General features: G+C 71.4%; 50 protein-coding genes (2 of these 50 cut by a window edge). 31 read left to right on the forward strand and 19 right to left on the reverse strand.

Annotated features, from left to right (window positions below; all coding sequences use genetic code 11):
- The 9 genes from HBB12_RS10675 to HBB12_RS10715 form a co-directional block, all read right to left on the reverse strand.
- A protein-coding gene (locus HBB12_RS10675) for a glutathione S-transferase family protein (protein ID WP_236989328.1) crosses the window boundary here: on the reverse strand, nt 1–369 show its 5' end (the start). It extends 459 nt beyond the left edge of the window; 369 of the gene's 828 nt are visible here — the first part of the coding sequence; it begins with the start codon at nt 367–369; its stop codon lies off the left edge, out of view.
- Nucleotides 370–522: 153 nt separating this feature from the next.
- Nucleotides 523–1,311 (reverse strand): transporter substrate-binding domain-containing protein, encoded by a 789-nt coding sequence (locus HBB12_RS10680; protein ID WP_236989329.1) that lies wholly within the window; start codon nt 1,309–1,311, stop codon nt 523–525.
- Between the two features lie 113 nt (nt 1,312–1,424).
- A complete protein-coding gene (locus HBB12_RS10685; RefSeq protein ID WP_236989330.1) occupies nt 1,425–3,212 on the reverse strand; it encodes a PAS domain-containing protein in 1,788 nt (595 codons plus the stop codon).
- A 150-nt stretch (nt 3,213–3,362) separates the two neighbouring features.
- Nucleotides 3,363–4,616: a molybdopterin molybdotransferase MoeA gene (locus HBB12_RS10690; protein ID WP_236989331.1), complete on the reverse strand. Its 1,254-nt coding sequence runs from the start codon at nt 4,614–4,616 to the stop codon at nt 3,363–3,365.
- Nucleotides 4,600–5,130: a molybdopterin-guanine dinucleotide biosynthesis protein B gene (gene mobB, locus HBB12_RS10695; protein WP_236989332.1), complete on the reverse strand. Its 531-nt coding sequence runs from the start codon at nt 5,128–5,130 to the stop codon at nt 4,600–4,602. Before mobB ends, HBB12_RS10690 begins: the two co-directional genes overlap by 17 nt.
- On the reverse strand, nt 5,121–7,106 hold the full coding sequence (locus HBB12_RS10700; protein WP_442919250.1) for a molybdopterin biosynthesis protein: 1,986 nt from the start codon (nt 7,104–7,106) through the stop codon (nt 5,121–5,123). Before HBB12_RS10700 ends, mobB begins: the two co-directional genes overlap by 10 nt.
- Nucleotides 7,103–8,257: a molybdopterin-binding protein gene (locus HBB12_RS10705; protein WP_236989333.1), complete on the reverse strand. Its 1,155-nt coding sequence runs from the start codon at nt 8,255–8,257 to the stop codon at nt 7,103–7,105. Before HBB12_RS10705 ends, HBB12_RS10700 begins: the two co-directional genes overlap by 4 nt.
- A gap of 243 nt (nt 8,258–8,500) precedes the next feature.
- A complete protein-coding gene (locus HBB12_RS10710; RefSeq protein ID WP_236989334.1) occupies nt 8,501–8,779 on the reverse strand; it encodes a hypothetical protein in 279 nt (92 codons plus the stop codon).
- A gap of 7 nt (nt 8,780–8,786) precedes the next feature.
- A complete protein-coding gene (locus HBB12_RS10715; protein WP_236989335.1) occupies nt 8,787–10,064 on the reverse strand; it encodes a GTP-binding protein in 1,278 nt (425 codons plus the stop codon).
- Between the two features lie 138 nt (nt 10,065–10,202).
- Between HBB12_RS10715 and HBB12_RS10720 the strand changes: the two genes are divergently transcribed.
- Nucleotides 10,203–11,477 (forward strand): WD40 repeat domain-containing c-type cytochrome, encoded by a 1,275-nt coding sequence (locus tag HBB12_RS10720; protein ID WP_236989336.1) that lies wholly within the window; start codon nt 10,203–10,205, stop codon nt 11,475–11,477.
- A gap of 3 nt (nt 11,478–11,480) precedes the next feature.
- On the opposite strand, the gene HBB12_RS10725 is transcribed toward HBB12_RS10720, so the two are convergent.
- On the reverse strand, nt 11,481–13,460 hold the full coding sequence (locus HBB12_RS10725) for a 4Fe-4S binding protein (protein WP_236992743.1): 1,980 nt from the start codon (nt 13,458–13,460) through the stop codon (nt 11,481–11,483).
- A 186-nt stretch (nt 13,461–13,646) separates the two neighbouring features.
- Between HBB12_RS10725 and HBB12_RS10730 the strand changes: the two genes are divergently transcribed.
- The 13 genes from HBB12_RS10730 to acmB all read left to right on the forward strand — a co-directional run bounded on the left by HBB12_RS10730 (nt 13,647) and on the right by acmB (nt 25,251).
- Entirely contained in the window at nt 13,647–14,339 is a 693-nt protein-coding gene (locus HBB12_RS10730) for a biotin/lipoate--protein ligase family protein (protein WP_236989337.1), read from the forward strand.
- Nucleotides 14,336–14,908: a DUF6505 family protein gene (locus HBB12_RS10735; protein WP_236989338.1), complete on the forward strand. Its 573-nt coding sequence runs from the start codon at nt 14,336–14,338 to the stop codon at nt 14,906–14,908. Before HBB12_RS10730 ends, HBB12_RS10735 begins: the two co-directional genes overlap by 4 nt.
- A gap of 233 nt (nt 14,909–15,141) precedes the next feature.
- Nucleotides 15,142–16,149: a DUF6352 family protein gene (locus HBB12_RS10740; RefSeq protein ID WP_236989339.1), complete on the forward strand. Its 1,008-nt coding sequence runs from the start codon at nt 15,142–15,144 to the stop codon at nt 16,147–16,149.
- On the forward strand, nt 16,149–16,658 hold the full coding sequence (locus tag HBB12_RS10745) for a DUF3305 domain-containing protein (protein ID WP_236989340.1): 510 nt from the start codon (nt 16,149–16,151) through the stop codon (nt 16,656–16,658). The genes HBB12_RS10740 and HBB12_RS10745 overlap by 1 nt, the downstream gene beginning before the upstream one ends.
- Complete coding sequence (locus HBB12_RS10750) at nt 16,655–17,644, forward strand: DUF3306 domain-containing protein (RefSeq protein ID WP_236989341.1); 990 nt, start codon at nt 16,655–16,657, stop codon at nt 17,642–17,644. Before HBB12_RS10745 ends, HBB12_RS10750 begins: the two co-directional genes overlap by 4 nt.
- Nucleotides 17,645–17,788: 144 nt before the next feature.
- Nucleotides 17,789–18,385, forward strand: a complete 597-nt coding sequence (locus HBB12_RS10755) for a TorD/DmsD family molecular chaperone (RefSeq protein ID WP_236992744.1) — start codon at nt 17,789–17,791, stop codon at nt 18,383–18,385.
- 52 nt (nt 18,386–18,437) lie between these two features.
- Nucleotides 18,438–18,677, forward strand: a complete 240-nt coding sequence (locus tag HBB12_RS10760; RefSeq protein WP_236989342.1) for a formate dehydrogenase — start codon at nt 18,438–18,440, stop codon at nt 18,675–18,677.
- A gap of 8 nt (nt 18,678–18,685) precedes the next feature.
- Nucleotides 18,686–21,628 (forward strand): formate dehydrogenase subunit alpha, encoded by a 2,943-nt coding sequence (locus tag HBB12_RS10765; protein ID WP_236989343.1) that lies wholly within the window; start codon nt 18,686–18,688, stop codon nt 21,626–21,628.
- A gap of 12 nt (nt 21,629–21,640) precedes the next feature.
- Entirely contained in the window at nt 21,641–22,237 is a 597-nt protein-coding gene (gene fdh3B / locus HBB12_RS10770; RefSeq protein ID WP_048465462.1) for a formate dehydrogenase FDH3 subunit beta, read from the forward strand.
- A gap of 10 nt (nt 22,238–22,247) precedes the next feature.
- Nucleotides 22,248–23,249, forward strand: coding sequence for a formate dehydrogenase subunit gamma (locus HBB12_RS10775; protein ID WP_236989344.1), 1,002 nt, complete (start codon nt 22,248–22,250; stop codon nt 23,247–23,249).
- A gap of 14 nt (nt 23,250–23,263) precedes the next feature.
- Nucleotides 23,264–23,476, forward strand: a complete 213-nt coding sequence (locus HBB12_RS10780; protein ID WP_236989345.1) for a hypothetical protein — start codon at nt 23,264–23,266, stop codon at nt 23,474–23,476.
- A complete protein-coding gene (locus HBB12_RS10785; RefSeq protein WP_236989346.1) occupies nt 23,476–23,988 on the forward strand; it encodes a hypothetical protein in 513 nt (170 codons plus the stop codon). The genes HBB12_RS10780 and HBB12_RS10785 overlap by 1 nt, the downstream gene beginning before the upstream one ends.
- An 84-nt stretch (nt 23,989–24,072) precedes the next feature.
- Complete coding sequence (gene acmB, locus HBB12_RS10790; RefSeq protein WP_236989347.1) at nt 24,073–25,251, forward strand: methyl acetate hydrolase AcmB; 1,179 nt, start codon at nt 24,073–24,075, stop codon at nt 25,249–25,251.
- Between the two features lie 191 nt (nt 25,252–25,442).
- On the opposite strand, the gene HBB12_RS10795 is transcribed toward acmB, so the two are convergent.
- A complete protein-coding gene (locus HBB12_RS10795) occupies nt 25,443–26,693 on the reverse strand; it encodes a NupC/NupG family nucleoside CNT transporter (RefSeq protein WP_236989348.1) in 1,251 nt (416 codons plus the stop codon).
- 185 nt (nt 26,694–26,878) lie between these two features.
- Between HBB12_RS10795 and HBB12_RS10800 the strand changes: the two genes are divergently transcribed.
- Nucleotides 26,879–29,377, forward strand: coding sequence for a caspase family protein (locus HBB12_RS10800; protein WP_236989349.1), 2,499 nt, complete (start codon nt 26,879–26,881; stop codon nt 29,375–29,377).
- A 138-nt stretch (nt 29,378–29,515) separates the two neighbouring features.
- Here HBB12_RS10800 and prfB read toward each other — a convergent pair.
- The 5 genes from prfB to HBB12_RS10825 all read right to left on the reverse strand — a co-directional run bounded on the left by prfB (nt 29,516) and on the right by HBB12_RS10825 (nt 35,420).
- Nucleotides 29,516–30,644 (reverse strand): peptide chain release factor 2 gene (gene prfB, locus HBB12_RS10805; RefSeq protein ID WP_236989350.1). Its coding sequence is split into 2 segments (ribosomal slippage): nt 29,516–30,574 and nt 30,576–30,644, totalling 1,128 coding nucleotides; the frame shifts between segments, so codons are not numbered across the junction.
- 129 nt (nt 30,645–30,773) lie between these two features.
- Nucleotides 30,774–31,055, reverse strand: a complete 282-nt coding sequence (locus HBB12_RS10810) for an addiction module antidote protein (RefSeq protein WP_236989351.1) — start codon at nt 31,053–31,055, stop codon at nt 30,774–30,776.
- A 2-nt stretch (nt 31,056–31,057) separates the two neighbouring features.
- Entirely contained in the window at nt 31,058–31,351 is a 294-nt protein-coding gene (locus HBB12_RS10815) for a type II toxin-antitoxin system RelE/ParE family toxin (protein WP_236989352.1), read from the reverse strand.
- Between the two features lie 108 nt (nt 31,352–31,459).
- Nucleotides 31,460–33,889, reverse strand: coding sequence for a penicillin-binding protein 1A (locus HBB12_RS10820; protein WP_236989353.1), 2,430 nt, complete (start codon nt 33,887–33,889; stop codon nt 31,460–31,462).
- A gap of 205 nt (nt 33,890–34,094) precedes the next feature.
- On the reverse strand, nt 34,095–35,420 hold the full coding sequence (locus HBB12_RS10825) for an N-acetylmuramoyl-L-alanine amidase (protein WP_236989354.1): 1,326 nt from the start codon (nt 35,418–35,420) through the stop codon (nt 34,095–34,097).
- Nucleotides 35,421–36,214: 794 nt separating this feature from the next.
- Between HBB12_RS10825 and HBB12_RS10830 the strand changes: the two genes are divergently transcribed.
- The 7 genes from HBB12_RS10830 (at nt 36,215) to HBB12_RS10860 (ending at nt 44,787) form a co-directional block, all read left to right on the forward strand.
- Nucleotides 36,215–39,592 (forward strand): Rne/Rng family ribonuclease, encoded by a 3,378-nt coding sequence (locus HBB12_RS10830; protein ID WP_236989355.1) that lies wholly within the window; start codon nt 36,215–36,217, stop codon nt 39,590–39,592.
- Nucleotides 39,593–39,943: 351 nt separating this feature from the next.
- Nucleotides 39,944–41,263, forward strand: coding sequence for a methyl-accepting chemotaxis protein (locus HBB12_RS10835; RefSeq protein ID WP_236989356.1), 1,320 nt, complete (start codon nt 39,944–39,946; stop codon nt 41,261–41,263).
- Between the two features lie 255 nt (nt 41,264–41,518).
- A complete protein-coding gene (locus tag HBB12_RS10840; RefSeq protein WP_236989357.1) occupies nt 41,519–41,926 on the forward strand; it encodes a YciI family protein in 408 nt (135 codons plus the stop codon).
- Nucleotides 41,923–43,194: an RNA polymerase sigma factor gene (locus tag HBB12_RS10845; RefSeq protein WP_236989358.1), complete on the forward strand. Its 1,272-nt coding sequence runs from the start codon at nt 41,923–41,925 to the stop codon at nt 43,192–43,194. Before HBB12_RS10840 ends, HBB12_RS10845 begins: the two co-directional genes overlap by 4 nt.
- A gap of 109 nt (nt 43,195–43,303) precedes the next feature.
- Entirely contained in the window at nt 43,304–43,726 is a 423-nt protein-coding gene (locus HBB12_RS10850) for a VOC family protein (RefSeq protein WP_236989359.1), read from the forward strand.
- Between the two features lie 54 nt (nt 43,727–43,780).
- Nucleotides 43,781–44,245: an SRPBCC family protein gene (locus HBB12_RS10855; protein ID WP_236989360.1), complete on the forward strand. Its 465-nt coding sequence runs from the start codon at nt 43,781–43,783 to the stop codon at nt 44,243–44,245.
- Between the two features lie 62 nt (nt 44,246–44,307).
- Complete coding sequence (locus HBB12_RS10860; protein WP_236989361.1) at nt 44,308–44,787, forward strand: VOC family protein; 480 nt, start codon at nt 44,308–44,310, stop codon at nt 44,785–44,787.
- Between the two features lie 353 nt (nt 44,788–45,140).
- Here HBB12_RS10860 and HBB12_RS10865 read toward each other — a convergent pair whose 3' ends face one another.
- Both HBB12_RS10865 and HBB12_RS10870 read right to left on the reverse strand, forming a co-directional pair.
- On the reverse strand, nt 45,141–45,911 hold the full coding sequence (locus HBB12_RS10865; protein ID WP_236989362.1) for a class I SAM-dependent methyltransferase: 771 nt from the start codon (nt 45,909–45,911) through the stop codon (nt 45,141–45,143).
- Nucleotides 45,912–45,929: 18 nt separating this feature from the next.
- A complete protein-coding gene (locus HBB12_RS10870; protein ID WP_236989363.1) occupies nt 45,930–47,096 on the reverse strand; it encodes an aminotransferase class I/II-fold pyridoxal phosphate-dependent enzyme in 1,167 nt (388 codons plus the stop codon).
- Nucleotides 47,097–47,279: 183 nt separating this feature from the next.
- Here HBB12_RS10870 and HBB12_RS10875 point away from each other — a divergent pair, with 183 nt between their 5' ends.
- The 9 genes from HBB12_RS10875 (at nt 47,280) to HBB12_RS34275 (ending at nt 56,732) form a co-directional block, all read left to right on the forward strand.
- A complete protein-coding gene (locus tag HBB12_RS10875; protein ID WP_236992745.1) occupies nt 47,280–48,101 on the forward strand; it encodes a DsbA family protein in 822 nt (273 codons plus the stop codon).
- A gap of 163 nt (nt 48,102–48,264) precedes the next feature.
- Nucleotides 48,265–48,750, forward strand: a complete 486-nt coding sequence (gene accB / locus HBB12_RS10880) for an acetyl-CoA carboxylase biotin carboxyl carrier protein (protein WP_236989364.1) — start codon at nt 48,265–48,267, stop codon at nt 48,748–48,750.
- Nucleotides 48,751–48,763: 13 nt separating this feature from the next.
- The gene (accC, locus tag HBB12_RS10885) at nt 48,764–50,119 is read left to right on the forward strand and encodes an acetyl-CoA carboxylase biotin carboxylase subunit (protein ID WP_236989365.1); all 1,356 of its coding nucleotides are present in this window, start codon (nt 48,764–48,766) and stop codon (nt 50,117–50,119) included.
- Between the two features lie 243 nt (nt 50,120–50,362).
- On the forward strand, nt 50,363–50,638 hold the full coding sequence (locus HBB12_RS10890; protein WP_236989366.1) for a hypothetical protein: 276 nt from the start codon (nt 50,363–50,365) through the stop codon (nt 50,636–50,638).
- A gap of 140 nt (nt 50,639–50,778) precedes the next feature.
- The gene (gene aat / locus HBB12_RS10895; protein WP_236989367.1) at nt 50,779–51,441 is read left to right on the forward strand and encodes a leucyl/phenylalanyl-tRNA--protein transferase; all 663 of its coding nucleotides are present in this window, start codon (nt 50,779–50,781) and stop codon (nt 51,439–51,441) included.
- Between the two features lie 277 nt (nt 51,442–51,718).
- Nucleotides 51,719–54,175 (forward strand): TonB-dependent receptor, encoded by a 2,457-nt coding sequence (locus HBB12_RS10900; RefSeq protein WP_236989368.1) that lies wholly within the window; start codon nt 51,719–51,721, stop codon nt 54,173–54,175.
- A 184-nt stretch (nt 54,176–54,359) separates the two neighbouring features.
- On the forward strand, nt 54,360–55,808 hold the full coding sequence (locus tag HBB12_RS10905; RefSeq protein WP_236989369.1) for an ATP-binding protein: 1,449 nt from the start codon (nt 54,360–54,362) through the stop codon (nt 55,806–55,808).
- Nucleotides 55,805–56,440, forward strand: coding sequence for a response regulator (locus HBB12_RS10910; RefSeq protein ID WP_236989370.1), 636 nt, complete (start codon nt 55,805–55,807; stop codon nt 56,438–56,440). The genes HBB12_RS10905 and HBB12_RS10910 overlap by 4 nt, the downstream gene beginning before the upstream one ends.
- Nucleotides 56,441–56,600: 160 nt before the next feature.
- Entirely contained in the window at nt 56,601–56,732 is a 132-nt protein-coding gene (locus HBB12_RS34275) for a hypothetical protein (RefSeq protein WP_272913264.1), read from the forward strand.
- A 162-nt stretch (nt 56,733–56,894) separates the two neighbouring features.
- Here the strand turns inward: HBB12_RS34275 and HBB12_RS10915 are convergent, their stop codons facing one another.
- Nucleotides 56,895–57,462, reverse strand: partial view of an FAD-dependent monooxygenase gene (locus HBB12_RS10915; protein ID WP_236989371.1) — the final stretch only. Its footprint extends 713 nt past the window's final position; only the last 568 of its 1,281 coding nucleotides appear in the window; its start codon lies beyond the right edge, outside the window; the stop codon is at nt 56,895–56,897.

Here is a 57,462-nt window from a genome sequence, read left to right on the forward strand (position 1 = left end):
GAGCGCTCCCGTGGCGCGGCGGAACCACAGGATCTCGCCGAAGCCCCAGTTCACCGCCTCGTACTGGGTGTCGCAGACCTCCTCGGTCATGCGGGCCTCGGCGCGGGCGACGGGATCGCGCGGCAGCAGCGGCGGATCGGGCCAGCGTTCCTCGATGTATTCGAGGATCACGGTCGATTCGAAGAGGCTCGCCCCCCCGTCGACCAGGACCGGCACCTCCTGGCGCGGGTTGGCCTCCGCGAAGGGGCCGTCGCTCCGGCCGGTGCCGAAGGTCTCCGGCAGTTCGGTGGTGAAGGCCACGCCCTTCTCGCGCAGGGCGATCTTGACCTTCTGCGCATAGGACGAGAGCGGGTGCTCGTAGAGCAGCATGATCGTGGTTCCCCCCGGACCGTCTCGTTTATTGGGGGGCAGTGTCGCACGCGGCGGCGTGCAGCGGGAACCCGACGATGGTTGGGTTCCCGCCGCCGGGATGAGGATTGCTCGGGGGAGGACGGGACGCGCGATCGTCGATCGCGCCCACCGTCACTTCATGTTCGCGGTGAAAATACGGTCGAACTCGCCCGAGGCCTTCGCCAGGTGCAGCCACTGATCGACATAGGCCTTGAACACCGTGTCGCCGCGCGGCAGCAGGAAGCCCATCTCGCCGTATTGCAGGGGCTGGTCGGGATTCACCGCGCACAGGCCCGGATGCAGCTTCTCCTGCAGCTTCACCTCGACCGACTCGGCGACCATCACGTCGGCGCGGCCTTGCGCGATCTCCTGCCAGATGACGCGGTTGTCGGGGAAGAGCTGGATCTGCGCCTTGGCGAGGTTGGCGCGGGCGAACTTCTCGTTGGTGCCGCCGGGATTGACGACGACGCGGGTCGAGGGCTGGTTGATGGCGTCCGTCGTCTGGTACTTCGCGACGTCGTCGCAGCGGACGATCGGCGCCTTGCCGTTCACCAGGTACATCGTGCTGAAGAAGGCTTCGCGCTGGCGCGGCAGCGTCACCGAGATGCCGCTCATGGCGATGTCGCATTTCGCCTTGAAATCGGCCATCAGGTTCGACCACTTGGTCTGCACGAACACCGCCTCGGCGCCGAGCGATTGCGCGAGCGAGCGGCCGAGATCGATGTCGATGCCGACGAAGTCGTTGGCGCCGTCGGGCCTGTACGAGAATGGACGGTAATCCCCCGTCGTGCAGACGTTGAGGACCTTGCGCTCGATGACCTGGTCGAGGCGCGAGGGCTCCTCCGCCGCGAGGGCCTGCGTCGCCGCGAGCACCAGCATCGCACCCGTCACGATGCGCGACGCCATCGAACACACTGCCATGAACCTCACTCCCCATCGCCACGCCGGGTGGCGCGGCTCAGGTTAGGGAGGCGGAGGGAGGGCGTCCAGGTGTCAGGGGCGGAGACGGACAGGCATCCAAAGCCTGCCCACCGTCACGCCTCCTCGCTCGCCAGGATCGCGGCGTCCGCCGGGGCGTCGAGCGCGAAGACCAGCCCGTCCGGCCGGTAGTCGATCTCCGCCGTGCCGCCGAAATAGGCGCTCAGCGTGCGCTCGATGAGGGCGCTGCCGAAGCCGCGCCGGGCCGGCGCCGTCACCGGCGGGCCGCCCTGCTCGCGCCAGTCGAGCCGGAACCGCGCCTCCGGCCCCGTCCCCTCCTCGTGCCAGCGGACATCCACGATCCCCGTATCGTTCGACAGCGAGCCGTATTTCGCCGCGTTGGTCGCCAGTTCGTGCAGCGCGAGGGCGAGGGCGACGGCGAGTTGGGGCTGCAAGGTGAGGGCGGGCCCGGCGAGCCGGATCCGCTTGCCGATCGATCCATGCGGGGACAGGGCGCCCTCGATCAGCTGGCGCAGGTCGGCCGAGCGCCAGGCGGCGTTGGTGAGTACGTCGGTGGCGGTGCCGAGCGCCACCAGCCGCGCCGACAGGGACTCGCCGGCATTCCGCAGGTCGGTGGCGTTGCGCAGGGTCTGCCGCGTGACAGACTGCACCACGGCGAGCACGTTCTTGAGCCGGTGGGCGAGCTCGCCGTTGAGGAGCCGCAATTCCTCCTCGGCTGCTTTATGGGCGCGGAAGTCGCGGGTCACCGTGCCGGTGCCGACGACACGCCCCTCGCCGTCGGTGATCGGGAAGGCCGAGTACAGGACCGGGATCGCCGCCCCGGTGCGGAAATGGCGGAAGGTCAGCTCGCCCGACCAGTGGCCGTCGCACTCCACCGCCGCCAGCATCTCCGCCATGACCGTGTCGACCTGCTCCGGGGGGAGGAAGTCGGTGATGGTCAGATCGGCGAGATCGGCGCGGTCGAGGCCGACCATCCGCCGGGCGGCGTCGTTGAGATAGAAGACCCGGCCGTCGGTCCGCGCCATGCCGATGAAGTCGGTACTGTTCTCGGCCAGCCGCACGAAGCGGTCGCGCTCCTCCTCGCTCTCGCGCAGGGCCGTGATGTCGCGCGAGACCGACAGGATGCGGTCGAACGTGCCATCGGGGTTGCGGATCGGGCTGAGCGCCACGTGCCACCATTTCGGCGTGCCCCGCATCGTGCAGGCGCGGCCGACGAAGCTCCGCGCGCGTCCGGCGCGGGCGGCGGCCAGGGCGGCGACGGCCTCCTCATGCCCCTGGCCGGCCCAGAAATCGGGCCAGTGGCAGCCGTGGATCGCGTTGAAGTCGCTCACCTCCATCACCTGCTGGCCGCCCTCGGACATGAAGGTCAGCCGCCCGTCGAGGTCGAGCACCTTGATGCAGTCGGTCGAGCTGGCGAGGATGCTCTCCAGGAAGGCCTCGCGCTCCGCCGAGGCCGCCGCGCTCCGCCTCAGCTCGGCCTGCGACGTCTCCGCTTCGACGAGCGCGTGCCGCAGGGCGACTACCAGCCCGACCACCCCGGCCGTCGTGACGACGAACACCGCCGAGGCGACCGATTGCGTGAGCGACAGGACGCCGACGGGCGGCGCGGCGAGGAGCGCGATGCCGGTGCAGGCCGCCGACAGGAGAGTGGCCCACAACCCGGCGCCGCCCCCGAGCAGCAGGGCGATGAGGATCACGGCGGGCGTGAACAGGAACCACGGGGCGAATTCGGAGAAGACCAACGCGTGAAGCAGCGCGATGCCGCCGACGGCGAGGACCGGGACGCCGTACCGCACCGGGCGGGAGGGCCGGCGCGCGACGATCAGGGCGCGCAGGCGATCGAGAAGGCCGCGCAGGCGAATGTCCAGTCCCGTTCGACCCATGAGGCGCGCCGACTCAAGCCCCGCTCTGACGCAAGACCTGCCTTGACGCAGGTGTCACGGGCATCCCGTCCCGCGATCGGGTGCCTCTAGCACGATTTTACTAGGTGCCTCCAGGGCGGCGGAGCGCCGGAGGATCGGACCGGTTCCGGTTTACCACAGCAAAGGATGCCGGAATACCTCCACCCAGTTCCCCACCTCGACCCCGGTCACCGCCTCCGGCAATTCGGCGAGGCCGTCGCTGCCGGTGAGCGAAGACAGCAATCCGGCGCCGTCGCGGGGAAACTTCACCGCCTCCACCACCCCATCGGCACCCCGCCGCAGCGAAACGCGGACATATTCCCGCCGCCCGGCCTTCTTGGCGTAGCGGAAGGCGGCGCGGGCGGGCTGGCTCGGAGGAGGGTCGAGCAGGGCGCCGCCGAGGCGGGCGAGCAGCGGGCGGACCACGACGAGCAGGGTGACGTAGACCGCCACGGGATTGCCCGGCAGGCCGACGAAGGCGGCGTCGCCGATCAGCCCCAGGGCGACGGGACGGCCGGGCTTGATCGCCAGCCGCCAGAACACCAGCCGGCCCGCGGCCTCCACCGCCGCCTTGACGTGGTCCTCCTCCCCGGTCGAGACGCCGCCCGAGGTGACGATGAGGTCGTGACCGGCGGCCGCCGCCTTGAGGCGGTCGGGCAGGAGGGCGGGATCGTCGCGCAGGATGCCGAGATCGCTCACCTCCGCCCCGAGGCGGCGCAGCAGCGCGACGAGGAGGATGCGGTTCGAATCGTGGATCGCCCCCGGCCGCAACGGGGCGCCCGGCTCGGCGAGTTCGTCGCCGGTCGAGAACACCGCGACCCGCAGGCGGCGGCGCACGGCGAGGCGGGCGTGGCCGGTCGCGGCGGCGAGCGCGAGGTCGGGCGGGGTCAGCCGGCGGCCGGCGGGGATCACGATGCTGCCGCGCGCGACGTCCTCGCCGGAAAGCCGCCGGTTGGCGCCAGGTTTCAGGCCCGACGGCAGCGCGACCGCCTCGCCCTCGCGCCGCACGTCCTCCTGCATGAAGACGGTGTCGGCGCCGGGGGGCATCGGCGCACCGGTGAAGATCCGCATGGCCGAGGCACCGACGAGGGCGGCCTCCGGCACGGCACCGGCGGGCAGGCGGCCGCGCACAGGCAGCACGGTCTCACGGCCCGGGGCGAGATCGGCGAAGCGCACGGCGTAGCCGTCGACGGCGGAATTGTCGAAGGGCGGCAGGTCGAGGCCGGCGAGAACGTCCGCTGCGGCGATGCGACCGTCGGCATCAGTCAGGGGCACGGTCTCGATCCCGGCGAGCACCGGCAACCGCTCGCCGACGAGGGCGGCGGCGTCCTCGACCGAGAGCAGCGGGCCGCCGAAGGCGAAGCAGTCGTCAGTCAGCTGCGCCATGGGCAAGCCTCTCCAGGACCGCGGCGAGGGGCTCCGACCGCGCCAGCACGATATCGGCGACCGCCTCCACCGCGTCGAGGGGGACGATCGGCCGACCGGCTTCCGGGAAGGGATGGTCGCTCGCCACCGCGACGATGCGGGGATCATCCGGATGCAGCGGCGGGCGGCCGTTGGCGTGGCGGTAGACCTCGAGCTTCGGATGCGGCTCGCGCTTGAACCCCTCGATCACCGCGAGGTCGCAACGGGCGAACCGGCGCAGCAGGTCGGGCAGGCGCATCTCCTCCTCGACTTCTTGGATCTGCACGACGCGGCGACGCGACGAGACGATCACCTCGCAGGCCCCCGCCTCGCGGTGGCGGAAGGAATCCTTGCCCGGCCGGTCGACGTCGAACTCGTGGTGGGCGTGCTTGAGCGTCGCCACGCGCAGGCCCCGGGCGCGCAGGGCCGGGATCAGCCGGACGAGGAGCGTCGTCTTGCCGGCGCCGGACCAGCCGGCGAGCCCGATCACGCGCATGAGGCGTCTCCCGCCCGGGTGAAGCCGAGATCGGCCAGGTCGGCGGCGAGGCCTCGATCGTCGAGGAGGCCCAGGAAGATTGCGAGCGCGGGCTCGTCGCGGCGCGCCTCGCGGTAGGCGAAGTCGTAATGCTCCTCGGTGAGCGGCAGGAACCCGAGGCCGTAATCGCGCGCGACCGTGGAGATCGCCACGCCCCAATCCGCCCTCCCCTGCGCCACCGCCGCCGCGACGGCGTTGTGCGACCGCGGCTGGTTCCAGTAGCCGGCGGGCCGGGCGCCGTTCAGGAGCCCGTCGACGAGCGCCCGGGTGCCGGCGCCGGTGTTGCGGTTGACCATCACGGCCGCGTCGTCGGCGATGAGCCCGGTCACGGCACCTTGCGCCGACGATCCCTCGAAGCGGGCATCGCCCTTGCGGAACACCACGCCCTGCAGCCGGCGCCAGCCTGGGGCCAGGGCGAGGCCGGGGGTGAGGTAGGGTTCGTTGTAGCGCCCGGTCTCGGGATCGAGCAGGTGCATGGCGGCGAGGTCGCATTCGCCGCGGCGGAGTGCGGCGAGGCCTCCGGCGGAGCCGACCCAGAGGGTACGGGCCGAGACGCCCCGCCCCGCGAGGTGCCCGACCAGCCGGTCGAGGCCGAGGCAGTGGCTGCCGACGATCGTCAGGTCCGGCGGGCGCCCCGCCCGGCCGATCCGGGAGACCCGCACGATCTCGCCGGCCTCGAGCCCCGCGCGGGTCGCCGGCACCGCGAAGAAGCCGTCCGCCTGCGAGAAGGCCGTGACGGCGCCCGAGCCCTTGGCGAGCGGCAAGGCCACCAGACCATCAGTTCCGCGGGAGAGCGCCGTCATCACGTATTCGGTGCGGCCGAGCTCGGACCGTAAGCGCTGCGGCAGGCGCGCCTCGATGCTGTCCTCCTCCCGGGGGGCCAAGCCGGCGAGCGCCCGGATCAGCGGCACCACGAATTCGTGGAAGGTGAACATCGCCGAGGTCGGGAAGCCCGGCAGCACCACCACCGGCACGGCGCCGATCCTGGCGAGGCAGAGCGGCTTGCCGGGCTTCAGCGCCACGCCGTGGACCAGGATGCCGGGTTCGCCGAGCCGCGACAGGATCCGGTGCGAGACGTCGCCGGCCCCCTTCGAGGTGCCGCCCGACAGGACGACGAGGTCGGCGCACGCGAGAGCTTTCCTCAAGGCGCCTTCGAGCGCCGCCTCGTCGTCCGGCACGATGCCGCCCGGGACCGCGACGCCGCCATTCTCGGTCACGCTCGCCGCCACGATGGCGCCGTTCGAATCGTAGAGCCGGGCCGGGCCGAGCGGGGTTCCGGGCGCCACCAGCTCGTCGCCGGTGGAGAGCACCGCGACGCGGGGCCGGCGCACCACCGGGACCTCGGCGAGGCCGCAGGCGGCGAGCATCCCGATCTCCCGGGCGGTGACCAGGGTCGAGCGGCGCAGGACCGTCTCGCCCCGCGCCATGTCGGCGCCGGCATAGCCGACGAACCGGCCCGGGCCGGCCGGCTGGCCCAGGGCGATCGCCGGCTCCGGGCCGTCCTCGAACTCGGTCGCCTCGATCATCACCACCGCATCGGCGCCGCGGGGCAGCACGCCGCCGGTGGCGATCGGGGTCGCGGTGCCGGGGCCGACGGTGAGCCCCGGCGCGACCCCGCAGGCCAGGATCTCGGTGTTGAGGACGAGGCGGCGCGGCTCCGCCTCGCTCGCCCCCTCGGTATCGGCGCTGCGCACCGCGAACCCGTCCACCAGGGCGCGGTCGAAGGGCGGCACGTCGATCGGCGAGGCGATGTCGGCGGACAGCACCCGCCCCAGGGCCTCGTGCAGCGGCACGGTCTCGGGCAGCAGGGCCGCGTGCGGCACGGCCTCGCGCCAACGCGCCATCGCCTCGTCCCGGCTCACCACCGCCAGGAACTGCTCCTGGCGCGAGGCGGCGGCGAGGCGCGCGAGGAAGGGGTCGGCGGGAGGCAGGGTCACAGCGGCAGCACCTCGACAGGGGTCCCGGCGGGATATCCCTCATGGGCCGGCGGCACCAGCAGGACGGCATCGGCCCGGGCGAGCCGGTGCAGCGGAAGTTCGGCCCCGCCGAGGGGTTCGGCGCCCGCCGGTCCGCGGCGCAGGAACACCGCCTCGGCGAGCCCGATGACGGAGGCGACCTTGCGGGTGAGCGGCAGGAGCAAGAGGGCGTCCGGCACGGCGCCGGCAAGAGCGGCCATGAGCGGCCGGCCCAGCGCGAGCCAGGCGGCGAGCGCCGCGTCCGGCCGGCCCGGCAGCAGCAGCACCGGCCGCCCTGCCGCCTCGCCGAAGCCGGCGCTCTCGCCGGGCCGCAGGGCGATGCCGTGGGCGTGGAGCCGCCCGGCCCGCGCGAGGGCGGCCGCGCTCGCGTCGCGCCGTCCGGGCCCGGTGCCGCCGATCACCGCGACGGCATCGGCCCCCGGCACCCGCATGGCCGCCGCGAGGGCGTCGGCCCCCGCCGGCCGCGCCACGATTTCGGCGCTGCCGCCCCGGGCGGCGATCCAGGCGCGCAGGACCGGCGCCAGGGTGTCGGGCTCGGCGACGAGAAGCCGCCAGTGCGGGCGGCGCACGGCCACCTGACCGAAGCCATCGGCCGCCAGGGCGAAGGCGTGGAGCACGGTCACCCGCTCGCCCGCGGCGAGGATCCGGGTCCCCGGCGGGAGTTCGGCGCCGGGGGCCCGCGTCCCCTCCCCGGCCACGGCCTCGGCCTCGATTTCCCGCAGGTCCGCGCTCAGCGCCGCGTTTGCCAGCAAGTCGGCACTCAGCGCCGCGTTTGCCAGCAAGTCGGCACTCAGCGCCGCGTTTGCCAGCAAGTCGGCACTCAGCGCCTCCGGCGGCAGCAGCGCGTCGGCGCCGGGAGGAAGCGCGTCGCCGGCCTCGACCCAGGCGGGGAGCCGCGCCAGCCGCACCGGCGCGTAGGGCGAGGCGCCGGTGGTCTCCGCCGCGCTCACCGCCCAGCCGTCGCGGAGCGCGATCCGCTCCGCCGGCCGGCCGGCCTCGACCACGACGTCCCGGGCCGCCGCGGCGCCGACGGCCTCGTCCGGGCTCGCGGTCACGGGCGCGACCGGGCGCGCGAGGGCGGCGAGCGCCGCCACCGCCTCCGCGACGGGCATCAAGGCGGTCGTGGACGCCCGCGGGATCACCGGCGGGTGCCCTGGTGGAGTGAGGCCATGCGGCTGTCCTGGTCCCGGGACGGAGGGCCGAGCCGATGGGCCAAGCGCCGGCCGGGATCAAGGTTTCGTCGCCGGGCGGAGGACCAGACGGAGAAAATGTCGCGGAAGGCCGCGTCCCTCCGCAGGATCGTCCCGGCACACTCGAGAATGCTCCGGCCTCACGAGCGCAACGACCTGCAGCGACTACGAAGGAGCGGCCCGCTCCGCCGCCCCGATATCGGCATCGGTCACCGCCTCGATCGGCTTGCCGATCTTGAGCGCCCGGGTCGGCTGCCCGACGCACATCAGCAGGATCACCGTCTCGGTGTCCGGGCAGCCGGGATCGGCGCAGGCGATCTCGTTGACCGAGAGCGCGTCCTCCTCCGCGAGCGCCAGGATCCGCCGCGCCCGCTCGGCGAGCGCGTGGCGCGCCGAGGCCTGTTCCCGGGCCCGGAGGCGCAGGGCCTTGAGGCTCTGGAACAAGGCCGGCTCAGGCCGCGCTCGCGCCCCAGGCCGGGAACGGATCCGGCAAGGTGTGGTCCGCTCTCACCGGTCCGTGCTCCGGGCCGACGAGGCAGGCATCGAGGGCGTGCCGGATCGCCGCCTCGTCGAACCCGGTGCCGATGAAGACGAGTTCCTGGCGCCGGTCGCCCCACGCGTCGCTCCAGTGCCGCATGAGCATCTCGCGCGATTCCGGGTCGTTGGGCCACCGCGCTTGCGGCACCGCGGCCCACCAGCGGCCGAGCGGCGTCACCCGCGCGGCGGCGCCGGCGAGCGAGAATTCCCCGACCCAGTCCGGCCGGGTCGCGAACCAGAGATGGCCCTTGGCCCGGATCAGCCCCGGCCAGGTCTCCTTGGTGAAGGCGTCGAACCGTGCCGGGTGGAACGGCCGGCGCGCCCGGTAGACGAAGGAGTGGATGCCGTATTCCTCGGTTTCGGGCACATGCTCGGCGGCCCCGTAGAGTTCCTTGAACCAGAGCGGATGGGTCTGCGCCCGCTCCTCGCTGAACAGGCCGGTCTCCAGGACGGTGCCGAGCGGCACCCGGCCGAACCCGGCCTCGACGATCCGGGCATCGCCGTTGAGGCCGCGCACCACCTTGCGCACGAGGTCGCGCTGCTCCGCCGAGACGTCGCCGGCCTTGTTGATCACCACCACGTCGGCGAACTCGATCTGCTCGACGAGCAGGTCGACCAAAGTGCGGGTATCCTCCTCGCCGGCCGTCTCGCCGCGGTCGCGCAGGAAATCGTGCGAGCCGTAATCGCGCAGCAGGTTCACCGCATCGACCACCGTGACCATGGCGTCGAGGCGGGCGACGTCGGACAGGGACGCCCCGTCCTCGGCCCGGAACGAGAAGGTGCTGGCGACCGGCAGCGGCTCTGAGATGCCGGTGCTCTCGATCAACAGGGCGTCGAAGCGGCCCTCCTCGGCGAGGCGCCGCACCTCCCGCATCAGGTCGTCGCGCAGGGTGCAGCAGATGCAGCCGTTGGTCAGCTCGACCAGGCGCTCGTCGGTCCGCGACAGGCCGGCCTCACCCGCCCGGACGAGGTCGGCGTCGATGTTCACCTCGCTCATGTCGTTCACGATGACCGCGACCCGGCGCCCCTCGCGGTTGGCGAGCACGTGGTTGAGGAGCGTCGTCTTGCCCGCCCCGAGGAAGCCGGACAGGACGGTGACGGGCAGGCGGGGATCTTGCGAGCGGGGATCTTGCGAGCGGGGATCTTGCGGGCGGGAATCTCGCGGCCGAGCGGCGGTCGAATGGTCGAGCATGGATGGGCACCTCCAAGTTTGTAACAATATAACATCACTCGTTCTGTCAAGCCGGCGGGTGCCGTGGCGTTCGGGCGCCTTCCCGGCCGGGGATCCGGGCGCGTAGACCCGTCCCGCCCTCTCCGGACCCTCTCCCGCATGTTCCTCCCGCCCCGCCTCGCCCTCGCCGCCCTCGCCTGCCTTCTCGCCGTCACCGCCCGCGCCGAGGCGCCGATGCGCGGCCATGGCGGGCCGGTGCGGGCGCTGGCCGTGACGGCGGATGGCCGCCAGGCGCTATCGGGCAGCTTCGATTCCTCGGCGATCCTGTGGTCGATCGAGGATGGCGCGGCGCTCCGGGTGCTGCGGGCCCATGACGGGGCGGTGAACGCGGTGGCGCTCCTGCCCGATGGCGGGCTCGTCACCGGGGGCGAGGACGGGCGGATCGCCCTGTGGCGCGAGGGCGACGAACCGGAGCGGATCGTCGCCGCCCATGCCGGCCCGGTCTCCGGCCTCGCCGTGGCGCCGGACGGGCGGTGGATCGCGTCGTCGTCCTGGGACGGCACCGCCCGGATCACGCCCCTCGACGGTTCTCCCGCCCTGGTGCGGGAGGGCCACAAGGGCAACGTCAACGGCGTCGCCTTCCTGCCCGACGGGCGCCTCGTCACCGCGGGCTACGACGCCACGGTCCGGATCTGGCCGGAGACCGGAGCGCCGCTCACGGTCCAGCTCGAATCACCGGTCAGCGCGGTCGTGGCCGCCCCCGACGGCGAGATCGCGGCGGCGGGCGCCGACGGGACGCTGCGCCTGATACGGTCCGATGGCGGCATCCGGGCGGGCGTGGAGATCGGCCCCCGGCCTCTGGTGGCCCTGGCGCTCTCGCCCGACGGGCGCCGGCTCGCCGCCGCGACGGTCGGCGGCGCGGTGGCGATCGTCGACCGGGCGGAGGCGCGGGTGCGCCTCACCCTGGTCGGGCCCGGCCTGCCGGTCTGGTCGCTGGCCTTCCGCGGTCCGGACGAGCTCGTCACCGGCGGCGGCGACCGGCTGGTGCGCCGCTGGGACCTCCGTACGGGCGAGCCGATCGGCCCGCTCGCCATGGCCCGCCCGGCGGATCCGCTGGCGGCCTTCGCGGGCGACCGGGGCGCCGCGGTGTTTCGCGCCTGCGAGGCCTGCCACACCCTGACGCCCGACGGCGGCAACCGCGCCGGACCGACCTTGTACGGCGTGTTCGGCCGCCGCATCGCGACGGTGCCGGACTATCCCTATTCCCCGGCCTTCCGGCGGCTCGACATCGTGTGGACGCCCGAGACCGTCGCCCGCCTGTTCGAGATCGGCCCCGCCCGCTTCACCCCCGGCACCAAGATGCCCGAGCAGACGATCGGCGCGGCGGAGGACCGGGCGGCCCTGGTGCGGTTCCTGGAGCGGGCGACGCGGTGAGCCTCAGCCCTGCCGCGCCCGGATGTAATCCTCCGAGGTCTTCGGCCGGTTCTCCGCCGCCGCATGCGGGTCGAAGCCCTCGTCGAGGACGTGCGAGACCCGGCAGGTGTCGCACATCATCAGCGCCTTGATCCGCTCCTCGCCGGCCGGACCGGCGAACATCCAGTGGCGATCACGCAGGCGGCCGACTACCCGCTCGACGGTGCTGCGGGTGCCGAACGCCTTGCCGCACGCGATGCAGTCGAACGGCTCCTCCTCCTTGAGGACCCGGCGCGGCGCCGCCCAGGCGGCGAAGTCGAGCTGCGGCACGAGGCCGATCGCGTCCTCCGGGCAGGTCGCGGCGCACAGGCCGCATTGCACGCAGGCGCTCTCCGCGAAGGTCAGGCGCGGGCGGTCGGGATCGTCGGCGAGCGCTCCCGTCGGGCAGGCGCCGACGCAGGCGTGGCACAGCGTGCAGGCTTCCGCCTTGAAGGCGAGGCCGCCGAAGGGCGCGCCGGCATCGAGCGGCACCCGGTCGACGGGACGCGGCGCGGCGTGGTGCAGCTCCGAGACCGCGAAGCGCAGGACGCCCCGCACGTCGCCATCCGGCATGAAGCCCGACGGTGCGGGTGCGGGCGTGCCGCGGGCACCAGCGGCCAGGGCCTCCCCCAGCGCGTCCGGGTCGTCGGTCTCGATCAGCGAGACGACCGTGCCGCCCGCCTCCGCCCCGTAGCCGAGGGCCTGGGCCACCGCGTCGAACCGGGCGGCGTTGCGGACGAGCGCCGCGATGTCGTGCTTCGGCCTGGCCCGGCCGAGGAACCGCACGGCGCTCGCGCCGTAGGCGAAGGCCGCCGCGATCGTCTCGGGCCCGACCTGGGTCACCTCGTTGACCGGAAACGGCAGCACGTCGGCCGGCAGCCCATCGCCGAAGCGGGCGAGCGCGTCGATCAGGGGCGCGCCATGGGCCTCGTCGTGGACCAGCAGCACCGGGGCCGTGCCGCCGGCCTTGTGGAAGGCGACGAGCAGGGTGCGCAGGCGCCGCATCAGCGCGTCGGCCGGCGGCACGGCATAGGCCGCGGCCCCGGTCGGGCAGACGGAGGCGCAGGAGCCGCAGCCGGCGCAGACATGCGGGTCGATCGCCACGTGGTCGCCGGCCGGGGCGATGGCGCCGGTCGGGCAGACGTCGAGGCAGCGGGTGCAGCCGGTGATGCGCGAGCGCGAATGGGCGCAGAGATCGGCGTGGACGTCGACGAAGCGGGTCTTGTCGAACGTACCGACGAGGTGGGAGGCCTCGAACAGCGCCCGCTCGACCGCCGCCGCGTCGCGCGGATCGGCGCGCAGGTAGCCGCTGCGCAACTCGTGCGCCGGGAAGAGCGGCGTGCCGCCGGTGAGATCGACGACGATGTCGCAGGTCGAGGTCGCCCCGTCCCGGGCCGGCCCGAAGGCGAGTGTCCGCCGCGAGGAGGGCAGCGGCAGGGCGGTGTCGTCGACCCGCAACGAGAAGGCACCGAGATGGCCGGTGGCGGCCCGCACGGTGCCCTTCAGGACCGGGATCTCGCCGGAGCGCGGCGGCGCCACCTCGCCGGGCCGGGAGAGCAGCACCGTCACGTCGAGATGGTCGGAGAGGCGCGCTCCGGCCTCGATCGCGACCTCGTCGCGGCCATAGACCAATGCCACGCCCCGGCTCTCGAAGCTCACGCTCGAAGGCGTCGGCATCGGCTCGGCGGCCGCCGCCAGCAGGGCCGCCATCTTGGGGCCCGCCCGGTGCCCGTCCGCCGACCAGCCGGCCGTCTCGCGGATATTGGCGAAGGCGACGCGGTCCTCGGCGCCCAGTTCCTCCGCCACCTCGCGGAAGAGCGGCGCCTTGAGGGTGCAGGACACGGTGACGGGAGCGCCCGAGGCCATCGCCGTCCGCACCCGTTCCAGTTCGCGGCCGCAGAGCTGGTCGCCCGTCTCCAGCCGCCCGCCGCAGGCCTTGCCGATCGCCGCCGCATCGAGGGGCATGCTGCCCTCGCAGGAACAGGCGATCACGATCCGATCCGACACCACAGGATTCTCCGACCGGGCACGCGCCCCCAGGCTCCGGGAACCGGGGCCGATGGGAACCGGACGCTTAGGCCCTGGGGCGTCATGCCCCTTGTTCACCGCTCCAGCGCTATATACGAGCCGTTCAAAAGAACGACCCGACACGTGCGCGCAGGCAACGCCTTCTCCATCATGAGTTTCGTCGATTCCCCCGGCCTGATGCTGCCCCCTTCCTTCCGGCCGCTGCGCCTGCCGGCGGCGGCCGGGACGGCGCATGACCGGGCCTGCGCTCTCGCGGCGGGCGACGACGGGGCCGCCGGCACCCTCGTGCTCGGCGCCCGGCCCGGCACCGTGGCGGTGGCGGTGGTGCTGGCGCCCGAGGAGCCGCTGGCGGCCGCCCGACGGGTCGGGCTCGTCGGCCTCGTCGCGCTCGCCGAGGCGGTCGGCAGCCACGCCCCGCCCGACAAGCCGGTGACGCTGGACGCGGCCGGCACCCTGTTCTTCGACCGCGCCCGCCTCGGCGGCGGGCGCCTGGCCTGGTCCCGGGATTGTCCCGACGACGCGGTACCGGACTGGCTGGTCTTCTCCTGGATGCTGATCGCCTCGAAGCGCGAGGCGGGCGATCCCGGCCACACGCCCGATTCGACCTCGCTGGAGGAGGAGGGGTTCGAGGCCGGTCCCGACGCGCTGGTCGAGAGCTTCGCCCGACACCTGCTGCGCGGGCTCTCGCTCTGGGCCGAGGACGGGCCCGACGCCGCGCTCGCGCGGGCGCGGGACCATCTCGACGCCGATCCCGCGACGCTCCGCCTCGACGGGAGCGGCTGGTTCGATCCCGCCCGGGGGGGCCCGCGCCTGTGAGCTTCAAGCTTCCCCGCACCCTGCGGCTCGACCCCTCCGACACCCTGGTCTTTCCCCGTGCCGCGCCGCCCGGCGAATGGGCGGTGACCGGCAGCTTCCTGTTCCTCGACGGGGATCCCATCGCCCTCGCCGGCAAGGAGCGGGCGGCGTTCCGGGCCGGCTTCGTCGGCATCGATTCCTTCGGCTTCTCGACCCTGGTGGTGGTGAGCGCAGCGAGCGCGGCCGAGCGCGACGCCGCGACCGAGGCGCTGGCGACCCAGTTCCAGGCCCGCCTCGGCGCGCCGGACCGGGCGAGCGCGCTCGCGGCGGCCCGGGAGGAGATCGCGGTGGCCGAATCGCTCTGCGGTCCGCCGGTCGGCACGGTGCTGGCGCTGCACCGGACGCTGGAGGAGGGCGAGATCCGCGAGCGCTTCCGGGCTTTGCGCCCGCGGGAGGGGGCCGTGCCGGGCTCCGACCGGCGCCACGCCTACGCTCGCGCCTTCGACTTCTACGAGACCGACGACGAGCCGGAGGAGCGGGTCGATCTGGCGGGATTGCTCGCCGGCAGGCCGGACGGCGATCCGCGATGATGGCCGGTTCGGCGCGGGTGAGTGGACGTCATCCCTTCCACGACCTCATCCTGAGGTGTTAGTCCATCGAAGATGGACTGACCTCGAAGGAGGGCTCCAGAACTCGCTGAGATCCCTGGAGCCCTCCTTCGAGGCTCCCGTTGGTCGCACCTCAGGATGAGGTCACGGATGGGATACCCGGTCTCCTAGGTCATCTTTAGAACCCCTCCTCGAACCGGCTCCGAATCCCCACCATGCCTGAATTCTGGGTCTCGAGCGGCCATCACCTCACCCGGCGCGACGCGGGCGGCGGACTCGTCGTCACCGACGAGTTGCTGCTGGCCTATCTCGCGCGCCCCGAACTGGTGCCGCCGGACGAGGCCTGCGACGCCGAGCGGGCGCTTCACGCCGCGCTCCTCGGCCATCCCCGCCGCCCGGTCGCGCCGGCCGAGATCGCGGCGATCACCGACGCGGATGCGCGGGAAAACTGGGAGGTCATCCTCGCCTTCCGCGACCGCCTGCTCGCCGCCCGCTCCGTCGAGGCGGCCTATCTCGATCTCGTGCGGCGGGGCGTCTCGGGCACGCCGCCGCTCTTCCTCAACCAGCTCGTCCACCTCATCTTGCGCAACGCGCTCGATGCTTGCGACGATCCCTATACGTTGCGCGCCGCCGAGCTGTTCTTCCGTCCGCAGCGGGCCTCCGTCACCGACGGCGCGCTGCTGCTCGCCGATGCCGAGCTGATCGACGAGGCGGAGGGCGCGCGCGGGCAATCCCCCCTCGTGGCGATGCTGGGGCGCGAGCCGGTCTCCGAGCTCGACGTGCTGACGGCCGAGAATGCCTGGACCTACTGGAGCCGGTCCGACGCCTTCAGCATGGCGCTCAACCTCGGCTCCGATCCGAAGAGCCGCGAGGGGCTGGCCCGGGCGATCGAAGCCTTCGTCCGCCACCTGCTGGCGGTCGAGGTGGCGGTGGCACCGATCCCGGCGATCGAGGACAAGGACTGGCGCTGGTTCGTCGGGCTCGACCAGGAGGGCACGCGGATCGGCAACGCGCTGTGGCGCGGCGAGCCCGTCGATGCCGCCGCCGGTGAGCGGGTGATCGCCCTGTTCCGTCTGACGATCCTCGATCCGACCCGGGCCGATCCGCGGGTCGGCGACCGGCCGGTCTACCTGCTGCTCGCCATGGCGCCGGACCGGACCGTGACGCTGAAGCCGCAGAACCTGATCGCCGGCCTGCCGGTTGTCGTGACGGGAGAGGCCTGATGAGCACCCAGCTGATCGCCGTCGGGGTCGTCGTCGCCAGGCGCAAGCTGAAGGGGCCGTGGGCGAGCCATGCCTGGTTGCCCGTGGCGGTGCTGCCGGGACAGCCCGGCACCGCGCCCTGGACCCGCCTCTCGGCCTCGGAGGACGAGGAGACGTTCTATGCCGGTGCCTACGAGGTCGAGCTGCACCCGGCCGAGACGGCGCATTACGGCGACAACCTCGCGGCGGCGCAGCCCTCGCTCTGGGTGGCCCTGCGCGAGACCGGCCCCGACACCTACGCCGTCGCCACCGTGACGGCCGATCCCTACGAGGGCGAATCCCTGGCGGAGGGCATCGGCGAGATCGTCGAGGCGGTGCCGATGCCGCCCGAGATCCAGGCCGAGGTCGGCGCCTTCTACCGGGCGTTCCACGTCGAGCGGGTCTTCCACAAGCGCAAGCGCGACCGGGCCGACCCGGAGGCGCTCGCCCGCCAGGGAGGCGGCGCGCGGCGCCGGCCGGAGGAGCCGTGAGCGACGGCTTCCTCGCCCGCTGGTCGCGGCGCAAGCGCGACGAGGCGCGCCGGCCCGCGGATATTCCCACCGTCGCGCCGGAAACCGCAATGCCGGCCGGGGCGCCGGCTGAGGACGAAGCCTCCCTCAGCCCCGAAGAACTGGCGCAACTCCCATCGCTCGACGCGCTCACCGCCGCGACCGACCTGACCCCCTTCCTGCGCACCGGCGTGCCGCGGGTTCTGCGCAACGCGGCGTTGCGCCGGATGTGGTCGATCGACCCGACGATCCGCGACTTCGTCAGCGAGGCGCGGGAATACGCCTATGACTGGAACACCCCCGGCGGCGTGCCGGGCACCGGCGGCGCGATCTCGGCCGAGGACGTGCGGGCGATGGTCGAGAAGGTGTTCGGGGGGGTGGAAGAGACGCCTCCCTGCGCCGATTCCGGCGAAGCGGGCATTTCCGAAAATGGCGCGCCTCTCCCCTCTCCCCGCGGGCGGGGAGAGGGCTTCACCCCCCTTGCCGGGGGTGAAGCGAGCAGAGAACCGCAGGTTCGCCGCGAGGGTGAGGGGGTTTCGACGAGTGAGACAGTTCCGGTAATTCCCCCTCCCCCCACAGAACTCGGGCTTGCCCGAGTTCTGCATCCGAGCATCCAAGTCGGGCATGCCCGACTTGGATTGGGGGAGGGTGGCCTACGGAGTAGGCCGGGAGAGGGGCAGCGCGACGCTGATCCAGAGGGCGCCCTTCATCATGGGCGCGACTTTTCCGGAAGCGGCGTCCCCTCTCCCGGCTCGCTCCGCTCGCCACCCTCCCCCGCAGAGGGGGGAGGGGAAAACCTGCGTCTTTTCCCTTTCCCGGACAGCCCTGTGCCCACGGGGGTTGGGATTGCGCACCAAACTCCACAGTTCTCGTCCGTGGCAGAGAGTGGCCGCAACCACCCCGAACCACCCCCCGAGCCCCCCTCCCCACCCCGCCTGCGACGCCATGGCGGGGCCCTGCCGATTTGAAGCGTTAGAAAGTCGAATTGCGCTCGATCGAATCCCCGCTATGGTGCCGGCAACGGGACGTTGCATCCTCCAAACGAAGGAGAGGCTCGAGGGCCGGCAGGCCCCGATGCAGGTCCCGATCGTGAAGTCGCGTTGCACGAGGTGATGGTGAACCAGGGCCCCGATCCGGTCGACGAGATCGACGCTCTGCGCGCGCAGGAATACGATCTCCTGGCGGCGGTCCTCGGTCGCGCGCCGGGCCCGGATCTGCTGGCGGCCCTGCAGGGCCTCGACGGCGACGCGACGCCCCTCGGCCAGGCCCACGCCGCCCTCGGCCGCGCGGCCCGCGAGGCCGCGCCCCGCGAGATCGGCCGCGACTACTTCGCCCTGTTCGTCGGCGTCGGGCGCGGACTGATCATGCCCTACGCCTCCTATTACCTCACCGGCTTCCTCAACGAGCGGCCGCTCGCCCGGGTCCGGCAGGATTTCGCGGAGCTTGGGCTGGAGCGCGATCCGACGTCGAGCGAGCCGGAGGACCATGCCGCCACCCTGCTCGAGGTGATGGCCAATCTCGCAGCAAGGCGCCTGCCGGCGGAGCCCGGCGCCGATCATCGCTTCTTCGAGCGGCATCTGAAGCCGTGGATCGGGCGTTTCTTCACCGACGTTGCGGCGCAAGCCAGCACCCCGTTCTACCGTGCGGTCGGCGAACTCGGCGAGGTATTCACGACGATCGAGGCCGAGGCCTTCGCGATGGAAGCGTGACGTGAGCCAAGACGACGTGAACCGGGACGCGGATACGAAGAGGAGAGCCGCGATGCGGCAAGAGAACGAGACCCGCAAGGACGGCGAGACCAGCCTCGGGCGGCGGCAATTCTTCCGCGCGCTCGGCGGAGGCACCGCCGCGGCGGCGGCCGCCATCGCCTCCGTGCCGCTCACGCCCACCGAGGCCCAGGCCTACGACCCCGGCAATGCCGAGACCCGGTCGCGCTACCGCGAGACCGACCACGTCAAGGCCTTCTACCGCACCAACGGCTACGAGACGCTCAAGAAGTGAGACCGGCGATGCTGACCAAGCGCAGGAGCGGCGTTGCGGGCCGCGGCAGCCACCAGGCCCTCGCCGCGGGCCTGACCGCCCCCACCCTCGACCGCCGCGGCTTCCTGCGGAAATCGGGACTGGCCGCCGGCGGCCTCGCGGCCCTCGGCTCGTTGCGGCTCGGCGCGGTGCGTCAGGCTGAGGCCGCCGGCTCGTCCGCCGATCCGGCGCAGGCCGTGATCCGCAAGAACGTCTGCACCCACTGCTCGGTCGGCTGCACCGTGACCGCGGAAGTCGTCAACGGCGTCTGGGTCGGCCAGGAGCCGTCCTGGGGCAGCCCGATCAACCGCGGGGCGCATTGCGCCAAGGGCGCGGCGATCCGCGAGCTGGTCCACAGCGACCGCCGCCTGCGCTACCCGATGAAGATCGCGAATGGCGAGTGGCAGCGCATCTCCTGGGACCAAGCGATCACCGAGATCACCGACAAGCTCCAGGCGATCCGCAACAAGAACGGTGCGGATTCGGTCTACTGGCTCGGCTCGGCCAAGTTTACCAACGAGGCCTCGTATCTGTTCCGCAAGTTCGCGGCCTATTGGGGCACCAACAACGTCGATCACCAAGCGCGCATCTGCCACTCGACCACGGTGGCGGGTGTGGCCAACACCTGGGGCTACGGCGCCCAGACGAATTCGTACAACGACATCCGCAACGCCAAGACGATGATCATCCTCGGCGGCAACCCCGCCGAGGCGCACCCGATCTCCATGCAGCACGTGCTGTCGGGCAAGGAGATCAACCGCGCCAACATGATCGTCATCGATCCGCGCTTCACCCGCACCGCCGCGCACGCGACCGAGTACGTCCGGATCCGCTCCGGCACCGACATCCCGGTGATCTGGGGCATCCTCTGGCACATCTTCCAGAACGGCTGGGAGGACAAGGCCTTCATCGAGCAGCGCGTCTACGCGATGGACGACGTGCGCAAGGAAGTCGCCAAGTGGACGCCCGACGAGGTCGAGCGGGTGTCGGGCGTGCCGGGCGAGCAATTGAAGCGCGTCGCCGAGCTCTTCGCCAAGGAGAAGCCCGCGACCCTGATCTGGTGCATGGGCGCGACCCAGCACACGGTCGGCACCGCCAACGTGCGGGCGCTCTGCATCCTGTGCCTGGCCACCGGCAATGTCGGCAAGCCGGGGACCGGCGCCAACATCTTCCGCGGCCACACCAACGTCCAGGGCGCCACTGACCTCGGCCTCGATGTGACGACGCTGCCGCTCTATTACGGCCTCGTCGAGGGCGGCTGGAAGCACTGGGCCCGGGTCTGGGAGGTCGAGTACGACTGGCTGCAATCGCGCTTCGACGAAGTCCCCGCCAGCGCCGGCCGCAAGGCCCGCTCGCGCAAGGAGAACATGGAGACCCCCGGCCTCACCTCGACCCGGTGGTTCGACGCGGTGAGCCTGCCGGCCGAGCAGGTCGACCAGCGCACGCCCTTGAAGGCCATGATGGTGTTCGGCCATGGCGGCAACACCGTGACCCGGATGCCCGAGGCGGTGAAGGGCATGGCGGAACTGGAACTCCTCGTCGTCGCCGACCCGCACCCGACCACCTTCGCGGCGATGGATGCGCGGCGCGACAACACCTACCTCCTGCCGATCTGCACCTCGCTGGAGATGGACGGGTCGCGCACGGCCTCGAACCGCTCGCTGCAATGGGGCGAGCAGATCGTGAAGCCGGCCTTCGAATCGAAGACCGACTACGAGGTCATCTACCGGATGGCGAGCAAGCTCGGTTTCGCCGACAGCCTGTTCAAGAACGTCAAGGTGGTGGACGGCATCCCGGTCGCCGAGGACCTGCTGCGGGAGATCAACCGCGGCGGCTGGTCGACGGGCTATTGCGGCCAGAGCCCCGAGCGCCTGAAGGCGCACATGAAGAATCAGCACAAGTTCGACCTCGTCACGTTGCGCGCGCCGAAGGACGATCCTGAGGTCGGCGGCGACTATTACGGCCTGCCCTGGCCGTGCTGGGGCAAGCCCGAGATCAGGCATCCCGGCACCCACATCCTCTACAACACGTCGCTGCACGTGAAGGAGGGTGGCGGCACCTTCCGGGCCCGGTTCGGCACCGAGCGCAACGGCGCGACGCTGCTGGCGGAAGATTCCTTCTCCCAGGGCTCGGACCTCACCGACGGCTACCCGGAATTCACCTTCGGGGTGTTCCGCAAGCTCGGCTGGGACAAGGACCTGACGGCGGACGAACTCGCCACCATCCAGCGGATCGGCGGCAACAACCCGGACGCGGTCAGCTGGGCCACCGACCTGTCGGGCGGCATCCAGCGGGTCTGCCTCGATCACGGCGTGATCCCGTTCGGCAACGGCAAGGCCCGGGCCAATGCCTGGAACCTGCCCGATCCGGTGCCGGTCCACCGCGAGCCGGTCTACTCGCCGCGCCCCGACCTCGTCGCCAAATACCCGACCCGGCCCGACGAGCGGCAGTTCCGGATGCCGAATGTCGGCTTCTCGGTGCAGAAGGCGGCGGTCGATCGCGGGATCGCCAAGCAGTTCCCGATCATCCTGTCCTCGGGCCGCCTCGTCGAATACGAGGGCGGCGGCGAGGAGACCCGCTCGAATCCCTGGCTTGCCGAGCTGCAGCAGGACATGTTCGTCGAGGTCAACACCCAAGACGCCGCCGAGCGCGGCATCAAGGACGGCCAGTTCGTCTGGGTCTACGGCCCGGAGAATTCCTCCAAGGCCAAGGTGAAGGCACTCGTGACGGATCGCGTTGCCAAGGGCGTGGCCTGGATGCCGTTCCACTTCTCGGGCTGGTACCAGGGCAAGGACATGCGCGACTTCTACCCGAAGGGCGCCGACCCCGTGGTGCTGGGCGAGAGCGTCAACACCGTCACCACCTACGGCTTCGATCCCGTCACGGGCATGCAGGAGACCAAGGTGACCCTCTGTCAGATCAGCGCGGCGTAAGGGGGGATCCTCATGGCCAGAATGAAGTTCCTCTGCGACGCCGACCGCTGCATCGAGTGCAACGCCTGCGTCACCGCCTGCAAGAACGAGCACGAGGTGCCGTGGGGCATCAACCGTCGCCGGGTCATCACCCTCAACGACGGCAAGCCCGGCGAGCGCTCGGTGTCGATGGCCTGCATGCACTGCACCGACGCGCCCTGCGCGGCGGTGTGCCCGGTGAACTGCTTCTACACCACGGCGGATGCCGTGGTGCTGCACTCCAAGGACCTGTGCATCGGCTGCGGCTACTGCTTCTACGCCTGCCCCTTCGGGGCGCCGCAATATCCCCGCGTCGGGAATTTCGGCTCCCGCGGCAAGATGGACAAGTGCACCTATTGCTCGGGCGGACCGGAACCCGACCTCTCGGTCGCCGAATACGAGAAATACGGCTCGAACCGCCTTGCCGAGGGCAAGCTGCCGCTCTGCGCCGAGATGTGCTCGACCAAGTCTCTGCTGGCCGGCGACGGCGAGATGATCGCCCAGATCTACAAGGAGCGGGTGATCAAGCGCGGCTACGGCTCGGGCGCCTGGGGCTGGAAGACGGCCTACCGCGAGACGATCGCGATCTGAGGGACTTCCGATGCGCAGGCTGACCTCCCTCCTCCTCCTGGCCGCGACCCTGGCGCTGACGGCCCCGGCCGTCGCCCAGGTGCGCGCGCCCGACGGCGCCCCCAACCCGACCGCCTCCTCGGTCAACGAGGAGATGCTGTTCAAGCAGGACCCGAAGATCCACGGCCGGATCTCGATCCCGAACCAGACCGCCGCCAACCTGATCCAGCCTCAAGGCCGGGAATGGCGGGCGTTCCGCGAATCCTGGATGCCGTGGATCGGGGCGCTCGTCGTGCTCGGCATGATCGCCGCGCTCGGCCTGTTCTACTTCACCCGCGGCCGCATCCGCCTCGAGCACAGCGAGGAGTCGGGACGCAAGATCCTGCGCTTCAACAGCTTCGAGCGCTTCTCGCACTGGATGACGGCGAGCTGCTTCATCGTTCTGTCGCTGTCGGGACTGAACTACATCTTCGGTAAGCGCCTGCTGATGCCGCTGATCGGGCCCGAAGCCTTCGCGACCCTGGCCCAGTACGGCAAGTACGCCCACATCTATCTCGCCTGGCCGTTCATGCTCGGCGTGCTGTTCATGCTGGTGCTCTGGGTGCGTGACAACATTCCGGGCAGGATCGACTGGATCTGGCTCAAGCAGGGCGGCGGGCTGCTGGGCGACGCGCATCCGAGCGCCGGGCGCTTCAATGCCGGCCAGAAGATGGTGTTCTGGATGGTGGTCGGCTTCGGCTTCGCCATGGGCGCCACCGGCCTGATGATGATCTTCCCGTTCGCATTCACCGACATCAACGGGATGCAGGTGATGCAGGTGATCCACTCGCTGATCGGCGTGGTGTTCATCGCCGGCATCCTGGCCCACATCTATATCGGGTCGCTCGGCATGGAGGGCGCCTACGACGCGATGGGCAGCGGCGAGGTGGATCTGGCCTGGGCCAAGGTCCACCACGATCTCTGGGTGAAGGAACAGCAGGCCAAGACCGCGAGCGGGCCGCAGCTCGGCCGCTCCCAGGTCCCGGCCGAGTAAGGGCGGAGAGAGCGATGAAAGCCTTCCTGGTCGCCGTCGCGGCGGCCCTGGTGCTCGCCACCGCGGCGAGCTTCCTGCTCGGCGAGAACCAGCGTTTCGCCTACCAGGCCTTCGCGACTTCCGGTGCCCGGGTCTCGGATCCGGGCACCAACCTCGTCGGCCCGCGCTGGACCGGCGACATCAAGGAGTCGGCTGCGGCTCGTCATACGATGGAGCCGGGCTCGTGATGCGCAACGTCGTCATCCTCGCCGCCCTCGCCGCCTCCGTGAGCACGGCCCAGGCCGCCGGCCCGCCGGCCAACCTGTGCCAGGAGCTCGTCGCCTTCGTGCACCCGAAGGCGCCGGACGCCACCCCGAGCGCCCCGCAGCCCGCGACCGCCGCCGTCCAGGCGCCCGATCGCGGCGCCGCGCAGCAGCCGGGCGCGGGCGCCGGCGAGGTGCAGCAGAAATCGGGCCTGAGCGGTCCGGTGGCCCAGACCGGGCCAGGCGCCTCCGGTCCGCAAGGACAGGCCCAGGCCCAGGCCCAGGCCCCGTCCCAGGCCGCTCCCGCCCCGGCCGGGGCACCGGCGCAGAAGAAGCCGACCCTGGAGCAGATCGCGCAGGTCGATGCGGCGGCGGGCGCCAACGACATCCAGGCCTGCCGCGCCGCTGCGCAGGCGATCCGGCGCGCCGGGGTGGTGATGCCCGCGCCGCTTCTCGCACTCTCGGCGCTCGATCCGAAGTTTTTTGCGGCGCAGTAGCGCCACCCTGCCCCTCCCGTACGGGCCTGACACCGCACCGCCCGCCGCGCTACGCTACCTCCCGACAAGAGTCGGGAGGACACCATGGGCGACGATCTCAAGGGCGCGGCCGACGCGATCCTGCGGCGCGGGGTCGAGGGGAGTCCGGGCCTGCCCGGCCTCGTCGCGATGGCGACCGACCGGGACCGCACGCTCTATGCCGGCGCCGCCGGGCCGCGGGACGAGACCGCGCCGATGACCCCCGACACGGTCCTGGCGATCTTCTCCACCACCAAGGCGGTCACCGGGACGGCCGTTCTGCAACTGGCCGAAGAGGGGCGGCTCGACCTCGACGCGCCGGCCTCCGCCTACGTGCCGGCCCTGGGCGAGATCCAGGTGCTCGAGGGCTTCGGCGACGACGGCGCCCCGCGCCTGCGCCCGCCGGCCCGTCCGGTCACCACCCGGATGCTGCTGCTGCACACGGCCGGCTTCGGCTACGACATCTTCAACGAATCGTATGCCCGCCTCCTGCGCGAGACCAAGCGGCCGAGCGTGACCAGCGGCACCCGCGCCTCGCTGATGACGCCGTTGCTGTTCGATCCCGGCGAGTCCTGGGAGTACGGCAGCAACATCGACTGGGCCGGACAGGTGGTCGAGGCGGTGACGGGGCAGCGCCTCGGAGCGGTGATGCGGGAGCGCGTCTTTGCACCGCTCGGCATGGACTCGACCGGCTTCGTGCTGACGCCGGACATGCGCGCCCGCCTCGCCCGGATGCACCAGCGGAACGAGGACGGCGCGCTCAAGGTCCTCGCCGGCTTCGAGCTGCCGCAGGAGCCGGAGGTCGAGATGGGCGGCCACGGGCTCTACTCGACCGCCGAGGATTACCTGCGCTTCATCCGGATGTGGCTCAACGACGGCGCCTCGCCGAACGGGCCGGTGCTGCGGCCGGAAACGGTCGCCATGGCAGCCACCAATGGCCTCGGGCCCTCGCTCAAGATCCGTGCGCTCCCGGGGGTGAAGCGCCACCTCTCGCACGATGCCGAGTTCTTCCCCGGCCTGCCGAAATCCTGGGGTCTGAGCTTCATGATCAACGACGAGCCGGCCCCGACCGGGCGCTCGGCCGGCTCGCTGGCCTGGGCGGGGCTCGCCAACCTCTATTTCTGGATCGATCGGAATGTGGGGATCGGCGGGTTCTGGGGCACGCAGCTGTTTCCCTTCGCCGATCCGGCTGCGGTGGAGAATTTTTTGGAGTTCGAGACGGCTGTTTACCGGAGCTTGTCCTGAACCTTGCAGGGCCTCCGATCTTCCCATCCGCGACCTCATCCTGAGGTGTCAGTCGATCAAAGATCGACTGACCTCGAAGGAGGGCTCCAAATGTCGCTGCGATCTCTGGAGCCCTCCTTCGAGGCCGCTACGCGGCACCTCAGGATGAGGTCAGCGGGTGGGATAGGATGGGTTTTGGAGCAAAGAAGACCTCACGCCCCGATGAACACCCCGGCGATCGCCGCGCTGGTCAGGTTCGACAGGGTGCCGGCCAGGATCGCCCGGAGCCCGTAGGAGGCGACCTCCGCCCGGCGCTCGGGCACCAGGCTGCCGAAGCTCGCGAGCTGGATCGCGATCGACGACAGGTTGGCGAAGCCGCAGAGTGCAAAGCACAGGATGGCGGTGCTGCGGGGGCCGAGCTCGCCGCTCTTCAGGACCGGCGAGAGGTTGGCGTAGGCCAGGAACTCGTTGAAGGCGAGCTTCTGGCCGATGGCGCCGCCGACCAGGGTCGCCTGGTCCCACGGCACGCCCAAGAGCCAGGCGAGCGGCGCCAAAGCCGTCCCGAGCAGCCCCTCGATCGAGGCGCCCGGCATCCCGACGAGGCCGCCCGCATAGGCCACGACGCCGTTGACGAGCGCGATCAGCCCCACGAAGGCGATCAGCATCGCGCCGACCGCCACCGCGACCGCGAGGCCCTTCTGGGTGCCGTCGGCGGCGGCCTCGATCACGTTGACGGCCCGGGTCTCGCCGAAGGTGACCCGCATGGTCTTGACCCGGCTCGGCTCGGTCGAAGGGACCAGGATCTTGGCGTAGAGGAGCCCGCCGGGGATCGCCATGAACGAGGCGGCCAGCAGATACGGCATCGGCACGCCGAGGCCGGCATAGCCGGCGAGGATCGAGCCGGCGGTGGAGGCCGCCCCGCTCGTCATCACGGCGAACAATTCGGCCCCGGTGAGGAGCGCCAGGAAGGGGCGGAGCGCCACGGCGATCTCGCTCTGGCCGATGAAGATGGTGATGACCGCCGAGAAGGTCTCGATCGCCGAGGTGCCGAGCACCCGCTGCAACGCCGCCCCCAGGCCCCGGGCGAGCGCCTGCATCACCCCGAAATGATACAGGACCGCGATCAGCGCCGAGACGTAGATGATCGGCGGCAGGACCCGGAGCGCCAGCACGAAGCCGCCGCCGCCGAACAATTCGAACATCTTCGGCTCGACGAGGCCGCCGAACAGGAACGCCGTGCCCTTGTCGCCGTAGGACAGGACGGCCTGCACCGCGTCGGCAACGGCCCCCAGGACCCCGCGCCCGGAGGGCCAGAACAGCACCAGGGCGCCGATCCCGATCTGGACGGCGAGCGCCGACAGCACGACTCGCGGTCGGATCGCCCGGCGGTTGGTCGAGAACAGCACGGCGACCGCGAGCAGGAACGCGATGCTGGCGCTGGCGTGGATCAGGCGGTCCGGCATTCAGCTCTTCCCCATCGTCAGGTCCCAGCAAGCCTGATGCCGCATCGTTCAGTGCCGGTTCAAGCGCGACGGTTCGAGATGGGGCGGGTCATCGTGCTGCCCAGAAAAGCGACGATGCACCGTGGAAACCAGGGATGCCCACGAATCCGGCATCCCGACCGCCACCGTCACGGGAGGGCAACGCCATGCCGCCGCTCCGACATCTGCTCCTCGCCCCCGCGGTCCTGGCCCCCGCGGTCCTGGCCCCCGCAGTCCTGGCCCTCGTCGCCCTGGCGGGCCTCGTCGCCACCGCCCTCCCCTCGTCCGCGGCTCCGGCCGAGCGGCGGATCGCCCTCGTGATCGGCAACGGCGCCTACCCGGCCGGCCCGATCCCGACCGCCGCCAACGATGCCGGCCTCGTCGCCCAGACCCTGCAGGCGGCGGGGTTCGACGTGGTCGGCGCCCGCGACCTCGACGAGGATTCGCTGCGGCGGACCTTGCGCGACTTCACCGACAAGGCCGCGGCGGCGGGGCCCGACGCGGTGGCCTTCGTGTACCTCTCCGGCTACGGCCTGCAGCTCGAGAACGAGGCCTATTTCGCCCCGGTCGATGCCCGGATCGAGACCGCCTCCGACCTGCCGCTCAGAACCCTGCGGGTGTCGGACTACGTCAAGCGCCTCGCCGCCCTGCCGCTCAAGGCGCGCTTCGTGGTACTCGACGCCGCGCGGAGCACACCGTTCCGGCTCAAGGGCGATCCGCTGGCGGGCGGCCTGCCCCTGGTCGAGGCCGAGCCCGGCAGTCTGATCGCGACCAATGCGGCGCCCGGCACCGTCGGCCCGGCCGAGACCGGCGCTTACGGGTCCTATGCGCTCGCCCTCGTCGAGATGATCCGCGAGGGCGGGCTGGCACCGGCCGCCCTGTTCGAGCGGGTGCGCCTGCGGGTCGCGGAGGCGACCCGCGGCGGAGAGGTGCCGTGGAGCGCTTCGCGTATCGACGCGCCGTTCATATTCCTGGAGCGGGCGGCCGGAGCGCCCACGCTCGCCGGATTCGAGCCGCCGGCAAAGCCGCTCGGCGAGATCGGCGCGCGGGAGGCCTACGCCGCCTGCCTCGGCCGCGACACCCTGGCGGGATACGAGGAGTTCGTCGGCGCCTATCCGCGCGACCCGCTCAGCCAGCGCGTCCGGGCGATCATCGCGGCAAGGCGCGAGGCCATGACCTGGCGCCGCAGCGCGCTCGCCGATACGCCGGAGGCGTACTGGTCCTATCTCGGCCGCTATCCGCGCGGGCCGCATGCCTGGGACGCCCGGCGGCGCCTCTCGGCGCTGGCCGCCGCCGTCGCGCCGCCGCCGGATTATCGCATGCTCGCCTACGACGTACCGCCGCCGCCGCCCGAGGAGGTGATCTACGTCGAGCGGCCGGCGCTGTTCCTCGACGATCCGGTCTACGCCCTGCCGCCGCCGCCCATCGCCTTCCTGCCGCCGCGGCCGACCGTGCTGGTGGAGCTCGCCCCGCCCCCTCCCCCTGGCGAGGCCTACATCCTGCCGGTGCCCGCTTACGTCCCGGTGCCCACCTACGTGGTGGCACCCCCGGCGGTGGTGCCGCCGCCGAACCCGGTGCTGTTCCAGAACCTCCACGTTCAGACCATCACGGTCGTGAACGAGCACGCCGCCGAGCCGGCGCCGCATGGGGCATCCCGCCTCGCGCCGGTGGCCGGCGCCATCGCGGGAGCGGCCATTGGAGCCGCCGCGTCCCGGGTCGCCCTGCCGCCGGCCATCGCCCGGAAGGCGGCGTTGCGGCCGGACCCGCAAGGGGCGCCGGGCCAGATCCCGCGCGCCGGTGGCCCGATCGGAGGACCATCTCCGGGAGCGACCGCCCTGCGGCCGAGCCTGCCGGGGCAGATCCCGTCTCAGGGCCCGGCCGGACCGCGTCCGAACCCCGCGCAGGCTCTGCCCGGCACGGGCGGAACGCCGCTGCCGGCCATCGCCGGCCGGCCCGGTGCGCCTGCCGGCCAGACGCCGGTTGGCCGACCGGTCGGGCTCGGGCAGATTTCAGGCCAAGATCCGCCACACCAAGCCACTTCAGGGCAGATACAAGGGCAAGTCCCCGGCCAAAACCCGCCAGCCACCGCGCAACCCGGGGCTCCGACCGCGGGCCGGACGGGACCGCCCCCTCTCGCCGCCCGCCCGCCGCAGGGATCGGCTGCCGCCGCGCCGCCACAGGGCCTCCAGCCCCAGGGCGTGCGGCCTCCGGTCACGCCGCTGCGCGCCGTGCAGCCGATGCGGCCGGCGCCCGCTCCGGCACCGCGCCAGGCTTTGCGCCCGCTGGCGGCCCCGCCGCCCCGCATGGCTGCCCCCGCCCGCGCAATGCGGCCGGATGACGGGTTGCAGCGGCTGCGGATGGAGCAGGCCGTACGTCAGCAGGCGATGCAGCGGCAGCAGGCTCTCCAGGCGCAGCAGGCCCAGGGTCAGGCCCAGGCCCGCCAGCGCTTCGAGGCGCAGCAAATGATGCAGAACCAGCAGCAGCAGATGCAGGACGCGATGCGACGCCAGCAGGCTCAGGCGCTGCGTCAGCCGCAGATGATGGCGCCGCGACCACAGCCGATGGCTCCGCCGCAGATGCGCCCGCCGCAGGCCGGTCCGCGCCCGGCGCCCCATGTTCCGCCGGGGCACGGCTGCGGGCATCCCGGTGGGCCGCCCTGTCGATAGTCAGGCCTACGTCGATCGCACGACGTTACCAATACCCTCCTCGTGTTCCGGGGCCGCGACCCAGAAAGAAGGGGCGCGGCCCCTCCCCCGGTCCGGAGGAGGCACCGCGCCCCTGTCGTCGTCCGAAGCCCTGAAACCTCAGTCGATATCCTCGACCGCGTCGGCCCCGCCATAGACCCGGTGGGCCAGCGACGCCTCGATCAGGTCGTCGATGTCGCCGTCGAGGACGTCGTCGGGGCTGGTCGACTGGGCGCCGGTGCGCAGGTCCTTCACCAGCTGATACGGCTGGAGCACGTAGGAGCGGATCTGGTGGCCCCAGCCGATATCGGTCTTCGAGGCCGCCTCGGCATTGGCCTTCTCCTCGCGCTTCTTCAGCTCGAGCTCGTAGAGGCGGGCGCGCAGCATGTTCCAGGCGGTGGCCCGGTTCTTGTGCTGCGAGCGCTCCTGCTGGCACGCCACCACGATCCCGGTCGGGTTGTGGGTGATGCGCACCGCCGAGTCGGTGGTGTTGACGTGCTGGCCGCCGGCCCCGGACGAGCGGTAGGTGTCGATCCGGCAGTCGGATTCCTTGATCTCGATCGTGATCCGGTCGTCGATGACCGGATAGACCCAGACGCTGGCAAAGCTCGTGTGCCGCCGGGCGTTGGAATCGTAGGGCGAGATCCGCACCAGGCGGTGGACGCCCGATTCGGTCTTCAGCCAGCCATAGGCGTTGTGGCCCTTGATCAGGAGCGTCGCCCCCTTGATCCCGGCCTCCTCGCCGTCCGACCACTCGACGATCTCGACCTTGTACTTCCGGCGCTCGGCCCAGCGGGAATACATGCGCTGGAGCATGTTGGCCCAGTCCTGGCTCTCGGTGCCGCCGGCGCCGGCATGGACCTCGACGTAGGTGTCGTTGCCGTCCGCCTCGCCCGAGAGCAGGGTCTCGATCTGGCGGCGCGCGGCATCGACCTGCACGGCGCGGATCTGCTCCTCGCCCTCGCGGATGCTGGCGGCGTCGCCCTCCATCTCGCCGAGTTCGATCAGCGTCGCGCCGTCCTCCAGCCCCTGCTCCAGGCGGCGGATCGCCGTGGCCGCGTCGTCGAGCTGCGTACGCTCGCGCATGACCTTCTGGGCCTCCTCCGGATCGTTCCAGAGCGAGGGGTCCTCCGAGCGGGCGTTCAGCTCCGCGAGGCGCTTGTCAACGGTATCCCAGTCAAAGATGCCTCCTCAGCAGTCCGATCGACTGCTTGGCGGCATCCGAGAGTTGCTCGATCTCGGCGCGCATCTGGTGTGGGTTCACTCACGTGAGGTGGGGTGCAGGGTGATAGCGCCGGGGGGCGCGGGTGTAAACGGATTGCAGCGACGCCGATGCATCAGCACCCTGTGGCGATCGAAGCCGGCTCCCGGCCGGCCATCACGATGCGGGGCGCACGGGCATGGGCGAGAAGCCGACCCCGAGGGCCTTCATCACGGCCAACAGAGTCGCGAGGGTAGGATTGCCCAGATCGTACTCCGCCTCCGGCATTCCCGCCGTCGACGCGATCCGTGCCTCGCCCTTGGCGCGAACGGCGATCTCGAGGGCCGTCGCGATATGGCTCGCATCGCCCGTCTCGAAGGCGTCCGAGAGGAAAACCGCGATGGCCTCGTCGGTTTGGAGCGCGGCCGCGAAATCGTAGTCGGTGATCTCTTCAGCCATGGTCAGGCCTCGTCGGCAGCGAGTCGCAACGCCTTCTGGATGTCGCGACTCTGGCTGCCTTTGTCACCCCCGCAGAGCAGAAGCACGATATCGTCCCCTCGCCGTTGAAAATAAATGCGGTAACCGGGGCCATAGTGGATGCGAAGTTCACTGACGCCACCACCCACGGGAGCCGCGTCTCCGATGAGACCGTTCGCGAGCCGCAGCAGACGAGCCGCGATGGCGGCTCGCGCCCGCTGATCCTTGAGCTGCTGTTCCCAGCGACGATAGGTCTTCGTCTGCCTGATCCGTAACATCGCGTTCGATCCTGCGGGACGGGGCAGCCCGATACGGACCTTGGACTGTCATGGATCACATGCGCGAAGGGCGAGGCACCTACCGGCGCCCCGCCCTTCCTCTCACCATCAGTACAACCCGCCCGCCTGGGCCGCCCTGTCCGCGTCCGGCGGCACCGCCGCAGGCGCCGCCGGCTGGGCGCTGGCCGGAGCCGAGTAGCTGTCCGGCGGGGCGGTGCCGGGCTTGAAGGCCTCGAGCAGCCCGCCCTCCGAGCCGCCGGCGCGGGTGCCGCTGGCCGCGTTGATGCGGATCAGCTTGATGCCCGGGGGCACGCGGAACGGCGTCGGCGGCTTGTCCTTCAGGGCGGCCTTCAGGAAGTCGCGGGCGATCGGGGCGGCGAGCCCGCCGCCGGTGGCGCTGTCGCCCAGCGAGCGGGGCTTGTCGTAGCCGATATAGATGCCGACCGCGAGGTCCGGCGAGAAGCCGACGAACCAGGCGTCCTTGGAGTCGTTGGTGGTACCGGTCTTGCCGGCGAGCGGCTTGCCGATCTCCTTGAGGATCGTGGCGGTGCCGCGCTGGACCACGCCCTCCATGATCGAGACGATCTGGTAGGCGGTGAGCGGGTCGAGGACCTGCTCGGAATCGTCGACCAGCTTCGGCTCGTCCTGGCCCGACCACTTCTCGGCGTCGCAGCCGATGCACTTGCGGGTGTCGTGGCGGTAGATGGTCTCGCCGTTGCGGTCCTGGATCCGGTCGATCAGCGTCGGGCGGATGCGCCGGCCGCCATTGTCGAGCATGGAGTAGGCGGTGACCATCCGCATCACGGTGGTCTCGCCGGCTCCGAGCGACATCGGCAGCACCGGCAGCATGTCGTCGTAGACGCCGAAGCGGCGGGCATACTCGGCGATCAGCGGCATACCGACATCCTTGGCCAGCCGCACCGTCATCAGGTTCTTCGAGTGCTCGATGCCGTAGCGCAGGGTGTGGGGGCCGCCGCCGGCCTTGCCGCCGTAGTTCGTCGGGGTCCAGGCCTCCTGGCCCGGGCCCGCCTCGATGGTGATCGGCGTGTCGAGGACCATCGAGGCCGGGGTGTAGCCGTTGTCGAGCGCCGCCGAGTACACGATCGGCTTGAACGACGAGCCGGGCTGGCGCATCGCCTGGGTGGCGCGGTTGAACTCGCTCTCGTCATAGGAGAAGCCGCCGACCATCGCGTGGACGCGACCGGTATAGGGATCCATGGCAACGATGGCGCCGGACACCTCCGGGATCTGGCGCAGGCGGTAGGCGTTGCCGGGACCGTCCATGCGCTCGACATAGACGACGTCGCCGGTGTTCAGCGCCGCCGCGACGCTGCGGCCGGTCCAGCGCACGCCCTCGGCCGAGATGATCCCGGTCTCGCGGTCCTTCGAGACCTGCCCCGAGCTCTCGCGCTTCGGCTGCAGGCCGATCGTGGCGCGGCCGCCGGAGGTGTCGAGCACCACCGCCAGGCGCCAGGGCTGCACGTCGCCGAGCGCCGGCACCTCGGCCACCGCCATGCCCCAGTCGCGGCCGGCGAGCTCGACCCGGCTCTTCGGCCCGCGCCAGCCGCGCGCCTGGTCGTAGCGCACCAGGCCGTCGACGAGGGACTTGCGGGCCATCGCCTGCATCTTCGGGTCGAGGGTGGTGCGCACCGACAGGCCGCCCTCGTAGAGCTTCTTCTCGCCGTAGCGCTCGGAGATCTCGCGGCGGACCTCCTCGGCGAAGTAGTTCGCGTTGGCGGTGTTGGGCGAGATGGTGCGCGGGTTGACGCCGAGCGGCAACTTGCGCTCCGATTCGGCCTCCTCCTTGGTGATGTACCCGTTCTGGGCCATCAACCCGATGATCTCGTTGCGGCGCGCCAGCGCCTGCTGGGTGCGGCGATAGGGATGGTAGTTGTTCGGGCCCTTGGGCAGAGCCGCGAGATAGGCCGCCTCGTGGATCGTCAGCTCGTGGACCGACTTGCCGAAATAGTCGAGGGCGGCGGCCGCGATGCCGTGCAGGTTGCGGCCCGGCACGATCGTGCCGAGGAAGATCTCGTTGAGGTAGAGCTCGAGGATCTTGTCCTTCGAGTAGGTCGACTCGATGCGCAGCGCGATCAGCGCCTCGCGGATCTTGCGGTCGAAGGTCTGCTCGGACGAGAGCAGGAAGTTCTTGGCGACCTGCTGGGTGATGGTCGAGGCGCCCTGCTTCTTGCCGCTCGAGGCATTGGTCAGGATCGCACGGACGATGCCCTCCGGATCGATGCCGCCGTGCTTGTAGAAGTTCTTGTCCTCGGCCGACAGGAAGGCCGCGATGACGATCTTCGGCATCGCCTGGATCGGCAGGTAGAGCCGGCGCTCGCGGGCATATTCCGCGAGCAGGCTGCCGTCGGCGGCGTGGACGCGGGTCATCACCGGCGGCTCGTAATTGGCGAGCGCCGCGTGGTCCGGCAGGTCGCGCGAGTACTTCCAGAAGAAGTAGCCGCCCGCCGCGGCGCCGACGACGACCGCCATCGCGCCGATGCTGAACAGGAAGCCGAAGAAGCGGAGGATGAAGCGCATCGAAACCCGATCCGTCGATGATGCCGCGCGGCCCGAGAGGGCCTTGACCATGAGCCCGGAGCGGCGGCTGAAGCCACGCCCGGGCACGGCTCCTCACGGAAACGCGACAGCCGTGGCGGCGCGCGACACCGCTCCCGCGCTTAGCGGAAGCGGCTCGCGAAAGCCAGGACAGCGAGGGGCCGACGGGTCCCTATCGACACGTTATCTATGGTGAAACTGGGGCGGGTGCGATCTGGGCGGCCTTGCCGAGCCGCGGCGCCTCGGTCCCGCGGGCGAGGGCCGGCGGCAGGCGGGCGGCGAAGAACGCCTCGATCGCCTCGGCCATCTGGCCGGTGACGGTGGCCCGCCATTCGTCGGAGAGCAGGAGGTCGAGGTCGCGCTTGCTCGACAGGTAGCCGAGCTCGACCAGCACCGAGGGCACGTCGGGGGAACGCAGCACCCGGAACCCGGCCTCGCGGTGGGGCTTGGCGCTCATCTCCATCACGCCGGACAGGCGGGTGAACAATCCCTTGGCGAAGCGGGCGGAGAAGCCGCGGGTCTCGCGCAGGGTGAGTTCCTGCAGGATGTCGGCGACGTCGCCCGGGCCCTCGCCCTGGTCGGCGCCGGCCGCCGCGTCGGCCTTGTTCTCGCGGTCGGCGAGCCGCGCCGATTCGGCGTCGGTGGCCTTCTCCGAGCCGGTATAGATGGTGGCGCCGCGCACCTGCGGGGCGGCCGAGATCGAATCGGCGTGGATCGACACGAACAGGTCGGCGCGGGCGTCGCGGGCGATGCGCACCCGCTCGTTCAGCGGCACGAACACGTCGCGGTCGCGGGTCATCTGCACCCGGATCCGGCCGCCGGCCTCCAGGCGCTGGACCAGCCCTTGGGCCACCCCGAACACGATGTCCTTCTCGTAGACCCCGTTGCCCGCGATGGCGCCCGGATCGATCCCGCCATGGCCGGCATCGATGATGACGAGGGGACGCGAATCGACGCCCTCGCGGGCGGGCGGGCCCGCCGCGCGGGGCGGCTCGGGGGGTTGCGCGGCGCGGCGGAAGGCCTCGCGGTCGCTGCGGGCGAGATCGATGGTCAGCAGGGTCGCCCCGTCCCGCGGGCGGGTCGTGGTCGCGACCCGCGCCACGGTGGCGGTCTGCGCCAGGTCGATGACGATGCGCGAGCGCCCGGGGGCGAACAGGCCGTAGCGATAGGAGGCGACGAGGCCCTCGCGCTTGCGGCCGGCCTCGGGGGGCAGCTGGAAATTGACCTCGGGCAGGTCGACGATCGCCCGGTCCGGCCGCTCCATCACGAAGGCCCGGGCCTCGACCGGCCGCGACAGCACCACGGTCAGGCGGGTGCCGCCTTCAGGGATAACCACCGTCTCGGCGGCGATCGCCACCGCGGGACGGTCCGCGGCGGATCGCTCGGCGGCAGGCCGCTCCGCCGCGCGGTCGGGCGCCGGCGGGGTGGCGCCAGCGGCGGCCGGCACGAGAAGGCCCGCGGCCACCAGGGCGGCGCGGACGAGCAGGCGGATCGGACGTGCGCGTGTCGACATGGTCTCGCGGCGACCTCAGGCGGCATCCCGGTTACGCGATAACCGCGCCATGGTTAACGCATCGCAAAGGCCTTCGGATCGCCGGCGAGCGGCTGTGGCCGCGGGGGTACACAGGGCGGGACGCGGTCGTCGCCGCGTGGGTCACAGGGAATGACGGGCCATCGGGCCCGAGCCCCGTGATGATGCTTGCAAATTCCGCCGGACACTCTGTAATGATGGTGACCCCTGCCCGTTGCCGCCGGCTTTTCGCCGCGGACCACGGGCTCGCCCGGACGCTCCTGAAGCGGCTTCGGCGCTGGCCGGCCGCCGGCGGATCGTCCGACGATCTCGCGAGCCGGGCAGGTGTCTTTCGATCCGCGACGGCGTTCGTGAACGTCGTCGCCCTGTTTTACCGGCGGCCGGACCCTCGCGTCCCGGCGCCTCGATTCGAAAGGTCGGTGGGAGAATGCGTGGACGCACAGCCTCGGATCTCGAAGCTGCCGTCCCCGGCGCACGCGTCCGGCGTCGCGCCCGTCCGCGCCCCCTGCCCCCGGCCATCGTCAACCCCTCGCGCGCGTGGATGCGCGCAGCGGCGATTGACGGCACGATCCGCACGACATCATCCGCCGCGCCCGACCGGGCACGGCACGGGAGAGCCCTCCCGGCGCAGGTTTCCGCGCCCGGGGCGGCACCGGATTACGGAGGCTCGTCCTCCCGCATCCGGCCAGGATCCCCGAGGGTTTCCGCCTCGCGATCCGTTCCCGGATGCCCCCGTCCAGCGGCGCTGCCGTCGGTCGCCATGCCGAAAGTTCGTCATGGCCAACAAGATGCTCATCGATGCCGCCCACCCGGAAGAGACCCGGGTGGTGACGGTCAAGGGTTCGAAGGTCGAGGAATTCGACTTCGAATCCGCTAGCCGCCGCCAGCTGCGCGGCAACATCTATCTCGCCAAGGTCACGCGGGTCGAGCCGTCGCTGCAGGCCGCCTTCGTCGAGTACGGGGGCAACCGCCACGGCTTCCTCGCCTTCAGCGAGATCCACCCCGACTATTACCAGATCCCGATCGCCGACCGGATGGCGCTCCTCGAGGAGGAGGCGCGGGCCGAGCGCGAGCACGAGGAGCGTCCCGAGCGCCAGGAGCGCCAAGAGCGCAGCGAGCGTCCGGAGCGCGGAGACCGCTCGGAGCGCAGCGACCAGCCGCGCCGCCGGCGCCGCCGCGGCCGCCGGGCGGAGGCCTCGTCGCGCCCGGCCGACGCCGTGGTGAGCGCTCCCGCCCAGGACTCGCAGGAGGCTGCCGGGCAGGACGGCGCCGCGCCGGAGACCCGCGCCGAGACGACCGACTGGCAGGACGCCCATCCCCGGGAGACGCTGGCGCAGGAGACCTTCGCCCAGGAGACGGTCGCCCAAGTGACGGTCGCCCAGGACGCTCCGGCGCAGGAGATTTCGGCGCAGGAGAACCCGGCTCCGGACGCCCCGCACCAGGAGGATGTCCGGCCCGAGGGTCGCGAGCATCCGGCGCAGGACACCGCCCCGGCCGGCGAACCCGAGTCGCACGTGTCGTCCGTCGAGGTCCAGGGCCACGCCCAGGCCGGCGATGCGGTCGCGCAGGACAACTCGGCTCACGCCAACCTGGCCGAAGACGGTGCAGCCTCGCAGGCGCCCGCCGCCGAGGACCACGCGGTCGAGGCTGCCGCCGACGAGGCCGCCCCGATGCAGGGCGAGGCCGGATCCGAGATCCCGGCGGCGATCGTCGCCGCCGTGTCGGCGGAGCCCGCCCCCGTCGCGGAGACCGCGGCCGCACCCGCCGCGACCGAGACCGCCGAGGCCGCTTCGCCCGTCGACGACGCCGTCCTGCCCCAGCCCGTCGCCGCCTCGCAGCCGGTCGACGCCGCCGAGGCGGAGGTCGAGGCCGACGAGGATGCGGACGAAGACGACGATTCGGACGAGGACCACGAGGACGAGTCCGACGACGAGGATGACGAGGACGAGGACGAGGACGGGGAAGACGAGGACGACGACGAGGACGAGGACCACGAGGAAGCGGTCGTCGAGCAGGTCGGCGGCCGCGGCGACGCGCTGGCCGAAATCCCCGAGCGCCCCCGCACCCCGCGCCGGCACTACAAGATCCAGGAGGTGATCAAGCGCCGGCAGGTCATCCTGGTCCAGGTCGTCAAGGAAGAGCGCGGCACCAAGGGCGCGGCGCTCACCACCTACCTGTCGCTGGCCGGCCGCTACTCGGTGCTGATGCCCAATACCGGCCGGGGCGGCGGCATCTCGCGCAAGATCACGAGCGCGGCCGACCGCAAGCGCCTGAAGGAGATCGCCACCGACCTCGAAGTGCCCGAGGGGATGGGCGTCATCCTGCGCACGGCGGGCGCCTCGCGCACCAAGCCGGAGATCAAGCGCGACTTCGAGTACCTGATGCGGCTGTGGGAGAGCGTGCGCGAGCTCACCCTGTCGTCGGCCGCGCCGGCGCTCGTCTACGAGGAGGGCTCGCTGATCAAGCGCGCCATCCGCGACCTCTACAACAAGGACATCGACGAGGTTCTGGTCGCGGGCGAGGACGCCTACCGCGAGGCCAAGGACTTCATGCGGATGCTGATGCCGACGCAGTCGAAGGTGGTGAAGCCCTACCGCGACCCGACGCCGGTCTTCGCCCGCTTCGGGGTCGAGCAGCAGCTCGACGCGATGTTCTCCAGCCACGTCTCCCTGCGCTCGGGCGGCTACCTCGTCATCAACCCGACCGAGGCCCTGGTCTCGATCGACGTGAACTCCGGGAGAGCCACCCGCGAGCACGACATCGAGGACACCGCGTTCAAGACGAACCTGGAGGCTGCCGAGGAGGTGGCGCGCCAGCTGCGCCTGCGCGACCTCGCCGGCCTCATCGTCATCGACTTCATCGACATGGAGGAGAAGCGGAACAACCGCGCCGTCGAGAAGAAGCTGAACGAGTGCCTGAAGAACGACCGCGCCCGCATCCAGGTCGGCCGGATCTCGCCCTTCGGCCTGCTCGAGATGTCGCGCCAGCGCATCCGCACCGGCGTGCTCGAATCGTCGTCGGTGCCCTGCCCGCATTGCGGCGGCTCTGGCTTCGTGCGGGCGACCGCCTCGGTGGCCCTCTTGATCCTGCGGGCGATCGAGGAAGCGCTGATCAAGTCGAGCAGCCACAACCTGATCCTGCGCACCCGGACCGAGGTGGCGCTCTACATCCTCAACCAGAAGCGGGCCCACCTGCACGAGCTCGAGGCGCGGTTCGGCGTCGCGATCATCATCGCGGCCGACGAGCGGCTGGCCGCGACCTCGGCCTTCCACCTCGAGCGCGGCGACATCGCCCAGCGGGTCGAGCCGCGCCCCGTCACCAGCATCCGGGCCGAGGCTGTGCTGCCGCCGCCGCTGGAGGAGGACGACGAGGACGAGGACGAGATCGTCGAGGAGGCCGAGGCCGAGGCCGAGGGTGAGGCCGACGTGGACGCCGAGGCCGAGGGCGAGGCCGAGGCCGAGGCGGAGACCGCCGAGGGCGCGGCCGGCGAGGACGAGGGCGGGGGCAAGCGTCGCCGTCGCCGCCGCCGTCGGCGCGGCCGGGGCGAGCGCGGCGAGGCCGAGGGTCACGAGGCGGACGAGGCCGGCGACGAGCCGGTCCGGGCTTCGGCCGAGCCGGATTCCGAGCAAGGGTCCCAGGCCGTGTCGATCCCGATCACCGAGGACGGCGCGGCCCCCGAGCGCGAGAGCCGCGAGGAGGCCCTGAGCCGCCGCCGCCGGCGCGGACGCCGGGGTGGGCGCGGGCGCGACCGCGCCGAGGAGAGCGTCGGCACGATCGGCGACGAGGTCGTGGCCGGGGCCGAGCCGGGTGAGACCGGCGCCAGCCTGGTGCAGGATTCGCTGGCCGAGGAGATCGTCGCCCTCGACGAGATCGCCGGGCCGACGCCCGAGGCGGTCGGCAGCCCGGTCGCGGCGCCCGATCTCCCGGCAGTCGAGCGCGAGGCCCTGACCGCCGAGGCGATCGAGGCCCCCGCCCCGGCCGGTGAGTCCGTTCACGGCTCCGGAACCGCGCCGGCGCCCGAGCCCGAGGTGCCGGCTCCCGCGTCGGAGCCCGAACCCGAGCCTGTGGCGGTCGTGCTCACCCCGCCCGATCCGGACCGCCCGAAGCGGGCCGGCTGGTGGTCCCGCACCAAGGCGGCGATCGGCGGCGAGTAACCGATCCCGGGACGGGCATGAGGCCCGTCCCCACCATTTGCCAACGAACGACGCGGGCCGCGCTCCAGAAGGAGCGCGGCCCGCGTCGTTCGTCGGGGCATCGAATCTACGGCGAATGGCCTGGGGCAACCGACCGGTGAATGCGGCACTTTATGCAATGCGGCGTCGCGAGACCTCACAACCATCGCATGCAAACACAATACCAGCGGGTATATGGATACCACGACAGCGCATCCAAAAATGGAGGACTGAAGGTCAACTAACATGCTACTTCATGACCTGATGTGGGCGTTAACGAAAACGATACGGAGATCGGCGAGAGATCGTGTCGTGCTCCCCTGGATGTCTGCCATGTTCCGCTCCCGTAAGGCCGCCACGCCCGCCCCCGTCGAGACGCCCGAGATGATCGAGGATCGACTCGCCGGCATGGTCGACCGGGCCGGTACGGCCGGCACCGAGCTGGGGAACGGGCGGCTCGCGACCGCGCTGGCGCGCCTCGTCGACCAGACGCGCGAGGCCGCCGCGGCCGATCTCGGCAGCACCGCCCGCGTGGCCGCGGAGGCCTCGGAGGCCGCCACGGTACTGGGCTGGATGACGCACGACGCCAGCGAGATCGCCGGGCAGACCCGCGCCATGGCGGCGGCCGTCGAGGAGGTGGCGGCCTCGACCCGGGAACTCGCCGGCCGCTCGCAGGCCAGCGCCGACGTCGCCGAGCAGGCGACGGGCGGGATCGCGGCCTGCGCGGCGGACATGCGCGAGGCGAGCCGCACCATGGCGGCGATCGAGACCCATGCCGGGCAGATCGAGCAGCGCCTGACCGGCTTCGAGGGCGCCGCCCTCCAGATCCAGGAGATGGCCGGCACGATCGAGGCGATCTCGAGCCAGACCAACCTTCTCGCCCTCAACGCGACGATCGAGGCGGCCCGGGCCGGCGAGGCCGGCCGCGGCTTCGCCGTGGTGGCGGCCGAGGTCAAGCAGCTCTCCGGCCAGACCGCCCGGGCCACCGAGCAGATCCGCGGCCGCCTGGCGGTGCTGCTCCAGGAACTCGCGGCGATCCAGGCCGCCGTGGCCGAGAGCCGGCAGGCCGTGGCGGGCGGCACGGCCGCGGTCGCCCGGGTCGAGGCGCGGGTGGCGCAGGAAGGCCAGGCCGTGGCCCGCTCGGCGGAAGGCATCCGGGCGCTCGCCGAGGTGCTGGGCCAGCAGGAGGCGGCGACCGCCGAGATCTCCTCCAGCGTGCAGCAGGTCGCCGGCAAGGCGCAGAAGACCAGCACCGAGATCACCGGGCTGATGACGATCCTGGTGCGGGCCGAGACCGCGGCGCAGGAAGCCCTCAAGACCGGCGCCGCCCGCGGCCTACCGGCCTACGCCCTGGTGCGCCTGCCGGCCGATATGGCGATGTGGAAGCGCCGCCTCGCGGCGGCCCTGGTCGGGCTCGGACAGGTCTCCGCGGCCGTGCCGCCCTTCCGCGATGCCGCGGCGGATCTCGGGCTCGACCCTGCCGATCCCGCCGCCGCGCGGCTCGTCGCGGCCGGCGCCGAGGCGCATCGTCATGCCGCCGCCATGGCCGAGGCCCTGGGACGTGGCGACTGGGGCACCGCCATACCGGCCTTCCAGGCCTTCGAGACCGCCGCCAAGGGGATGGTGGACGCCGCCGAGGGCGCCCGGCGCTAGAGCAATTCGCGATCGCGCTGCAATCGCGAATTGCTCCAAGTCTTCGTCTTGCCGCATCTTCTTCGGCGAACCGGCATCGACGTCGTCAGAAAATCCTCTAGAGCACTTCACGATCGCATTATTTTCTGCGACGAACCGGCATCCACTTCGTCGGAAAATGCTCTGGTCCGGGCCAGTTCGCAGATCGGGAATTCTGAGCGATCCTTGTCGGATCCGGGCCGCGTCATGCGTCCTTGAGACGAGGGAGGACCGACCATGCTCTACGCCATCCTGTGCTACAAGGACGAGGACGTCGTTGCCGCCTGGAGCGCCGCGGAGGACGAGGCGGTGATGGAGCGGCTCGGCCGGGTGCACGAGACGCTGGAGCGCCGGGGCAAGCTCGGCCCGTCCTTGCGGCTCCTGCCGACCACTGCCGCCACGACCTTGCGCAAGGCGAGCGAGCCGCCGCTCGTGATCGACGGTCCCTTCGCCGAGACCAAGGAGCAGTTGCTCGGCTTCTACGTCGTCGACGTCGCCGACCTCGATGAGGCGTTGGAAGTCGCCCGCGACCTCGCGAGCGCCAATCCGGGCGGCGCCTACGAATTGCGCCCGGTCCTGCTCTACAACCCCGATCCACGCCCGAGTGCCGCATCCTCGCCCGATCCGCGGCGGGCGGAACGTTGAGCGAGGCGTCGCCCGACCCCGCGTGGCTGGCTTGCGCCCTCGCGGCGGCGCGGCCGCGGGTGGTCTCGGCCCTGCTGCGGGTGTTTCGCGATCTCGACATTGCCGAGGAGGCCTTCCAGGAAGCGAGCCTGCGGGCCCTGCGCACCTGGCCCCGCACCGGCCCGCCGCGGGACGTGGCGGCCTGGTTGATCCTGGTCGGGCGCAACTGCGCCCTCGACGGCACGCGCCGCCGCGCCCGCCAGGCGCCGCTGCCGGCGGAGGAAGCCGTGACCGATCTCGACGACGCCGAGACGCCGCTCGCCGAGGCGATCGACGCGCAGGCCTACCGGGACGACATCCTGCGGCTCCTGTTCATCTGCTGCCATCCGGACCTGCCGGCGACGCAGCAGGTCGCGCTGGCGCTCCGCATCGTCTCGGGGCTTCCCGTCGCACGCATCGCCCGCGCCTTCCTGGTCTCGGAGGCGGCGATGGAGCAGCGCCTCACCCGCGCCAAGGCCCGCATCGCCAGGAGCCCGGTGCCGTATGGGGCGCCGGGACCGGCCGAGCGGGCGGAGCGGCTCGCGGCCGTCGCGGCGATGCTCTATCTCGTCTTCAATGCCGGCTACTCGGCGGCGACCGGCTCGGAGCGGGCCGTCCTCTGCGACGAGGCGATCCGCCTCGGCCGCCTGCTCCTGCGGCTGTTTTCCACCGACCCGGAGGTGATGGGGCTGCTTGCCCTGATGCTGCTCCAGCACGCCCGCTCGCCGGCCCGCTTCGATGCCGACGGCGAGATCATCCTGCTGGAGGAGCAGGATCGTGGGCTCTGGCGCAAGCCCATGATCGCCGAGGGACTGGCCCTCGTCGACAAGGCGATGCGCCACCGCGGCCCCGGCCCCTACCAGGTCCAGGCGGCGATCGCCGCCCTGCATGCCCGCGCCGCGCAGCCGCAGGCGACCGACTGGGCCGGGATCGACGCGCTCTATGCGGCGCTGGAGCGGATGCAGCCCTCGCCGGTCGTGACGCTCAACCGCGCGGTGGCGACCACCAAGGTCGCCGGCCCGGCGGCCGGGCTCGCCCTCGTCGAGCCCCTGGCCGGGCCGCTCCAGGGCTATTTCCACTTCCACGGCCTGCGCGGCGCCCTGCTGATGCAGCTCGGCCGCAACGACGAGGCGCGGGAGGCGATGGGCCGGGCGATCGCGCTCGCCGGCACTCCGGCCGAGGCCGCGCATATCCGCCGCCAGCTCGACCGGCTGGCCGGGGACGAATCCGCGGCCCCCGAAAAAATCTGAAGCCGGGCTGTCGGGACGCGGCCCTGCCGCCCGTCCTTGCAGCGAGGCCGCCAAGCGAGGCCGCCAAGCGAGGCAGCATCGACGACCGGCCCCACCGAGGAGAGGACCCATGAGCGACGCAACCCCCAAAGAAACCCCCAAGATGGCCCCGGTGAAGGGCGGCCTCGTCACCTACCTGATGCTGGACGGCGCTCGGAGGGCGGCTGAGTTCTACGTCCGCGCCTTCGGAGCCGAGATCGTGGCGGCGATGCCGGCCGATCCGCAGGGGCGGACGCCGCACGTGCACCTTCACGTCAACGGCTCGTCGCTGATGCTGAGCGACGCCTTTCCGGAACAGGGCTGCGCCCTGGCAGCGCCGCAGGCCTTCACCCTGACATTGATGGTGGAGGATATCGACGCCCGCTACGCCCACGCGGTCGAGGCCGGCGCCACCGCGCTGATGCCGCCGGCCGAGATGTTCTGGGGCGACCGCTACGGCCAGCTGCGCGATCCCTTCGGGGTGGTCTGGGCGATGAACCAGCAGAAACGCTGATGCCTCGCCGGGACCGGGCCCCCGGTCCCCCCTCCCCGACTGCCGAGCACGCCCATGACCGATCCGACCGGACGCGACCTCGTCCTCACCCGCCTGATCCCGGCCCCGGCGGCCGCGCTCTACCGCGCCTGGACCGAGCCGGACCTGATCAGGCAGTGGTTCGCCCCCAAGCCCTTCACGGTCGCCGCGGCCGAGACGGAGCTTCGTCCCGGCGGCGCGACCCGCATCGTCATGCGGGGCCCGGACGGCAGCGAGTTCGCGAGCAGCGGCGTCTATCTCGAGCTGGTCGAGAATGCCCGCATCGTCTTCACCGACGCCTATACCCGCGCCTGGGAGCCGGCGGAAAAGCCGTTCTTCACCGGCATCATCACCTTCGCGCCCGAGGGCGGGGCCACCCGCTACACCGCGCTCGCCCGCCACTGGAATGCGGAGGATCGCGCCGCCCACGAGGCGATGGGTTTTCACGATGGCTGGGGCCGATGCGCCAACCAGCTTGCCGCCCTCACCGCGCGGCTCTGAGCGAAGCCGCGTTCCGCATCGCGAAGCGATCAATCGGAAAGCGTATGACGGGAGACACGACCATGGCCGCTGTCAGCACCTGCTTGTGGTTCGCGCGCGACGCCGAGGAGGCGGTGCGCACCTACGTCGCCCTCGTCCCGGGTTCGCAGCTCGGGCCGATCCTGCGTGCCCCGGGTCCCTGGCCCGGGGGCGAGCCCGGCGCCGCGATCCTGGTGAGCTTCACCCTCGGCGGGCAGAGCTTCCAAGCCCTGAACGGCGGCATGAAGGCCGAGTACGGCACCGCCGCCTCGATCGCCGTCGCCTGCCCGGATCAGGAGGCGGTCGACAGCCTGTGGGACGGGCTGCTGAGTGGCGGCGGCAGCGAGATTCAGTGCGGCTGGCTGCGCGACCGCTGGGGCGTGCCCTGGCAGATTTTTCCCGAGATCCTGCCGCGGCTGCTCGCCGACCCGGACCCCGCCGTCGCCGCCCGGGTGTTCGCCGCGATGCAGGGCATGGTCCGGATCGACGTGGCGGCGTTGGAGCGGGCGGCGGCCGGGGAGTGACGTTCGCCTCTCCTGGGAAATCGTTGATTGTCCAGCCCAGTCGATCTGGCAGAGCCGCCGATACGGCTTCCGAAAGATTCGGACACCGTATCACCAGCCCGCGCGGCGCCTGAGCGAAGCCGGTTTCCGCATCGCGAAGCGATCAATCGGAAACCGTATGACACCTTTCCGCGTCATCCCAGGGCTCGACGAAGTCGAGAACCCGGGATCCATAAATACTGACGATGCCGGACAAGGCGTTTAGCGTTCCGCCTCATCCTGCACTGTCAGCGATTATGGATCCCGGGTTCCGCCGCGCGGCCCGGGGATGACGATGGAGGGTTTGAACCCGATCGTCCCGATCAAATAAAATCTCAGCAAACCCGCTCGCACCAATAGACGAACGTCCGGTACGGAAACGTCACCGCGTCACGACCGGCCAGTTCCGGCGTCCGGGCGATGAGGTCGCGCACGCTCTGCGCCACCTTTGCCCGCTCCGCCTCCGGCAACGCCGCAATGAAGCTCACCGACAGGGTACGGTCGAGGATCACCTGCTCGGGCGTGCCGGTATGGCCGTGCGGAAACGACGCCTCGTGCAGGGGCCCGAAGCCCTCGGCCGGAAACAGCCCCCGCCAGACCCCCGTGTGGTAGCGCGGCGCGTCGCCCTCGTGGGCGTTCATGATCGTGGTCAGCTCCGCCACCCAGGGTGTGCCGTCGTCGCGGACGTTCCAGACCAGGCCGAAGCGGCCCCCGACCTTGAGAACCCGGCGGATCTCGGCGAGCGCCGCCTTCGTCGAGAACCAGTGGAAGGCCTGGGCGCAGACGAGCGCGTCGAGGCTGGCATCTGCCAGCGGCATCGCCTCGGCGGAGCCGGGACGCGCCGTCACGCCGGGAAGCGAGGCGGCGAGCTGCGCCCGCATCGCGTCGACCGGCTCGATCGCCGTCACGTCGGCGCCGGTCGTCGCCAGCAGGCGGGTGAACTTGCCGGTACCGGCGCCGAGATCCGCGACGCTCCGGCCGGGCTCGAGACGCAGGGTCTCGCGCAGCCAGGCGCTCAGGGCGGCCGGATAGTCCGGCCGGCCGCGGGCATAGGTCTCGGCACCGGCGGAAAACCCGCCTGCGGCCGCCGGGTGCAGATCACTCATGCTCGGGTCCTCCTCCGATCAACGAAGCCAGCCCCTGAGCCGCCGCACCGCCTCCTGCGCCTCGGCCTCGCCGCCGGCAAACGACAGGCGCAGGTGGTGGGCGCCGGCCTCCGGGTCGAAATCGAGGCCGGGCGTCGCCGCGACGCCGGCCTCGTCGAGCATGCGGCGGCAGAAGCCGATCGAGTCGTTGGTGAGCCGGGCGACGTCGGCATAGAGATAGAAGGCCCCGTCCGCCGGATGCACGTCGCCGAGGCCGATCGACGGCAACTCGTTGAGGAGCAGCGACCGCGCGCGGGCGTAGTCGGTCTTGACCAGTTCCAGTTCCTCGGTGGCCTCGAAGGCGGCGAGAGCGGCCACCTGCGACAGGTAGGGCGCCGAGATGTAGAGATTCTGCGCCAGCCGCTCGATCGGCCGCACCAGGGCGTCCGGCACCACCATCCAGCCGATGCGCCAGCCGGTCATGCAATAGTATTTCGAGAACGAGTTGATCACGATGGCCTCGGGATCGACGGCGAGCGCCGTCGCGGCCGGCACGCCGTAGGTCAGGCCGTGATAGATCTCGTCGGAGATGAAGCGCAGGTTCATCGCGCGGCAGGCCTCGGCCAGGGACCGAAGACCCGCCTCGTCGATCATCGTGCCCGAGGGGTTGGCCGGGCTCATCACCAGCAACCCCGAGAGCGGCGCAGCGGCATGGGCGGCCCGTAACGAGGCAGCGGTCGGCACGAAGCCGTCCTCGGCACGCAAGGTGAGCCCCACCGGTTCGAGGTCGACGGCCTGGAGCACCGAACGATAGGCCGGGTATCCGGGCGCCGCGATGGCGACGCGCCCGCCGGCATCGAACAGGCTCAGGAAAGCCAGCACGAAGCCCGCCGAGGAGCCGGTGGTGACGACGACCCGCTCGGGCGCCACCGAGACCCCGTAGGCCTCGGCGTAGTGGCGGGCGATGCGCTCGCGCAAGGGGGCGAGGCCGAGCGCCTCGGTATAGGGGATGCGGCCCGAAGCCAGCGCGGCTTGCGCCGCCGCGATGGCGGATTTCGGCGCCGGGGCCGAGGGCTGTCCCACCTCCATATGCACCACGCTGTCGCCCTGCCGCTCGCGCCGCGCCGCGGCGGCGAGCACGTCCATCGCCAGGAAGGGCGCGACGCGGGCGGCGCGGCGGGACACGAGAGCGGCGGGATCGGACATGACGGGCCTTGGGTACGGCAACGGGTGCGCCCCCGCACATAGCGGGATTTGCCGGAGATTGCGCCCCGCCACCAGCGCCAAGCGTGATTTGACAAGGCCGCCGCGAAACCGCCTAACCGAGGGGTCAAGGAGCGTGCCATGTTCGCGCGCCACCGACGGTGGACGACCCCGATGAGGACGACGATGCTGCCCCTGCCCCGCCTTCTGCCCGCCCTCGCCCTCGCGGGCCTCGTCGCCGCGGTTGCCCCGACGCAGGCGCAATCGCCGACCACCACCCCGGCGGCACCGGCGGCCCAAGCTCCGGCGGCGTCGAGCCCGATGAGCGACGCCCAGCGCCAGGCGATCGAGGGCGTGGTGCGCGACTACCTGATGAAGAACCCGGAGATCCTCCAGGAGGCGATGGCCGAGCTGGAGAAGCGCCAGCAGGAGGCCCAGAAGGTCGCCCAGGCCAGCGCCCTGAAGGAAACCCGCGATACCCTGCACAACTCGCCGCACGGCTTCGTCGCCGGCAACCCGAACGGCGACGTCACCCTGGTCGAGTTCTTCGATTACAATTGCGGCTACTGCAAGCGGGCGCTCAACGACCTCCAGACCCTGATCAAGGGCGACCCGAAGCTGAAGGTGGTCCTGCGCGACTTCCCCGTGCTCGGACCCGATTCGCTCGAGGCCAGCAAGGTCGCGCTCGCGGCGAAGCAGCAGCTCAAGGGCGACAAGCTGTTCGACTACCATACCCGCCTGCTGGAGAGCCGCGGCCGGGTGAACGGCGAGCGGGCGATCGCGGTGGCCAAGGAGATGGGCCTCGACATCGCCAAGCTGCAGAAGGACATGCAGGCCCCCGACATCCAGGCGGCCCTGCAGGAGAATGTGGGGCTGGGCGACAAGCTCGGCCTGTCGGGCACCCCGGCCTTCATCATCGGCGACGAGATCATCCCGGGCGCCGTCGGCGTCGAGCCGATCCGCAAGACGGTGGCCGGCGTGCGCCAGTGCGGCCACGCCACCTGCTGAGGTTCCCGCTTGCCCGTCGCGCCGGCGCCACTATCGCGCGCCGGCCGCATGGTCTATGAGGCCCGCCGATCGCCCGCCGGACAGGAAGACGCCCCCGCGTCGTCCGCGCGTCGCCCCGGCGGGCCCGCCCCCGCCCCCTTTCACGATTGCCGAAGACCCGCCCGTGCCCTCCAACAACAAGCATGACCCCTTCGACCCCGAGCTCGTCCGCGAACTCGCGACCCTGATCGCCGAGACCGATCTCAGCGAGATCGAGGTCGAGAAGGGCGACCTGCGCATCCGCGTCGCCCGCGAGCGCGCCGTGCAGCAGGTGCAGGTCCCGGTGGCGGCCGCCGCCCCGCCCCTGCCCGCCGCCGCGATCCCCGCCGCCCCGGTCCTCACCGCCGAGTCCGACCCGAAGGCGCTCGCCGCCCATCCGGGCGCGGTGCTGTCGCCGATGGTCGGCACCGCCTACCGCAAGCCCTCGCCGGAGGCCAAGACCTTCGTCGAGGTCGGCTCGCGGGTCGAGAGCGGCGCCCGGGTGCTGCTCGTCGAGGCGATGAAGACCTTCAACGACATCGTGGCGCCGCGCGCCGGCACCGTGACGGCGATCTTCATCGAGGACGGTCAGCCGGTCGAGTTCGGCGAGCCCCTCCTGCTGATCGAATAAGTTTAAGGCCCCCATGTTCGACAAGATCCTGATCGCGAACCGGGGCGAGATCGCGCTCCGGATCCTGCGGGCCGCCAAGGAGCTCGGCATCGCGACGGTGGCGGTGCATTCCACCGCCGATGCCGACGCCATGCACGTGCGGCTCGCCGACGAGAGCGTGTGCATCGGGCCGCCGCCGGCCCGCGACAGCTACCTCAACATCCCGTCGATCATCGCCGCCTGCGAGATCACCGGCGCCGACGCGGTGCATCCGGGCTACGGCTTCCTGTCGGAGAATGCGCGCTTTGCCGAGGTGCTGAACCACCACGGCATCGGCTTCATCGGCCCGAAGGCCGAGCACATCCGGATCATGGGCGATAAGATCGAGGCCAAGCGCACCGCCAAGCGCCTCGGCATCCCGTGCGTGCCGGGCTCCGAGGGTGGCGTCACCGACACTGACGAGGCCAAGCGCATCGCCGCCGACATCGGCTATCCGGTGCTGATCAAGGCGGCCTCCGGCGGCGGCGGCCGCGGCATGAAGGTCGCCCGCAGCGAGGCCGACATCGAGAACGCGCTGATGACCGCCCGCACCGAGGCGAAGGCCGCCTTCGGCGACGACGCGGTCTACATCGAGAAGTATCTCGAGAAGCCGCGCCACATCGAGGTGCAGGTGCTCGGCGACGGCCGCGGCAACGCCATCCACCTCGCCGAGCGCGATTGCTCGCTCCAGCGCCGGCACCAGAAGGTGTGGGAGGAAGGCCCCTCCCCGGCGCTGAACGCCGAGATGCGCGAGCAGATCGGCGGCACGGTCGCCCGGGCGATGCAGGAGCTGGGCTATCTCGGCGCCGGCACGATCGAGTTCCTCTACGAGGACGGGCAGTTCTACTTCATCGAGATGAACACTCGTATTCAGGTGGAGCACCCTGTCACCGAGATGATCACCGGGATCGACCTCGTCAACGAGCAGATCCGGGTGGCGGCGGGCGCGCCCCTGTCGGTGCGCCAGGAGGACGTGCGGGTCGAGGGTCACGCCATCGAGTGCCGGATCAATGCCGAGCACCCGGCGACCTTCCGGCCTTCGCCCGGCACGATCACCTATTTCCATCCGCCGGGGGGACTGGGCGTGCGGGTCGATTCGGCGGCCTTCCAGGGCTACCGCATCCCGCCGCACTACGATTCGCTGATGGGCAAGCTCATCGTGCACGGCCGCACCCGCAACGAGTGCCTGATGCGCCTGCGCCGGGCGCTCGACGAGTTCGTGGTCGCGGGCGTCGACACGACGCTGCCGCTGTTCCGCACGCTCGTGCGCAATTCCGACATCCAGAACGGCCTCTACGACATCCACTGGCTCGAGGAATTCCTCAAGACCGGCGGGCTCGAGATCGCCTGAGGACCGTCTCGATCGGATCCCTCGTTCCGAAGGGGCGCCGCGAGGCGCCCTTTCGTGTTTTCGGATGCGGCATTGCAACAATCGTTGGTGCGCAAAATTTTTGCGGCGCCGCGGAACGGCCAGGCGCCTCGCCAGTTCTACTGGCGACAGCGGCCAGAACAGACCTCATGATCTCTTGGTTATCCAGCGATCATGAACAATCAAGGCCGCACCGGAACAAATCTTATCCGAAAGAGATTGACGATGCGCGTGATCAAGCTCGCCGCCGTGGCCGTCCTGTTGGCCACCCCCGCCCTCGCCCAGGTGACCCAGGCCCCGCTGGCGCCGAACCCGGCCGCCCCGGTGGTCGGCCCCCTCACCACCGGCAGCGTGGTGAACCCTGAGCGCCCGGCACCCGTCGGCGGCGTCGGCCGCAATACCGTCGAGACCGTGGTCGACTCGGCCAAGGGTGGCAATGCCGCGATGCCGAGCCGCATGAACCCGAACCTCGGCAACACGGCGGGCGGCCCGTCGAACTGAACCAGACCGTCACGGTCGGGGACGGCCCGTGGCCCAGAGCCGCGGGCCGCGCCTCGTCGCGTGAGGCCCGATGCCCTATCTTTGCCGGAGCCTGAACCGGGTGGAGAGTGGCCGCCCGTCCGCGCCCGGAACCCTCGTCGATGCACGGCAGCCTGAACGTCGAGATCACCGCCGAGATCCTGCTCAAGGCCTACGCGGCCGGCATCTTCCCGATGGCGGAGGATGCGGACGATCCGACCCTGTACTGGGTCGAGCCGAAGGAGCGGGGCATCCTGCCCCTCGACCGCTTCCATCTTGGGAGCCGCCTCGCCCGCACGGTGCGCAACGGCGGCTTCGAAGTGGTGACCGACCACGACTTCGACGCGGTGATCGAGGGCTGCGCCGCGCCGCGCCGCGACAGCGACCGCACTTGGATCAACGCCCGCATCCGCGCCCTCTACGGCGAGCTGTTCGATCTCGGCCATTGCCACACCGTCGAGGTCTATGCCGGCGAGCCCCGGACCCTGGTCGGCGGGCTCTACGGCGTTTCCCTCGGCGCGGCCTTCTTCGGCGAGAGCATGTTCCACACCGCCCGGGACGCCTCGAAGGTGGCGCTCGTCCACCTCGCCGCCCGGCTGAAGCGCGGCGGCTATACCCTGCTCGACGCTCAGTTCGTCACCAGCCATCTCGCCCAGTTCGGTGCCGAGGAGGTGCCGCGCCACGTCTACAAGGCGATGCTGCGTGCGGCGATCGACCGGCCGGCGCAGTGGGACAGCGCCGCCCTCAGCGGGGCCGAGGCGGTCGCGGCCCTCGGCCAGCCCTGACACGGGGGGCCCATACGGGTAAGTCGATCACCCGAGAATATCCAGCAGTTTCGATTGCCGAATCTTCCCGACCGAAGTCTTATCGCATTCTCAGATTGTTGCCGTCAGGTCACGGCGAGCCACGGACAGGCGGCAACTCTGCCTCGGAACCACTGGAATGTGCAATGCCCCCACCGGCGGGATTGCGGCAGAATGGTGAAGCTCGCTATCTCTCCTACCCAAGCGAGGCGCCGTGCGGCGCCGCACAGACGATTCGGGTCGGGGGAGTGTGTCGGACATGGTGGCGTCGCGCTGGGGACTTCTGGTCACGACCGCTCTCGTCTCCGCCGCGCTGGTCGCGCCGGCCGTGGCGCAAGGCACCATCGCCCTCGAGACGATCGACGTCGTGCCGGTGACGCCGGTCGGCGGCGCGGGCGGCACCCGCAGCGCCGGCGAGCGGATCGAGGGCGGCGCCCTGCCGCTGGCCAAGGTGCCCTTCACCGTCGAGACCGTGACGGCCAGGAAGCTCGAGCAGGACCGCGCCACCCTCGACCCGACCTTCACCCTCGCCCGCACGACGCCCGGCGTGAACCTCTCCGACGGCCAGGGCAACAGCTTCCGCCAGACCCTGACCTATCGCGGCTTCGACGCCTCGCCGCTCCAGGGCGCGCCGCAGGGGCTCGCCGTCTACCAGAACGGCACCCGCATCAACGAGGCCTTCGGCGACGTGGTGAACTGGGACCTGATTCCCCAGGTCGCGATCAACCGCATCGACATCGTCACCGGCAACCCGATCTTCGGCCTCAACGCGCTCGGCGGCGCGGTCAACATCGAGATGAAGAATGGCTTCACCTGGCAGGGCAAGGAAGTCTCGGTGATGGGCGGCTCGAACGGCCGCATCCTCGGGACCCTGCAATACGGCGAGGTGATCGGCCCCTGGAGCTTCTACTTCGCCGGCGAGGGCCTGCGCGATGCCGGCTGGCGCTACAAGTCGCCGTCCGAGATCGGTCGCCTCTACGCCGATATCGGCCACCGCAGCCTCGATTCCGAGTTCCACGTCATCGCGTCGGGCGCCCGGACCTTCTTCGGCGCCGCCGCCGCGACCCCGGTCGACTTCACCCATGTCGACCCGCGGGCGATCTTCACCTATCCGCAGACCACCACCACCGAGGTCGGCCAGATCCAGGTCACCGGCAAGGTCAACATCTCGCCGACCTGGGACCTGTCGGGCAACGCCTATGTCCGCCGCTTCAGCCAATCCTACATCGACGGCAACGACGGCAATTTCGAGAATTGCTCGTCGCGCTCGAACTTCCGCGGCAATCTGTGCTTCGAGGATGACGGCTTCTCCCCCAGCGCCGGCCAGACCCAGGCGCAGTTCCGCAACCAGTTCCTGATCCTCGGGCCGCAGAACCAGCGGATCCCGTTCCGGGCCGGCGTGCCCTACGGCACGATCGATACCGTCCGGAACGAGGCGACCGGCTATGGCGGCAGCCTGCAGGCGACCAACCGCGACCGCATCCTCGACCACGGCAACACCTTCATCGTCGGCGGCAGCATCGACGTCGCGAACTACACCTTCAAGTCGGCGAGCACGCTCGGGGTCATCAATCCCGACCTGAGCATCACGACGGACCCGAACAACCCGACCTACGGCAATATTCCCGGCCTCGGCGTCGGCCCGATCCGCACCGCCGGGGCGCTCGGCATCGCGCCGAGCCAGGTCACCGGCTCGAACCTCTATATGGGCCTTTACGCCCTCGACACGTTCGACGTCACCGACCGGCTCTCGCTCACCGCCGGCGCGCGGTTGAACTTCGCCCGCATCTCGACCCAGGACCTGACCGGCTTCTCGCCCGACGTCACCGGCACACACTACTTCAGCCGGATCAATCCGGTCGCCGGGCTGACCTACCGCTTCTACGACTGGCTGACCCTGTACGGCGGCTATTCCGAGTCGAACCGCGCGCCGACGCCGCTGGAGCTCGCCTGCGCCAACCCGGACCGGCCGTGCCTGCTGCCGAACTCGCTGGTCGCCGACCCGCCGCTCAAGCAGGTCGTGGCGCGCACCTACGAGGTGGGCTTCCGCGGCGCGGTGCCGAACTTCTACGAGGGCGGCCTGCTCAACTACAAGCTCGGCGCCTTCCGCACCGACCTGACCAACGACGTCCTGCAGATCGCCGTGCCGGGCAACGCGGCGCGCGGCTATTACGTCAACGTGCCGGCGACCCAGCGCCAGGGCATCGAGGTCGCGGCCGAGTACGTCACCGAGCGGCTGAGCCTCTATGCCAATTACGCGCTGATCGACGCCACCTTCCAGTTCCGCGGCGACCTGTCCTCGCCCAACAACCCGCTCGCCGATGACGGGCTCATCACCGTGCGCCCGGGCAACAAGCTGCCGCTGGTGCCCGAGCACCAGTTCAAGGCCGGTTTCGACTACGCGATCACGCCGCAATGGCGCTTCGGCATGAACATGCAGGCGTTCTCGTCGTCCTATTTCCGCGGCGACGAGTCGAACCTCAACCGCAAGCTGCCGGCCTATTTCACCGCCAACCTCAACACCAGCTTCCAGCTGACGCCGACCGTCCAGATCTTCGGCCTGGTGACCAACCTGTTCAACAACCGCTACGCCAATTTCGGCACCTTCCTGGAGCGCAGCGACGACTTCGCCGGCCGCTACGTGCTGAACGATCCCCGCACCACCACCCTGGTGCAGCCGCTGTCGGTCTATGGCGGCGTGCGAATGACCTGGTAGGCCAGCCGATCAGATTGACAGCGGGCCCGCCGGCGGGCTCGTGTCATGCCGGGCCGGTCCGGAAACATTCAGGGACCGGAATGGCGCGGGACCCCCTCTCCCGTGTGGGAGAGGGGGTCCCGCGCTTTTCCAGTCTCCCGCGGCCTGCCGTATCGCGGCTTTCCCTCGCTCCCCCGAGAGCCCGTTGCGCCCGACCCCGCTCCCCACCACCGAGCCCGACGCCGCCCCCCGCCGGCGCCTGCCCGCCCTCTGGTCCGGCCGCCCGATGCGGGCGCGGCTGATGGTGGTCGTCGTCCTCATCAACCTGGTGGCGGCGGCGATCTCGGGCGCGGTCATCATCCACAAGGCCCGCACCGCCACCGAGGTCGAGACCGCGGCCTCGCTGGCGGTGGTCGAGCCGCTGGTGGCCGAGACCCTTCAGGCCGATACCCTGCAGACCTGGCAGGATGCGCCGCTGCCCGGCCTGTTCCGGACCCTGTCCTACCGCTTCCAGGGCCTGCGCCACGTCCGGGTGACCCTGCTCGACGCCGCCAACCATCCGGTGGCCGCCGGCCCGCGGCGGGAGGGCACGCGGCGCGCGCCCCGCTGGTTCGCCGCCCTGATCGCCCCGCCGGCGCAACGTCACGAGGTGCCGCTGGTGCTCCGCGGTGCCCGCATCGGCACCGCGCTCGTCACCGCCGAGCCCTCGGACGAGATCGACGAGGTCTGGGGCTACGCCCTGGCGCTCGGCCTCACCGGCCTCTCCTTGAGCCTCGCCATGCTGGTGATTCTCTATGTCGCCTTCGGGCGGATCCTGAGCCCGCTGGCCCAGCTCGCCGCCGGGCTGACGCGGCTCGAGCAGCAGGATTACGACGCCCGGGTCGGCCGGCCCGACACCCGCGAGCTGGCGGTGATCGCGACCCGGTTCAACCGCCTCGCCGAGGCGCTCGGCGCGGCGCGGGCGGCCAACCTCCGGCTCCATCGCCGCGTCATGACCGCCGAGGAAGACGAGCGGCGGCGCACGGCGCTCGAACTCCACGACGAGTTCGGCCCCTGCCTGTTCGCGATGGAGGCCAATTCCTCCTCGATCGCCCGCATCGCCGGAACCCTCGACGAGCCGGCCCGCAGCCGCCTGATCCAGCGCACCGACGACATCGCGGCGATCGTCACGCGGGTGCAGACCATCAACCGGGCGCTGCTCAACCGCCTGCGCCCGGCCGGCCTCGGTCAGGTGCCGCTCGCCCGCTGTCTCGAGCTCCTGGTGCGCGAGGCGGCCCGGCACCATCCCGAGATCGCGGTCGAGGGCCGCTTCGCCGGGCTGAAGGCCGGCTACGGCGACCTCGTCGACCTGACGATCTATCGCTGCGTGCAGGAGGGGCTGACCAACGCGCTCCGCCATGCCGGGGCGTCGCGGGTGACGGTGGCGGTCGCCGACGAGGCGGACAGCCTGCGCCTCAGCGTCGACGACGACGGGAGCGGCCTGGCCGACGATCCCGGCGTTGCAGGGGGCGTGGGACGCGAAGGACGGGGACTCGCCGGGATGCGCGAGCGGGTCGAGGCCCTGGGCGGCCGGCTCGCGCTGGAGCCGCGCGCGCCGGGCACCTCCCTGCGGATCGTGCTCCCGGCCGGCACGCCCGAGGAGGAGGCTCCGTGACCCGCACCGTCGTCATCGTCGACGATCACCCGATCGTGCTCCAGGGCGCCCGGCGCCTGTTCGAGGATGCGGGCGCCGAGGTGCGGGGCGCGGCCTGCCTCGCGCAGGGCTACCGCGCGATCCTGCGCCGCCGGCCCGAGGTGGCGGTGATCGACCTCGCCTTCCCGGGCCGGGATCTGGCCGGCCTCGCCCTGATCGGCCGGGTGCGCAAGCGGGTGCCGGCCACCCGGGTGCTGGTGTTCAGCATGCATGCCGACCCGGCGATCGTCGCCCGGGCCCTCGCCGCCGGCGCTATCGGCTACGTGCTCAAGGACGCGCCCGCCGGTGACCTGGTGCGGGCCTACGAGCAGGTCCGGACCGGGCGGCCCTATCTCGACGGGCGGCTCGCCACCGAGGTCGCCCTGCTCCAGGCCGATCCGCGCCGCTCCCTGCTGGGTGCGCTCAGCGCCCGCGAGCGCCGCATCCTGGCGCTGCTGGCGGAGGGACGGGGCTACGCGGCGATCGCCGAGGATCTGTCGGTCAGCTACAAGACGGTGACCAATTCCTGTGCAGCGCTCCGCCAGCGCCTCGGGGTGGCGACGCTGACCGAGCTGACGCATTTTGCGGTGCGGCACGTGGCGGATTTGCGGTGAGGGCGGGTTCGGTTCAAGCGTTAAAAATTCTTAATGCCATCGATGCCGATTTCGGCATGGGCTCCCGAAACCCAATGACAATCCGCGGCATTACCTAGGTGCAGTCGAGATCAAGCGGCTGCCGATCTCGAACGAGGTCCACCCACCTGGGAGAACACCGATGACCAATCCTGGGGACTTTCGCGAAGCCATCGTCGCCCTCACCGTTCTGGGCGGGAGCGCCTTCACGGTCGAACAATACATCCGGTTCAAGCTCTGGCCGCGGTCGGATTCTGGTGAGCGCCAAGGTTGAGGTGCGGCCGTCGCTCCCGCACAGCGCAGCCTTCCGTGTCGTTTTACTGCGGCGCCGCGATCGGGCGCCGCTCCAAGTCTTCGATTTTACCGCACTTTCGCGACACGCCGGCATCCACCTCGTCGGACAATGCTCTCACGCGAACGCAACGGCCACACCCGCCTACAACGCCTCCCCCCGCATCAACCGCGGCTGCCGCCCCCGCAACCCCGCCGCCTCGCGGATGAACAGCCGCTTCAAGCCCGGAAGCCGATCGACCAGGCCGAGGCCGAGGTCGCGGGCGAGGCGGACGGGCAGGGCATCGTTGGAAAACAGGCGGTTGAGGCCGTCGGTGGCCGCGCCCATCGCCAGCGTGTCGAAGCGCCGGCTGCGCTCGTAGGTCTCCAGAGCCTCGGGACCGCCCGGGTCGAGGCCGAGGCGCATCGTGTCGGCCAGCGCCTCCGCCAGGGCGGCGGCGCTGCGCAGGCCCAGATTCAGGCCCTGGCCGGCGATCGGGTGGATGACGTGGGCGGCGTCTCCCAGCAGCAGCAGGCGCCGGGCGCCGAAGCGCCGGGCGATGCCGAAGGAGAGCGGATAGGCCCGGAGCGGCGATTCGAGGGCAAGCCGACCGAGCGCAAGCCCGAAGCGCCGCTCGACCTCCATCAGGGTCTCCTCGGGACCGCCGCCGAGAAGGGCAGGAACCTCGGATTGCCGCTCGGTCCAGACGATCGAGGAGCGGTGGCCGAGCGGC

This window comes from Methylobacterium sp. SyP6R (assembly GCF_019216885.1).
Classification (GTDB): domain Bacteria; phylum Pseudomonadota; class Alphaproteobacteria; order Rhizobiales; family Beijerinckiaceae; genus Methylobacterium.

Bases quoted from the DNA above. Each gene is read 5' to 3' on its own strand.
- HBB12_RS10825 (WP_236989354.1), bottom strand. From the start codon at position 35,420: ATGTCGACACGCGCACGTCCGATCCGCCTGCTCGTCCGCGCCGCCCTG.
- HBB12_RS10850 (WP_236989359.1), top strand. From the start codon at position 43,304: ATGAGCGACGCAACCCCCAAAGAAACCCCCAAGATGGCCCCGGTGAAG.
- HBB12_RS34275 (WP_272913264.1), top strand. From the start codon at position 56,601: ATGACCAATCCTGGGGACTTTCGCGAAGCCATCGTCGCCCTCACCGTT.
- HBB12_RS10795 (WP_236989348.1), bottom strand. From the start codon at position 26,693: ATGCCGGACCGCCTGATCCACGCCAGCGCCAGCATCGCGTTCCTGCTC.
- HBB12_RS10890 (WP_236989366.1), top strand. From the start codon at position 50,363: ATGCGCGTGATCAAGCTCGCCGCCGTGGCCGTCCTGTTGGCCACCCCC.
- HBB12_RS10900 (WP_236989368.1), top strand. From the start codon at position 51,719: ATGGTGGCGTCGCGCTGGGGACTTCTGGTCACGACCGCTCTCGTCTCC.
- HBB12_RS10870 (WP_236989363.1), bottom strand. From the start codon at position 47,096: ATGTCCGATCCCGCCGCTCTCGTGTCCCGCCGCGCCGCCCGCGTCGCG.
- HBB12_RS10760 (WP_236989342.1), top strand. From the start codon at position 18,438: ATGCGGCAAGAGAACGAGACCCGCAAGGACGGCGAGACCAGCCTCGGG.
- HBB12_RS10835 (WP_236989356.1), top strand. From the start codon at position 39,944: ATGTTCCGCTCCCGTAAGGCCGCCACGCCCGCCCCCGTCGAGACGCCC.
- HBB12_RS10780 (WP_236989345.1), top strand. From the start codon at position 23,264: ATGAAAGCCTTCCTGGTCGCCGTCGCGGCGGCCCTGGTGCTCGCCACC.
- HBB12_RS10855 (WP_236989360.1), top strand. From the start codon at position 43,781: ATGACCGATCCGACCGGACGCGACCTCGTCCTCACCCGCCTGATCCCG.
- aat (WP_236989367.1), top strand. From the start codon at position 50,779: ATGCACGGCAGCCTGAACGTCGAGATCACCGCCGAGATCCTGCTCAAG.
- HBB12_RS10705 (WP_236989333.1), bottom strand. From the start codon at position 8,257: ATGCCCGTCGCGGAGGCGGTGGCGGCGCTCGCCGCCCTCGCGCGCCCG.
- HBB12_RS10775 (WP_236989344.1), top strand. From the start codon at position 22,248: ATGCGCAGGCTGACCTCCCTCCTCCTCCTGGCCGCGACCCTGGCGCTG.
- HBB12_RS10720 (WP_236989336.1), top strand. From the start codon at position 10,203: ATGTTCCTCCCGCCCCGCCTCGCCCTCGCCGCCCTCGCCTGCCTTCTC.
- accC (WP_236989365.1), top strand. From the start codon at position 48,764: ATGTTCGACAAGATCCTGATCGCGAACCGGGGCGAGATCGCGCTCCGG.
- HBB12_RS10785 (WP_236989346.1), top strand. From the start codon at position 23,476: ATGCGCAACGTCGTCATCCTCGCCGCCCTCGCCGCCTCCGTGAGCACG.
- HBB12_RS10830 (WP_236989355.1), top strand. From the start codon at position 36,215: ATGGCCAACAAGATGCTCATCGATGCCGCCCACCCGGAAGAGACCCGG.
- acmB (WP_236989347.1), top strand. From the start codon at position 24,073: ATGGGCGACGATCTCAAGGGCGCGGCCGACGCGATCCTGCGGCGCGGG.
- HBB12_RS10765 (WP_236989343.1), top strand. From the start codon at position 18,686: ATGCTGACCAAGCGCAGGAGCGGCGTTGCGGGCCGCGGCAGCCACCAG.
- HBB12_RS10715 (WP_236989335.1), bottom strand. From the start codon at position 10,064: ATGCTCGACCATTCGACCGCCGCTCGGCCGCGAGATTCCCGCCCGCAA.
- HBB12_RS10745 (WP_236989340.1), top strand. From the start codon at position 16,149: ATGAGCACCCAGCTGATCGCCGTCGGGGTCGTCGTCGCCAGGCGCAAG.
- HBB12_RS10690 (WP_236989331.1), bottom strand. From the start codon at position 4,616: ATGGCGCAGCTGACTGACGACTGCTTCGCCTTCGGCGGCCCGCTGCTC.
- HBB12_RS10740 (WP_236989339.1), top strand. From the start codon at position 15,142: ATGCCTGAATTCTGGGTCTCGAGCGGCCATCACCTCACCCGGCGCGAC.
- HBB12_RS10685 (WP_236989330.1), bottom strand. From the start codon at position 3,212: ATGGGTCGAACGGGACTGGACATTCGCCTGCGCGGCCTTCTCGATCGC.
- HBB12_RS10755 (WP_236992744.1), top strand. From the start codon at position 17,789: ATGGTGAACCAGGGCCCCGATCCGGTCGACGAGATCGACGCTCTGCGC.
- HBB12_RS10815 (WP_236989352.1), bottom strand. From the start codon at position 31,351: ATGTTACGGATCAGGCAGACGAAGACCTATCGTCGCTGGGAACAGCAG.
- HBB12_RS10800 (WP_236989349.1), top strand. From the start codon at position 26,879: ATGCCGCCGCTCCGACATCTGCTCCTCGCCCCCGCGGTCCTGGCCCCC.
- HBB12_RS10875 (WP_236992745.1), top strand. From the start codon at position 47,280: ATGCTGCCCCTGCCCCGCCTTCTGCCCGCCCTCGCCCTCGCGGGCCTC.
- mobB (WP_236989332.1), bottom strand. From the start codon at position 5,130: ATGCGCGTGATCGGGCTCGCCGGCTGGTCCGGCGCCGGCAAGACGACG.
- HBB12_RS10860 (WP_236989361.1), top strand. From the start codon at position 44,308: ATGGCCGCTGTCAGCACCTGCTTGTGGTTCGCGCGCGACGCCGAGGAG.
- HBB12_RS10680 (WP_236989329.1), bottom strand. From the start codon at position 1,311: ATGGCAGTGTGTTCGATGGCGTCGCGCATCGTGACGGGTGCGATGCTG.
- HBB12_RS10810 (WP_236989351.1), bottom strand. From the start codon at position 31,055: ATGGCTGAAGAGATCACCGACTACGATTTCGCGGCCGCGCTCCAAACC.
- HBB12_RS10820 (WP_236989353.1), bottom strand. From the start codon at position 33,889: ATGCGCTTCATCCTCCGCTTCTTCGGCTTCCTGTTCAGCATCGGCGCG.
- HBB12_RS10865 (WP_236989362.1), bottom strand. From the start codon at position 45,911: ATGAGTGATCTGCACCCGGCGGCCGCAGGCGGGTTTTCCGCCGGTGCC.
- HBB12_RS10840 (WP_236989357.1), top strand. From the start codon at position 41,519: ATGCTCTACGCCATCCTGTGCTACAAGGACGAGGACGTCGTTGCCGCC.
- HBB12_RS10725 (WP_236992743.1), bottom strand. From the start codon at position 13,460: ATGCCCCTCGATGCGGCGGCGATCGGCAAGGCCTGCGGCGGGCGGCTG.
- fdh3B (WP_048465462.1), top strand. From the start codon at position 21,641: ATGGCCAGAATGAAGTTCCTCTGCGACGCCGACCGCTGCATCGAGTGC.